The organism is Qipengyuania algicida (assembly GCF_009828025.1).
Taxonomy (GTDB): domain Bacteria; phylum Pseudomonadota; class Alphaproteobacteria; order Sphingomonadales; family Sphingomonadaceae; genus Qipengyuania; species Qipengyuania algicida.
Window position 1 is genome coordinate 1 of sequence record NZ_WTYA01000004.1, and the last position, 57,023, is coordinate 57,023.

Consider the following 57,023-nt stretch of genomic DNA (forward strand, 5'->3'; position numbering starts at 1 on the left):
ATATGGCCGTCTGGCGTGTTGTCGACCTGCAGCTCCTGACCTCCCGGTGAAAGCACAATGTCGAGCTTCGCTTTGCCGGTATCGATCCCTGCGACGTTTATGGTATTGTATGTCATCTTCGCTTTGCCCTTCCTTGCGATACGAACCCTGTGGTTCAGTCAACCATTCGGGCCGAAGTGAAGAACTGGCCGTGATCGCGCTGAGGGACAGCCCTCGAAGGCTTTGGAGCACTCGATCCAGCGACCAGTTGGCCTTGGTGGGATGGCCATCCCACCAAGGCCGGTCCCTTACGGAACAGCACGCAAATAACACGGATCGATAATACAAGGAGCGCGAAGCGCGGGACAGAGCGCGTCCTCCAGAAAATCCCGCTCAACTTCCAAATACTCCTGATCGTCACCCGAATGGGCCGGGACTACAGGCCCGGTCCGCGCAGCGGATAGAGCAGGTTGCCCGCAAGGGCAGCCCACATCAAACAAGAGAGTAGTGCTGTTCGGAATGACAAAAACTGGGCCGTTTGCAGAATGTCGGGTTGTGAGTGACGAAAGGCAGATAGCTGCCATCCAATCTACAACTCAGCGATAGCGGCTGGCGACCAACAGACGCCGTTCCGCTGATGCCGCAGCAATGCCGGCTCACGCCTGAACCTGTCATTCGCAAATTTTAAAGGCGCTGAGTTGAGAAGCGCTCTGTGCGCGGTAGTTCATAGCGCTTTGGTGCGAACAAAAGCGGACCGAATAGGCGTTTCTCGCAAGCATTATCACTACGCTATTCTATGAGCGAGTTTTACAATGTCGCGGATAGCTGCAGCATGTAGCTTTTTCGTCTTGTTGTATTCTACCACAGCTGCTGCTCTGCGTTTGTGTCGCCGCAGTAACCGTATCGATTGGATGCTTGTCCCTGAGAGCGTCAGGTATTTGCTGCTTATCCGGCGATTTATACCGCACCAACCTCGCTTCTTGAGATCGCCATCAACCGCATTGCACGTTCGGCACAGCCACTCGGGCTGAACCGGCAGCAGAGGAAAGAAGAGATGACCGTCACGGCCCCATGCATATGCAAAACGTCCGCCCTGACCCTTCGTCGTCATTATTTTTCGAAGATAATCTCTAGCGAAATTGAGTAGGTGGTCATGATGTAGCACTTCGGTGTTGCCGCCGCAGGCACAGACATTAGTTTTTGGTCCAGCATATGCGGTAAGCTGATCGTGTAGGGGCGTAACCATTCAAACATGTTAAATCCGAAGTGCTAACAAGGTTTTTCCAATCAAGACCTCCGTCACAACGAGCAAATGATTGATAGCGCGGGCGAAGGCGAAGAGGTCGCGCGAGCAATGGAAAAGGGCTACAACGTCAACGTCGGAGCCCACAGATAGCAGACGCCTCTTTTCGTGCTGCAATGCTATCGGCAAACGCTTGGTGTCGGCTCCTGACCCAGGCCTGCCTTTCGATAACTCGCTGGCGAACGACCGTTTTGTCCCAGGCGCCCGTGTCCGGTTTCTCACCGGAGACGGGAGCCCATGGGTTCAGAACTCAGTGTTTTCAGCAAGCGCAAGTGCATCTTCCACGTCGATCCCAAGATAGCGAACCGTGTTCTCGATCTTGCTATGGCCGAGCAGAATCTGGACGGCGCGCAGGTTGCCAGTCGCCCTGTAGATGATCGACGCCTTGGTTCGGCGAAGCGAATGTGTGCCATATTCACTTCGCATCAGGCCGATCCCCGTCACCCATTCATCGACAAGCCGGGCATACTGCCGGGTACTGAGGTGACCAGTGTGATCAACCCGGCTTGGAAAAACGAAATCGTCCACTGTGCCGCCACGCCGCTCGAGCCAGGCCAGCAGACTTGCCCGCGCGTCCGGCAGCAGTTCAAACTGAACAGGCCTGCCTGTTTTCTGCTGCATCACGATTGCTCGCGTTCTGATCTGTCCTCCGCTGACAATGTCACCAATTTTCATCTGCACGAGGTCGCAACCGCGGAGCTTACTGTCGATCGCAAGGTCGAACAGCGCACGATCTCGCAATCGGCGTCGCTGATTGAGGTAGAATCGGATCTCCCAAATATGTTTCGGTTTCAGTGCTCGCTTCGCGCCAACAGTGCGACCGGCGTTCCAGACCTGCCGCTTGGCTGATGCGTGCGCGATTGTAGGCGTCTCCATGTTCATTCTCCAATGGCCAGAATTGGCCATCTGAAGGACGTCTGCTGGTGCGCGGAGGCAATGCCGTTAGGCTTGGGCCGACCAAGCCCGGTCGCTCAGATCAACCACTGCGAAGGTCTTCTAATGACAGAAGCTGACGAGGGATTGCGCCCAAGCGTGGCGTTCGCAATGCATGCTCATTGTGGTTATTCAGCGAAGAGATGGTCGAACCAGTTGAAGGCGTTCTGCAATCGACGCTTTACTGGCGGACTTTGAGCTCCAGATAGCTGCCCGCGAGCCAGCGAATATCTAGCGGCACCTTGGCATCGGCGATGGATTCGTCACTCACATCGCGTCCGGTGCCGTAGTTGATCTGTAAATACGGGCTCTTCGGAATTTGAATGACCGCCACTATCCGGCTCCCGGCCGCGATCCTGCGGGCTGTGACAGTCTGGCTCTGGAAGTCGAGGAGTTGGGGAACACCGGGTTGCAGCAGGGTCCTGTGGCTTCGATCCGCCATGTAGCTCGCCCGACCGAGATACGAAGCGAGGGGGAAATAATGTCCGTCCGCCCGGCGTTCGTAAAACTCCACCGCCAGATCAAGATCGCGCTTGTTCACGATCACATTGAAATGCCCTGTGAACAGGCCATCGACTTCCATCGAATGAGTAAAAGAAGCCGTTGAATACACCAGAGCATTGCGTGTGTCGGGCGCATCGACAGGCGGCTCGTAGTGGGCGTCGGATCGATCAGCGAAATCAACGCGCAGGTCCGGCGCAGACGTGGCTGTCCGTTCGGTGTCGAACACCATACCGTTCGTATCGTGCCGGGAGCCGAGATACAGGCGCAAAGGTGTCGTCGCCATGTCGGCCAGAGTGGCGACATGGCGCCAGCGGTTCGCTCCCATCACCTCGAAATTGATCTTGCCGCTCAGGATATCTGGCAGCGGCGCATCATGAAACACATGGTCGAACCATTTGAGCCGAACGCCCTGTAAATCGATCATCGCCGCCTTATCAATCACTTCGCTACCGACACTGGCGGATACGCCGACCTGCATCGCAGTGTGCCTGTAAGGCCCGATCAGCATCCGATGATCGGCCGAGGGGCGATATTTATAGTGCTGCTGAAGATAGTAGAGCGCGCCTACCATACCGCCGTCATAATATCCGGTCTCGACGAACACGGGGATATCGATCTTCGCGAATTCGTCGCGATAGGGAATGAGGCGCTGCCAATAACCGTCATAGCTCGGATGCCTGAGCCATTCGTCGAACACCGGATTGGGTTTGCCGTCAATGCGGTCGAGATCGCGATACGGTTTGCCGCTGACATACCAGTCGTGGTTGAGCTTTTCCCAACGCGCACGATCGTCATAGACCTTGTCATCCAGACCTTTGGTATCCGTCGTGTAAAAGGGCCACGGGTAGATGAAGTTCTGGAACACGTTGCCTTGCATCGGTGCATCGATTCCCGGCGCGTTGCTGGCATTGGTAGCAATCGCCTTCAGCGCGGGCGGATGATGCTTGACGGCTGCCCACTGGGTCGACGCATTGTAACTTCCGCTGAACATGCCCACGCGGCCATCGCTCCAACTCTGCCCGGCCAGCCAGTTAATGACGGTCGTCGCATCGGCACCGTCGTGGACGTAGGGCACAACCGGGCCAGGACTGCGTCCTTTCCCGCGAGTATAGGCAACGACGCCAGCATAGCCATAAGCCGCCATCTTGACCGCGTCGGAAAAGCTCCAGCTGTCGTTCGCATAAATCGTGAAGTTCAATAGGGAGGTAAGCTTTCCTTTCACAGCGCGGGGACGCACGAGAATCGTGGCGATCTTTGCACCATCGGGCGTCGATATGAGGAGCGTGTCATCGATCAGGAATCGACGTTCAGCATCGGAACGGATCAAAGACTTCGATTCCGGTAACAGGTAACTCCACGTGGCAACCGCCTGATCTGCAAGAACCAGGTCGATTGCCGAGGGGCATGCAATCAGTGCGGCGGGTTTGCAGGCGTCGGCTTGCTTCGTTGCAGCGGCCCGCAACGCTGAAACATCGGCGTCGTACCAGGGCAGAATGTCTGCGATCTGCTTGTCGGAAAGGCTGCCATAGAGTTCGGAAAATGCCCGTCGCAGGGCCGCTGGAGCGGTCGCGCCCGCCTTCTCGTATTGCTTGGCACGCGCATAGATGCGCCAGGGTATAAGCATACCCCGTCGACCTGGTAGGCTTTCACGGTCGAGATGATTGATGGTGGTTTCCGCGTCGCGGTAATGCCCTGCCGCAAGCTGCAATTTGTACAGCTTGGCAGGATCGGTCGTCGTTGCGAGCAGCGCCTTGGCAGTGGCGGCGATTTGATCGTTCAGGGGCAGATACGCGAGGGTTTGTGATGGTTGAGCCAGCGTGGGATGAGTGCTCCCCACGGCGCTGCTGAAGGCGAAAACCAACAAGGGCATGAGTTTGCGCATGACAGAGTCTCCATTTGCCCGGTGGGTAGCGGTGGAGACGCGGCGCGGAGAGAAAATCGGTGAATGCGCAAGAATGCGCGGTCACCGAACGCCATGGGGCCGTCAGATAACCCGATCGCGCAATAGTCGGGTGCCCGTTCGACTGGCAGGGATCAATCGGCCATCGCTCATGTGCAACAACAGCCGCCCCCCACCAGCTGGTTCGGCACGCAGGATGTGTCCCACGTTGACGATCGATGACCGATGAACGCGCGCAAACCTGGTCGGATCGAGCGTTTTTTCAAGCTCGGCGAGGGTCATCCGCACCAAATGAATGCCGTCCTGTGATGTGATCTCTGCGTAATCGTCCGCGCCCGCGACGCTGATAATTCGTTCGAAGTCGATGGGGCGCAAATCATCGCCGCTTCGAATGAAATAATGCGATGTGCCGGAATCGCGGCGTTCGATGATCGCTGGCGCCTGTTCCGGGTGAACTTCTTCCTCAGGCGTCACGGTCTGCTGGTGATGCGGCTGTATCGGGATGTATGATAGTGCAGCGATTATGCCATAGGTGGTGACCGTTTCGAGCATTTGCCATGCCGTCCCGCTAGTGGCGAATGGTTTGACCGCGAATTCGGTCAGGGAAATGCCGTTTACCAGCCCCAACAGGACGACCAGTAGCCAGTAAGACATAAGCGTGAAAGCCGCGCCTAACACCACATGTCCGGCGATTTGGGCTGTGGGGCTCAGGCCCACCAGTCGCTCCCTGATAATCTGGCGTGTCAGCGCGCCGAAGATCACCACCGGCACTGTATTCGCGACGCCCCCAGCAATGGATGCGCTGATCGACGCTTGGAGTGCGACCGCAATCGTTACGCTATACGCTACGAAGACGAGACCGACCAGCAGCAGGTCAACGGTTCGTGCGCTCAGGGAACCGGAACGCAAAATATTGTGACGATCTTTCATGCCAAACCTTAAAGCGGATGCCTTTCATAGGACATTGCGTCCGCCAGCGCCAAGCGCGCGCAAATCATCGATGTCCGGGACAGTGCACAACGCGCCCACATGCAACTAGAATGGAATCTTGCGTCTGGCGCGCGTTGTGATTGCCGACAAGCGGTGAGCCGTCATCGTCAATTGCAACCTCCAATGGTGGAAATATAAAAAACTGCCATCCAGCAAGCGGACCAATCTTTCGTCTAATGACTCTGGCGCTAGGCCGCGACAGCTTGATGAACCAACGGAGGGTTTTAGCGATGCGTTTCGAAGGGGCGAAAGTCCGCTTTGTGGGCGTCTGCGGCCTCGCTGACAAATTATTCGGCATGAAACGTGAGCATGTATTTCGAGAAATTTGGACAAACGCCTGATTGTATATGGCTGTAACCAAGTCATCGAGAGCGGTGCAGCAAGCAAGTGCGCCAAAACAGGTCTTGATGGCGCTATCAATGGACCCAAACATAGGCGTTGCTGGCGATAATCTGCCGTCAAATTCCTCGGGCTACGCGGCGCATAGCCTGGGGAGGCTGACCAAAGGCACGCAGGAAGGCGCGGCGCATCCGTTCTGGGTCATGAAAGCCGATGGTAATGGCGATCTGCTCGATAGGCGCAGAACTGCCTTCCACCCGCTCGCGAGCAGCCTCCAGCATCAGGCGTTCAACGGCCTTAGCGGGGCTCATGCCGACGCCGCGAGTGAAGGCGCGGCTAAAATTGCGCGGACTCATGGCGGCCTGAGCCGCCAGCACGTCGACGGTCAGCCGCTTGTCAAGATTCACGCGAATCCAGTCGAGCAACGACGCAAATTGCGTGTGGTGATTACTCAGTTCAGCCAGAGCCGAAAATTGCGATTGCCCCCCCGGACGCCGGTAATAAACCACCATCTCCTGCGCCACGCGGCGGGCGATTTCCTCTCCGACATCGTCCGCGATCAGCGTGAGCGATAGATCAATTCCCGCGGTGATCCCGGCCGAGGTCCAGACGTTGCCATCGCGGATATGAATGCGATCCGGCTCAACGGGCACCTTGGGGAACAGCCGTGCCAGGAGTCCGGCTCGGCTCCAATGCGTCGTCGCACGCCGCCCATCCAGCACGCCCGCAGCCGCCAACGGAAACGCTCCCGAACAGACGCTGCATATCCGTCGCACCGTGCCGGTCGCCTCGCGCAGAAAGCTTACGTTTGCCTCTCGGCGCATGGCATCCCGGCTCCCATCGCCGCCAGCAACGATCAGCGTATCAATCGCACTGGCAGCATCGGCCGCGAGTGTGTCCAGCGCTACTCCGGATAAACTGCTCATCGACCCGCCGCTGGCCGAGATCAGGGTCAGTTGATAGGCGCCCCCTGCCATTTGCCCAGCGATCTCGAAACTGGTGATCGGCCCGCAGGCGTCGAGCAGTTGAAAATCCTCGTAGAGATAAAGTGCAATCGTGCGAACCATGGCTCGAAATGAGGGATCATTGTCATTCCGTCAATCGACGCCATAGGCGATAAAGGGACGTCCACGAAAGTAGTCGTTCGTCGTCAATTAACAGGTGAGTGGCGGGGTCGAACGTCTTTCGCACCGTCCAAGTCCAATAACCCATCACAAATCAGGGTAAAGAGGTAATCGTGAGAAAGCTGATCTGGCTTGCCGTTCCGTTAGCGTTGATCGCCGCCAAGGCAAATGCGATTATTGTCCGTCACACTCTGACTGACGCACAATATCGTGTTGATCCGCACTCCATACCTGCTCTGGCTGATTTGCCCGACGAGGGGCATGGCACGCTCATTGCGCCGCGTTGGGTCGTGACCGCCGCCCATGCCGTAAACATGATGCAGATGATGCCCGAAGAGAGATAAGTCACACTCAACGGCAAAAGGCGAGCGGTAAGCCGCATCATTGTCTATCCGGACTACCCCGCAGCTCGCGTCGGATGGCAGAAATTGTTCGGTGGATTCAAAACGGCGGACACGGACACCTTCGCAGGGCAATATATCACGGCAATGGCCGGGATGCATGACATTGCACTTCTGGAGCTCGCGGAGCCGGTGACCGATGTTGCGCCAATGCCGGTTTTTTGGGGTGACGCACAACCTGGAACGTTAAGCACCGTCTATGGCGCGGGGGCCACGGGCACCGACATTACCGGGGCACCCGACGATCCAAGCCATCGCACGCAATTGCGCCGCGCGCAAAACCGGCTAACCCGAACCGATGGGCAGTGGCTTCGTTTCGCCTTCGATTGTAGCGCTGATGCGCCGCGGCTCAGTGGCGCGACGGCGGGGGGAGATAGCGGCGGACCAGTCACCATCGCCATTGATGGACGCCAATACCTCGCCGGTCTTACCCACGGCCTCGATGCAACCCGTCCCGAAGCAAGGGTAATCGTGCAGAAGATGCAGAACGGTTCGCTTAAGATGGGTGTGTGTGTGGACAAACGTTCGCAGCGACACGGTTGGCTTTCTACAAAGCATGGCTTGACCGGACGATGGCAACGGAATGACCTGACTTTCTCGCCATTTCCTTCATAAAGGCTTGGCCGCTGGAGGTCCAGTGCGGGGGGACGGAATCAAACTTTCTTTCGCTGTGGCGACATGAGGAAGGTAAACATGATCTCTTCCCCTTCTTCAGGCTTGCCATCCAGAAGCTCGGCTTCCAGTTCGTCGATCAGCGTGTTGATCCTGGCCAACTTTTGCTGGTTTGCGCGGATCATAAAGAAGCGTGCTCTGGTATTACGCATCCGCCGCTATAGATTCTTCCGAAGAGCGCTCCTGGCAGAAAAGCCCTTCGAGGAATTCATGGACGCAAGGTTGGAAGCGGAAAGAAAGGTCAAAGCTCCATGGCAGTTCTGCTTCAGTCCCGGAGGCGGATGAATCCGGGCCGAAGTCGCAGCGTGTTTCGGCTCAGTTTAGCCGCAGCGAGCCTCAGCTTCGTCGATCAAGCGCGCCTTCCAGTGAGACTGCCATTTGCTTGGCAAGCTCCTGCTGCAGCGGAACGTAGTCGTTGTTGTCTGTGGGAGCGGCGAACTCTTTTGACCAAAGGATGCTGCCGTCCTTGTCGTTGCGCAGCGTCACTGTGACGACGGTTCGCTGCGTCGTCTGGCGAACGCTCACTCGCGCGTGCAGGTCCGCCTTCTCACCGGGAGCCACCATCTGGTAGTCGGCCGGCAGGATCTGGGTCGCCTGTGCAACAAAGCTCTCGCGCAGACCCGCATTGAAGTGCGGATACAGCACGTATTCGCAGATACCTTTCACCGGCTCTATCGCAAGGCGGTGATGGGGGTCGGACGCGCCGCCATGCCCCCAGGCGATGCAAGCGATAGCAAGAGCAGCCAGCACGCCACCCCCGAGGGCGTAACCTAAAAGCCGCTGTCCTCGTTTCGGTGCGTCCGCCTCCGTCAGACTGCCGATGAACCTGTAGCCGGAGCGAGGGCGCGTCTGGAGGTAGCGCGGCGTCGCCACGTCGTCGTCCAGCAAAGCTCGGATGCGCTTGATGCACGTGTTGAGCGCGGCATCGCCGCCCGTGCCGGAACGCGCCCAGAAGCAGTCGAGCAGCTCTTGCCGGCTCACCGTCCGATCTCGATTCTCAATCAGGTAGGCGAGAACCTCGATAATCTGGGGCGAAGCCTCGAGCCGTTCGTCGCCACGAAATATCTGCAACGCGTCCAGTTTCAGCCGGAAATCGTCGAAAGCAAGCATGCCTTTCCCCTTAACGCATTCGGGCTCCTGGTCGTCGAACGAGCCCTTCGGGTGTATCGCTCGTCCGAGGCAGTTCAGTTGAAGTCAACCCGGCAAGTCATCAATGTCGGGAAATGTCAGGCCAAGTCACAAGTTGTCATTTGGCGACCGCGGATGGCTTTGCTTAGGTGGAGGACGTCGTTCCCAGCTGACAGGACATTGCCCCCGTGACCGACCAGAACATCGCCTGCACCACTGATCGCCGAGGCATCCTTGGCCTCGCTCTAGCGGGCGTCGCCGCTTCGCTCGTCACGCTTCCCACGGCGAGCGACGCCGCAACGCTCAGCGACGGAATTGATGCACTCCTCGACACCACCGCATCGGCCTATGGAACCGTCGGCTATTCGGTTGCGGTGCTTCGCCGCGGCGCTCTGGTATATTCGCGTCACGCTGGACTGGCCGACCGCGAAGCGGGAACGCCGATCACTGATGCCTCGGTCTATCCGATGTTCTCGATCTCCAAGCTGTTCCTCATCGTGGAGCTCCTGAAGGCGGCCGAGCGCGGCCAACTCGACTTTGCGATGACGGTCGGGAAAATTCGTCCCGATCTTCCTGATGCGTGGCGTCGGATTACGTTCGAGCAGGCACTCGCTCATGTCTCTGGCCTGCCCGACTATATTCCTGACTTCGTTGCCCCAACGGAGGATCTGGCATTTGCCGAAATCCGCAATCTGCCGCTTCGCTTCCCGGCTGGCACACGAAACGACTACGTCCAGACCAACATGCTGATCGCACGTGAGGCGGCTGAGCAGGCGACCGGTCAAAAGATTCAGGCGCTCGCTTCGCGCCAGTTTCGAGCGGCGGGCATGACGCACTCGGGATATCATACCGGCTATCCCAACGGTGCGGTGACGCTTCTCAATCTGGTGACGAGCTATCGCCCGCTGCCGAAGCGGGATGGTCCGCCGCCCCGTTACACTATCCCGTCCTGGCCAGAATACACCTACGGTTCGACCGGGGTTTTCACGACGCTCGGCGATATGGTCCGCTGGAGCCAGGCGCTGCACCGGGGCGACCTTGTGCCTCTTGATCGCCTGCGGGCCTCTTGGGCACCGTTTCAGACAAGTACCGGTGCGCCCGCCTGGCACACCCACGGATGGGAGTATTTCGAGCATGACGGTGTCACAGTTGTCGGCCATGGCGGCGATGTTCGCCTGGTCTGGCGACACTTCTTCCGAACAGAGAATCCGGACGACTGCGCCACGGTCATGTATTTCGATAACGGTGGCCGCTCGACCTTTGACCGGCACCGGCTCGCAACGCTGCTTGCAGATCGCGTCATGTCGGGGGCGGCGCGATCTTCTGAGGCGCAGGAGGAGACGCTGTTCCGCGGGCTCGCATCGGATCATTGGGTCGAGGCCGTGCGCGAGGTTCGAGCGATGGTGCCGCTCCCAGCCATGCAGGCAATCGTAAACCGCGTCGGCTACGACGCGTTGAACATTCTTGACGCCCGAACGGCGCTTACGCCTTTCGCATGGAACACGACCGAGTTTCCGCATTCTGCCAATGCGCACGATAGTCTCGGCGACGCCTACCGGGCCGCGGGCCTGACTGCTGCGGCCCGTAAAAGCTATGCGCAAGCTCTCTCGCTGGATCCGGAAAGCGCGGGCACGCGGGCGAAGCTCAACGAACTCGCCGCCTCCGCCCCAGCGGACTGATTTTCCGATCGATTTGGATAGAGGATGTTTTCGATGAGAACTCGATTATGTTTGCCCGTCTGCGCTTTGCCGGCGCTACTCGTATTGGCCTCTGCCGCACAGGCGGAGCCGACGAAAGTCGAGGTGCGCGTCATCGCGCGCGGCGCCAAGTTCCTAGGAGGGTATCGGGCACCGGTTCGCGTGACGATGACCGACGCCGACACCGGAAAAGTCCTTGCGCGCGGTTTCACCTCGGGCACAACCGGAGACACGCAGCAAATCCTGAGCAAGGGCAAGGACAGCGGCGGCGTCATATCGACGCCCGATTCGGCGGTGTTCCGCACCACGCTCAATCTCGACCGCGCGCAGCGCGTCACCGTTAGCGCCACAGGCCCGCTCAGCCAGCCGCAGGCCGAGACGACGGTCACCAGTACGCAATGGATCCTGCCGGGTCACGATCTGACTGCGGGCGACGGCTGGCTGCTGGAAATGCCGGGGCTGATCGTCGATGTCGCGAGCCCGGTTGCCTATCATGCGTTCAAAGTCGGCGACACCGTTCCACTTCGTGCAGGCGTCACGATGATGTGCGGCTGCGGAATCTCGGAAATGGGGCCATGGCGCGTCAGCGATACCGACGTCGAGGCGTACGTGTCCGTGGACGGGGGGGTAGCCGAGCGGCGCAAGCTGACATTCGACCCAGACACGGCGACGTTCGGGACGGATATAAAGGCCAACAAACCGGGTCTGTACGAAGTCGAAGTCAGGGCCTGGATGGCACCGAGCAACAATGCCGGCGTGTCGCATGTCTCCTATTTCGTTCATTGAGCTTTCGCGACGGGCCGGCTGGAGCTGTTCTGTGATCCGTGATCTACCCGTCCCAGGGTCGCAACCATTGTTGTGATGTGCCAGCTCTGATTTTGCATCGGACTCCTTGGGTGGCCAAGCCTGTGGCGAGGAGCCTAAATAGTGAGCGATATTCTGACTGATGGACGAGAAAAACAAAAAGTCCCTAACGACCGCCGATCCATAGCCGTTGTGGCCAGACAGTCGGCGGTCGATCAACTCTCGCCGCTCCGGTGCGGTCGCTGGAATGTCGGTTTACGTCGGAAACGGTCTTTGAGAAGTTGGACCGCCGCCGATCGGCTAAGCGCCCTCACAGCGGTCGTTTCCGCTAGAAACTGCTCATGCCTGAAAGCCGTCATTCACATATTGTGCATCGTCGAGCCGAACTGACTGGTGATCTCTGGCTCGTCCTGGCGGGTGCAGAAGGTCTGGGACACTCCTTGCGGGCGCGGGGACAAAGTCCTTTTAGCTTAATTATGAACGGAACGGTGAGACTCATCTAAGTATCTGCTAACCTGAATCTCTCGCATGTGATTGCTCTGGAGCATAGGTAAATGTTTGATCAGGACAATGCTGCCGGACTCGCCCTGCACGGAATGAGGCGTTTCGAACTCTTCGCGGCTGCACGCATCCTCTCGGACACCGCCGCGCAGTTCACAAATCACAAAGGCACCGCCACACCGCTTACCGAGGCGCGCGTGCAACATGGCATTCGCAGCTCGATCGCATGCGTCTCGTTGTTATGCGATGAAAATCACTTTGACGACCTTGTTAAAGGCTTCAACGGGAACAAGCTGTCATGTGACAGCGACTTTATTCTCAATGGAATTTCCCAAGACCTTTCGCGCGTGGTCGAAAACGTAGGTCAATTCATGGAAAGCAATTACCTCAGAGAGGCCGTGAATAGTCCAATTTCCTTTAGTGAAGAAGAGGCGTCTGATACCATCAGTTATTTGAAAATGCTTGTCGCGGAACTCCGCCTCATCGATCAGGATGATTCCGAAAGGCAGGTTGTTCTCGCAGCACAGATAGCGGACCTGTTGCGGGCCTGTGCATATATTGCCGTCATGGTCGCCCCCCCTGTTCGCGACATGAGCCGGGCGCGCTTAGTGCGCACCGCCGCCTGTATCAATGGCGCGTCGAAAATTCTGAATGATTTACAAAACTTACGGATATGCAGGCGGCTTCTGAGACAGCGCGACACCGCGCCGCCTCCTGCCATAAAGAGACGGAAATCCAAACCCGCGTCAAAGAATGGGAAATAGCGGTATGGATTTTGCTCTAGATCTGCTGTCTTTTGGGCGAGCGCTCTCTGAAACGGCTGACGATCTGGACTCTGTGGCGACAGAGTTAGAGGATGGTCGAGCAGATTCGCTCGATACCGTTAAACGCCTAACTGGGCACGCGTGCGAGCTGTTTCGTCAGTTAGAGGAACACCTTGGGAGCGGTGATATCAACCCTTTACGCTCACTGGTAAATCAGTTCATGGGAGACGACATCTCGTGGAGCCCGGAGGAGATCAAGGCCGCGGAGAGGCGCCTATTAGCCCTGATCGGCCTCAAGGCCGATCTGCTCAATGATCTCTGGAATGATATCGCGGAGCTCGCACGCGAGGGGACTGGCTTCACCCAAGTGGATATGGACGACTGCCTTCACGTACTGAGCACCTGCCGCGAGGCCGAGTGCCGCGTAGCCGACGTGATCGAGGAATTTGAAGACCCGATCCGGTTCGCTCTGGACATAGCAAAACTATGCCGCCACGGGTCCGTGATATGCGTGGATGCAGCCACGATATCGCTCGATATGGGGGTGTTCAGCCTTGTTCTTGCGGGCAATTCGATCCGGTCGGGTATAAAAGGAATTAGGCGCACTCTTGGCGGTATGATTGAGAGGTTTGGCAAGTGGTGGGACTCGTAGTTGAGCATCAATAATCGCCCAGGCTAACTTGCTCCCGAGAGCAGACCTATTTCGCCGATGAATCCCTCGAAATTCGGGAGATTTGGCCAGATGGCCTCGGGAGAGTAGTCGCGAGTTGCTCGCGTACCACGAGGAGATAGCCTATTTATTTACCGGAACTGTCCCGGTGACGCGCGTCTGAAGGTGAAGTGATGCTTTTCGGGGACACGGCCAAGCGGCAGCTTACCTATTATCAAGTCCGTAAACCCAACATTCTGCTCCCGACCCAGTCATTCGCGCTCCCTGCCGCTACTTGCTGTCTTTCAGAGCGTCCGGTGATCGGCTTATTCTGTTGAAGAAGTCGCTGCTGTTGCTGCCAGGGTTGCGCCGCGGATAGTGGGCGAGCGGCCCTTGCGTCCCGCTCATGCGGGTACGAGGCCCGGGATCGGCTTCATCCTGGCCAGCTTGCGGAGGTTTTGGGCTGCGGCGGCGAGGTGGAACTCGTCTTTTGCTCCGTTGGGACCGCGCAGGCGCAAGCGATCGAGCTTGAGGATGCGTTTGAGGTGCGCGAAGAGCATCTCGACCTTCTTGCGCTGTCGGCGCGAGACGAGATAGGCATCGCTGGTGGCGATATCGCGTGCAAGGTCGCGCGCGCCTTCGTGGACCGAGCGCATGATCTTGCGTGCTGCCAGTTTGGGCGTGCAGCGCTGCTTGAGCGGGCAGGCGCCGCAGTCCTTCTCGCGGGCCCGGTAGCGGATGAAGCCATCGGCGTTGGCGCGCGGACGCGGTGTGCTGAAGTTGCGGTTCGATGAGCGCAGGCGGTTGCCGCCAGGGCAGGTATAGCTGTCATCCTCATGATCGAAGGTGAAGGCCGATCGCTCGAAGGTGTCGTCGCGGCGGGCGGACTTATCGAACACGGGGATATGCGGCTCGATCCCGCGATCCTCGACCAGCCAGGCAAGGTTCGGAGCCGAACCATATGCGGTATCGGCCACCAACTTTGCGGGCCACAGGCCGAAGCGGTCTTGCGTGCGCTCGATCATCCGACGCTGGGCGGTGACCTCGGCCTGGCGGATCGCGGTGGTCGCCTCGACATCGACGATGACAGCATGGTCGAGATCGATCAGGTAGTTCGTGCTGTAGGCGTAAAAGGCCGAACCGCGTGTCGCCGCGGTCCAGCGCGAGGCGGGGTCAGTGAGGTTGATCCGCTTGGGCGTCACCGGGGTCGCTCCGCCGAACGAGGCATCGTCGAGCACGTCGAGATACTCGGCGACCGCGCGCCCCGCCACGTCGGGCGGCAGGCCTTCTTCGCCCGGCACCGAGCGCTGCCGGTGCACATCGGCCCGGATCAGGCTGGCATCTACCGCGAAGCCCTCGGCGCCGACCAGCCCCTCGGCCATGCAGCGCTCCACGGTCGTCTCGAATAGCTTGCGCAACAGATCGCTGTCGCGGAACCGCCCATGCCGGTTCTTCGAGAAGGTCGAGTGATCGGGCACCGCGCCATCCAGATCGAGCCGACAGAACCAGCGATAGGCGAGGTTGAGATGCACCTCCTCGCACAACCGCCGCTCCGAGCGGATACCCATGCAATAGCCTACGATCAGCATCCGGATCATCAGCTCGGGGTCGATCGAGGGCCGCCCCATCGCGCTGTAGAACGGCTTCAGGTGCTCGCGGATGCCGGACAGATCGACGAACCGGTCGATCGCGCGCAAAAGGTGTTCTGTCGTGCTGGTTGATGGCATGTCGGTCGATCCTTTCCTCTATCGGGTGATGACGGACCGGCCTGGGGGGGGACATTGCGCGATGATCAGACCGGTCCGCCATCGCGTCCCTTATCGTCCGCGATGGCTACATGGTGCCACATGACGTTTCTGCGCCAGCACCGCCGTTTGTACGATGCGCCGCAGCAGGCCATTTGTAGGACGCAAATCAGGACCGATGCGCGGCGCAGTGGATGCGGGTGAACGACCATTGCGGAACAGCTTTTGGATTAGGCGACCACTCGAAATGGGAAAGCCGTCGCTTGATCGACTGAAATTCAACGACAACTGACATCAACCGCCAGCCGCTCTCTTCGAAAGCCGCCGCACGTTCCGTAAATAAACCAACCACCTGCACCCCGGGCGACGGCGGTGCTTTTATCTCGCTATCCAATTCATCCTCATATTCAGACACCTATGGGCACAACTTTCTAGCCGATGTGAGCCTCTCGCAAGGCTGCAATCGGGTTAGAAGATAGCCGCAGTTATCTTTCAAAACAGGAGCGGAATGCTTGCAGCCAGTTCACCTCAGTGGCACCGGGTAGGGCAATGAGTGAAGATTCCAAAGCATGTCTACTGCAAGTCGTCGAGCGTATGCCTGACTGGCTCCGACGCGATCTGACTGCCCGAGACGAGGTCACGCGCAAACGTGCCGAAGAAACGCTCGCAGGCATGATAGTAGGAGCTCTGACAGGGGTATCCGCCGAATAGATCAATAGAGCTGTCGTCGAGTTTCGGGAAGGTGATATGCGTTCTTGGATGGCTGAAATGTTGGGGTTAGCGGACGTAGACCTCGCTCACCAAAGCAACTGAGAAGATTTTGTAGCTTCCCTCCTCGCAACCGCCGCCGAACTTGCCAGCCTCCACTGCGTCTTTGGCTTCGCTGAAGCTGTCGAAGAGGCAGTATTTGTTAACTGGCACGTCAGCTGCGATGGAGTTGCATGAGAGCGGGGAGTGCTCCAGAAAATCGCCAAACACGACAACATCGTAGCCGAGGGGATTCAGACTGACATCTGGTCCCGGCACAGTGACCTCGTCAGGTATCTCCGATGACGCGGCGCGAGACAGGGGTTGCCACTGGCTCGGGTCGAACTGCCACCCATCGGATTCGAGCTCGCGTTCATACGCAGAATAGAAGAAGAGCTTAGAGTTGGAGAGCGCCGCTCCGCTTTCCCGCGCAAGCTCCCACAGCACCTCGGGGCTGTTCGCCAGCCCAAATCCATTGTGCATCCAACCGTCTTGAGGCTCGACAACATTGTCGTTCACGCAGTCCGCTACGCTGCAAACTTCCTTAACGTGCGACGTGCTCGGCAGCAGCCAGCCGGGTGGCGGCACGGTTCGCTTCAATAAGTAACCAGCAGGTATCATGCGATTAACCTAACGGCGGGATGAATGTCCGCAAAGGTGTCGTTAGCGGCTGGACCGCTTTTGAGCAGGTTGTAGCGAAAGCGGCCTGTCTGCTGATAGATCGCTCGATAGCAGGATCGAGCGGCCAATATTGGGATGGTTTTAGCGATAGTCGGCTTTTGCGAGGCGAGAGCTGCCACTCGCATGTTGTGCTCAAAGTACAATGAGGAAGGGGTGGGTTCCGGCATGGCAAGCCAAAAATTAGCTACACTCCTGCTTGAAACGAAAATTCCTTTACACCTTAGCCTTCGCCATCATCCAGTAAGGTTTGATGAACCCGCTCAGCGAGGAAATAGAGCCCTTGGATAGTGCAAAGGATGACCGCGAAAGTCACGAAGGCCACGATGAACACAAAGCCTAGCTCAACCCAACCGTACGCTTCTGGTGATCCGGCCAGCTCGGTTTCGACGCTAGGAACAAGTAACGATCCAATCACACAGATGCCGAATCCGATAAATGACAATGCTGTGAGGTAAGAAAAGAGATAGCATAGAAAGACGCGGAATGTGATGCCCACTCTTGAGGTATCTCGGTTTGCGGTGATGATCGCTGTCGTGTGGGGCATATCCTTGTCGAGATCGCCACCCTGAAAAGCTACAATTGCGGCGAGAGCGGCGATGTAAAAACCGGGCAATGTCGCAAAAAGCTGTGCGAGATAGGAGGACAGCGAGTCGCTTCCGACGGTGTTCAAGCCCGATGGCAAAAGCCATACGATTACCACTGAGAGACCCGCAAGCGCGAGCGGCCCCCATATGCGGTAAACGCCCAAACTCGGGCCTTGGACAGACAGATAGGCGAAAGGGCGCGCGAGTTGATACAGAAAGCTCAAGAGCGTTCCTTGATGAGCTCATGCTTCATCCGGCTGACTAAATGCGGAACGAAATGGTCCACTGCGCTGGTCGTGATTGGGGGCGTGATCCCTCCAAAATGCTTCGTCTTCACATAGCCTTCACTGATGAGCTTTCCGCTATCAGCGTCTAGGTCCACATGAGTTGATCTGCCACCAGACTCTGGTTTGAAGCTGATCCTGATTTGCGAATAATCTTTGGACTGAGATTTCGCGGCAGCACGAATAGTGGAGAGCACTTGACCGGATTTGGGCTTCCGGAGCATCTTGACCTTCATGTATTTCTCTACACCCGAAAAATACTTGCCCTGACCCAAGGGCTTGGCGGTGTCCGGCTCGACAAGCGTAATGCTATTGATCGCGCCCTTTTCGAGGTCGGTCTGCAAGGCATAGGATGCATGGCCGTGAAAATCTAAGTGCGGGACGAACGGAATCTCCCTCTTGGAGCCGCCGGGCATCTTGTACAGGAAATGGTTATCTTCTTGGCAGAGCAGTCGAATGGCTGTGTTTAGAACAGACCTTACGCGATGCTCCGGGAAGTTTGGCACCTTCTCGACCAATCCAAGGTAAACATTGTCCCCAGTGGCCTCAGGCGTCAGAGAAATGACGATGTGAGCACTATGTCCGCCCCCTTCGTCCTTCTGCTTATTAAAATCTCGCTTAGTTTTGGCCGCATGATTCACATAGCGCGTATTCGGAGCATTCTTGTCGGCTGATTCCAACAGGATGGTCACCGTGTCGTCGCCATCGTCCTTATCGACCTCCTTGATGATGTAGGTCATATCGCCGTTCTCAAATTCTTTGACGGGAAAGTCATCATCATCAGCCGCCGCCTTAAGAAGGTCTGCAATCCTTCCCATAGGAGGAAAGGTGGCGTGCTTCGCTCTCCTCTCAATATGGACATCGAAGTAATATACATCACGCGACTGCCGACTGTAGGTCAAATACCGTCCCCCAATTTACTGACGACCTTGTAGGAGTGTGAACGGAGACGAGCAAGCGAGCAGCGACATCATTTGAGTAGCGTCATGCCCTCGCGGCCTCGCCCTTTGTTCACGTGGGCTAGACCATTTGCGAACTTGCCAAACGTCGGCTTTGTAGAGGGCGCTACCAGCGGCGAACGTTCTTAATTGGGGTCGCTAGCCGCCAGTCCACTTCTAGGGGGCTATCTCAATAAGCAGCCGTAGCGATCGCGGCGAACCTCTACCGCTTATCCGGTCGGGCCTTTGCGTCAGCCTTGAGCTTTTCCAGTCGCTCCGAACACACCTCATGAACCACGCGGCCCAGCCCTTCGACCTGCTCCCCAAGCCATTCAAGCTCGTCCTTGGTGATGCGGTAATGCTTCGAGTATCGCGCCTTCACATAAGCTTCCTTGAGCTTCTCGAACCTTGTTCGATCGCGCTTAGTCTGGCGCGGCCAGACATAGGTAAGGCGGGGATCAATCCGCTCGGCTTGGGTTCGCAGAAAGCCGAGGTTGTGAACGTGAGGGGTGTAAAAGGTACAGACGAGCAGGACCGTGTGATATAGACGCTCGCATGCTTGGTGCAGATCGAATGCTGCTTTCTTTAGGTCGCCATCGTCAATTGCATGGCCGTATCCACGCATGAAACTTTGGGCACTCGGCAGCCAATCCTCAAAATACTCCTGCGCCATGGCGAGCGCCTGAGTGGGCGTCTTGGGCTTGGGTGTATGCAGCTCGGTATCGTCGGACTGGTAAAGCGCGATGCCGTCCTGCTTCACATCCATGAAGAAGTAGCGCCCATGGGCAAGACCATCGTTCACTTCCTGAAGCGTGTGAACGATGAAATTGACCGGGGTCTTGAGCGTACCGGTGACACCATACTCGCGCATCAGCCGGTCATCGAGCCTGGACCAGTACTTCACCCTGTCGGTCAGCCGCTTGTCGTTGACGATGATCAGAAGATCGTAGTCCGACTGATAGCCCTTGGCCGTATGCGGCTCATCCACCCAGGTGCCTCTGGCATAGCTGCCGTAGAGGATCACCTTGAGTATCCGTCCGGCCTTCTTCCACTCGTGCCTCGCCAGCGCGAAGGCGTCGTCGAACTCCTCGAAGATCAGCTGCACCACGCGCTCGATCTCGCGTTGCTTTTGCGGGGGAAGATGATCGAGCTCGGTCTTCATCGCTTATGTCCTAGCAAGCCATTGGGCGAGTTGCACCACTGCAATCCAAATCAACCAGAATGAAATTGGACCTCAACCCATTCACAACGGCACCAAGACTCAGTCTCGCTGAAAACCCAGTCAATACCAATAAATGGGGAGGGGGTCGCAACAACGCCCGACCAAGCCAAAAACCTTCCTTTATCGGACGAGCGCGGACGCCAGCAAACTGCCGGTCACAAAGCACATTGGGATGTGAGGGATTGCAGCGTCGGAGAACGAAATTACGACAAGCAGCACCGAGAGTGCGCAGCGCTACGCCAGAGTTTGCGCGGGTTTGACGCTACAGTGCGAAGCCACTTGATTACGTGGCGATTAAACGGGCCTCGACACCCGCTCCGCAGGGGTGTAATATCAGCGCTAAGTCTTTGAGAAATTTGGTGGACGCACTAGGGCTCGAACCTAGGACCCGCTGATTAAGAGTCAGCTGCTCTACCAACTGAGCTATGCGTCCACCTGGCCGGTTACGGCATCCGAGTGATGCGTTGCACTCGACTCGGGAGGCGCCGCATATAGCTATCGCCTCACGAATGAAAAGGGGGTCTTTTCGTTTCTTGTGAGATTTTCAGCCGCGCAGACCACTGCGCGGAGCCATCCGGTTCCAGCGATCGATCATCATCAGCGTGCCCACGCAGATCATATTGGTCATCATGGAAGATCCGCCGTGGCTGACGAAGGGAAGGGGGATGCCTACGACCGGTGCGAGACCCATCACCATCATCAGATTGATCGCCACATAGAAGAAGATCGTCGCCACCATTCCGGCCGCAAGCAATTGCGAGAAGCGGTCCCTCGAACGGCGCGCCACATTCCATCCCCAGCGCAGTATCAGTGCGAAAACCACCAGCACGAACAACCCGCCAACAAACCCCCATTCTTCCGCCATCGTCGCAAAGGCGAAATCGGTGTGTGGCTCGGGAAGGTAGTTTAAATGGCTTTGCGTGCCGTTCCCAAAGCCCTTTCCAAACCATCCGCCTGACCCGATCGCGATCTTCGACTGGGTGATGTGATAACCGTCACCGAGCGGATCCTTCTCCGGCGTCAGGAAGGTGAAGACGCGTTTTTGCTGGTATGGCTTGAGCACGAAAAAAAACGCTACGGGCGCCATCGCCGCGCCGGCAAGTCCAGCCCCCACGAACCAGCGCAGCGGCAAGCCTGCCAGAAACATGACTACCGCGCCGCCGAAGCCGATCGCAAGCGCTGTGCCGAGGTCGGGCTGGAGACCCACGAGGATCATCGGAACAGCGAGCAGAGTGACCACCGGGATCAACGAGCGCCAACTGGGCACTTCACCGACCGGCAGCGAAGCATAGAAACGAGCGATGACAAGCACAATTGCCGGCTTCATCAGTTCGGACGGTTGCAGCTGCATGAAACCGAGATTGAGCCAGCGCTGGCTGCCGCCACCCATCGCACCCACCGCCTCGACGAGGACCAGAAGCACGAGGACCACGGCATAGGCAGGAAAGGCTATCAGCGCGACGAAATCACGCGGGAAACGCGTCATCACGAAAGCCATGATCAGAAACACGAAATACTGGACGAGGTGCGGTGCCGCATAGGGCATCCATCCGCCACCACCGGCCGAATAAAGGACGAGCGCACCGAAACAGACAAGCGCCGTCAGCGGAATCAGCATCTGCCACGGCTGGCGTGCAATAGAGGTCGGGATGACGCTCATTATGTCGTGGTTATAGGGGCGCCGCTCGCGCCAGGCGAGGGCGTAGGCGTCTCCATCTCTGCGCTACCGGGTTTCATTCCGGCGACGCGGCTTTCGGCGTCCACCCGCGATGAAATGTCAAGATCCGGCGGCGGCGGAGGTGGATCGTCGACGCCCTGGTCGCCGATAAAGGTCAGGTAACGCCGCCGCATACGTTCATCGGGTGTACCGCCCCATCCCTGTTCGAGCTTGTGAAGCGTATCGAGCGCCTTTTCCGGTGCGAACAGGTAAGTCATCACGTCCCGTGCGATCGGTGCCGCAGCGACGGAGCCGAACCCTCCGTGCTCGATCACCACTGCAATCGCATATCTCGGGTTATCGAAGGGCGCGAAACACACGAACAGTGAGTGATCGCGCGCTGCCCAGTCACTGATGTGGCCGCGCGCGACAAGCTTGCGGACCTGTGCCGTGCCGGTCTTGCCAGCCATCTGGATTCCGTCGAGGTTGAGGCGGGCGCTTGAAGCGGTCCCCGAACCGTTGACTACCCTGAACATCCCGTCATGGGTCACCTGGAGCTGTTCCGGCGTAAATGGCAGCGGCGGCCCCACCGGGCGCTTGTTGCCGTAGATAAGCGACGGCAGGAGGTTCTTGCCGGTGGCGATGCGAGATGTCATCACGGCAAGCTGAAGCGGGTTTGCGAGGACATAGCCTTGCCCGATGGAGGCGTTCAGTCCGTCGGCGGCGGTCCATTCCTGGTGAAAGCGACGCATTTTCCAGTCAGGCGTAGGGACGGTGCCGTAGCGCTGCGAGGTTCCGGGCAAATCGAATTCATCGCCCAGTCCCAGAGTGCGGGCCATCGGAGCCAGTACATCGTATCCGACGCGGTGAACCATGGTCCAGAAATAGGTATTGCAACTCTTCTCGATAGCGGTCCGCATATCGACTGAACCATGGACGGCATCGCAGCGGAAATAGCGCCTGCCAAGCTGGTAACCGCCACCGCAATAGACGTGTTCGTCGGGCGAAACGCCATGTTGCTGCAATGCCAGCGTGGCCATCGGCTTGACGGTCGATCCGGGTGGATAAAGACCACGCACCGACTTGTTGAGGAGCGGGATATGATCGTCCTCGTTGAGCATTTTCCAGCGCAACCGACCGATGCCCCCGACAAAGCTATTGGGATCGAATGCGGGCATGGAGACAAGGGCCAGTATTCCCCCGGTCTGGCAATCGATCACCGCGACCGAGCCCGATTCCAGGCCGATACGCCGCGCCGCAAAATCCTGAAGCGGACCGTCGATTGTCAGTTTGACCGACTGGCCCTGCACATCCTCGCGGGTTTCAAGCTCCTTGACGATCCGCCCGGATGCGGTGACCTCGACGCGTCTTGCGCCGGGAACGCCGCGCAATTCCTTTTCGAAGGACTTTTCGAGACCATCCTTGCCGATCTTGAAGCCCGGCGTGATCAGCAAAGGATCGTGGTCCTTTTTGTATTCTTCCGCATTGGCCTGCCCGACATAGCCGATCAGATGCGCGACCGATGGGCCTGTCGGATAATAGCGCGAAAAACCCCGCTGCGGCACGACTCCGTGTAAATCCGGCAGACGAACGCCCACTGCTGCGAATTGGTCGTAGCTGAGCCCGGATGCGACCTCTACCGGCTGTGCGCCAACCGCGTCGGCGACCCGCTGGTGGACATCGGCGATAGTCGTTGCGTCCATTCCAAGGATATTCCCCAGCTTGGTGACTGTCCCTTGCGGATCAGTCATCAATTCGGGAACAACATCAACGCGGAAATCTGCGCGATTTGACGCAAGCGGCGCGCCATTGCGGTCCAAGATCCACCCACGCCGCGGCGGGATCAGAGACAGGTTTACGCGATTGCTCTCGGACTCGAGCGAGTATTTCTTGTTCTCTATGACTGCAAGATAGCCGACGCGCGACGCGAGCAGCGTGCCGATGCCGCCCATGCCAGCAGCCACCACGAAACTGCGGCGCGAGAAAGACGCTTCCAGTGTTGCCGCGCTCGTGAAGGGCTTGCGGCGATTCTTGCCTAGTTTCACGACAGGGCTCGCCATCGCCGGAGACGAAAATTATCCAGCCCGGAAACGAGCCGGGCGGCTACGGGAAAGAGAAGTATCGACAGCACGACCTGCGGCCCCAAAGCGACGAGCGCTGCAACCGAGGGTGGTCCACCCGATAGCAACAGCTGTGCGCCGATATACGCCAGAATTGCTAAACCAGCGGTGAACCAATCCTGCACGAAGGTGCGCCAGGGAATGCGAGTGTCGAGAACTTCCATCGCCAATAGTGTGACCGACCACAGAAAAATACCACATCCGAACGGCTGCCCGCTGAATAGATCGTCGAACAGACCCAGCGCAATCCCTGCCCAGATCGGCAACAGACCGGGGCGCACGAGGCGCCAGGCCAACAGCATCAGATAACCTAGCGGCGGGACAATGGGCAGGGCGGTCGCGATTGCGAACACGGGCAGCACCGATGCCAACATGATCGACAACCAAGGTATCGCCAGAGCAACAATCGGCGAGTGCTGTCGATTGATACGGCTCCCGTAAGCATCCTTGCGGGCTTCGGGCGCATAGCGTTCCACTATTCGCCAACCTTCTGCTCGACCGGAGTCTGCGCCGTCTTCGATGCTTTCGGTTCGAATATGGGCATGACTGCTACAAAATCGGTCGCAGCCGGATCGCTTACGATGCGCGCAAGCCCGCCATCCGAGTTCTTTTCGACCACGATGGCGACCGCTTTGTTGGGCTGATAAAATCCGCCGGCACCGCTGGTGACGAACATGTCGCCGATTTTGAGCGGATTAATCCCGAGATTGATGAGCCGGATGCGCAAGAGCCCATCTCCGCGACCATCGGCAAACGCGACAAGTTGATCATAGGACCGGCGCACCGGGACCACGCTTTCGCTGTCTGTCAGGAGCAGCACGCGCGAACTGTCGTCGCCTACCTCAAGGATACGCCCGATCACACCGCGAGCGCTCACAACCGGCATGCCGATCTCGACGCCCTTGTCCCGTCCTGCACCAAGGTATGCAAAACGGCGGCTGCTCGATGCGCTCGATCCGACCAGCCTTGCGACGGTTACCGGCTTGATTTGCTGGTCCCGCAAACCCAGCAGCGCCTTCAACGTCTCGTTTTCCTGTCGCAGAGCAGACGCTTCCTTGAGACGTATACGAGCGATCTCGACTTCCCTCTTGAGCGCCGCGTTCTGCGAGCCTGCGCGGAGGTAGCCTTCGATGCTCGACATCAGGTTCCTGCTGCTTGCCCTTGCAACCGCGACACCCGACGCAGCCGGTTCGATGCCGTCATGTGCGGTATCGCGCAACCCGGACATGAACGCAGGATGCCACAGCGACACGCCAAGCAATACCGCGCCGACAAGCGCTCCCACCCCGGCCACGATATAACCGGTGAACTGCGTGTATTGCGCCCTGCGAGAATAGCTCGAGCGCCGCTGTGCGTTCGGCGCCATGATGGCTCCTCCCCGTTCAGGCGGTCATCAATACGCCGCGATAGACACTGTCTTCCATTGCGCGCCCGGTACCAATGGCAACGCAGGTGAGCGGATCTTCCGCGATCGTTACCGGCAGGCCGGTTTCTTCGCGTAGATATTCGTCCAGCCCCTGAATCAGCGCACCGCCGCCGGTCAGCACGATGCCCTGGTCGACGATATCGGCAGCCAGTTCGGGCGCAGTGTTTTCCAGGGCGATGCGTACGCCTTCTACAATCGCGCCGATCGGTTCGGACAGTGCCTCGGCGATGTGGCCTTGATTGATGGTGATTTCCTTGGGCACGCCATTGACCAGATCGCGGCCCTTGATGGTGATCTGCTCGCCGATGCCATCTTCAGGCTGGCGCGCGATGCCATAATCCTTCTTGATCCGCTCAGCCGTCGCTTCGCCGATCAACAGATTGTGGTGTCGCCTGACATAGCTGACGATCGCCTCGTCCATCTTGTCACCGCCGGTGCGGACGCTGGTGGTGTAGGCGAGGCCGCGCAACGACAACACGGCGACTTCGGTGGTGCCGCCGCCGATGTCGACCACCATCGAACCGACCGGCTCGGTGACGGGCATATCTGCGCCGATGGCAGCGGCCATCGGTTCGAGGATCAGGAACACCTGGCTGGCACCGGCATTGCTTGCCGCATCGCGGATTGCACGGCGTTCAACGCTGGTCGAGCCCGACGGCACGCAGATGGTGATTTCGGGATAGCGCATCAGGCTTTTGCGGCCGTGCACCTTGCGGATAAAGTGCTTGATCATCTCTTCGGCGATTTCGATGTCGGCGATAACGCCATCGCGCAGCGGACGGATCGCTTCGATGCTGTCGGGCGTCTTGCCCATCATCATCTTGGCATCGTCACCAACTGCCTTGACCCGCTTGATCCCGTTGATCGTCTCGATTGCGACGACGCTCGGTTCATTGAGGACGATACCCTGATCCTGAACGTAGACCAGCGTATTGGCCGTACCAAGGTCGATCGCCATGTTTTGCGAGCCGAATTTGAAGAGGTTGTTCCAGAATCCCATTCTGAGCACTTTTCCGTGAATGTTTGCAGTCCATCGAGCGCAGCAATATGCGCCCGCCGGTACCGGGTGGTGGTGGCGAAGGCTGCTCCTTAGCGAAGCGTCGCAGATAATGCCAAAAATTTCGCAAACGCTTGGGGGGAAAAGGTGGAAATCTGTCTCGAATGGAGTGCGTTTCGCCGCTAGAGCTCAAATCAACGCCATGCCGACCATTCGCCGCCTGCCTGAAACACTCGTCAACCGCATCGCTGCCGGCGAGGTTGTCGAGCGTCCGGCGGCGGCGCTCAAGGAACTGGTCGAGAATGCCGTCGATGCCGGTGCTGGCCGGATTGTGGTGAAGCTGGTCGAAGGCGGACTCGATTCGCTTGAGGTAACAGACGACGGCTGCGGGATGACGCCGCAAGACATGGCCCTGGCGCTCGAACGCCATGCGACCTCCAAATTGCCCGACGAAGCGATCGAGAAGGTTACGACGCTCGGCTTTCGCGGAGAAGCCTTGCCCTCGATCGCCAGTGTCGCGCGCTTCACACTCGAAAGCCGCCCGCAAGGCGCTCAAGAGGGGTGGCGAAAGGTAATCGACCACGGCGCACCAGTTGAGGAAGGACCTGCCGCGCTGCCGGTCGGCACGCGCGTTCGGGTGGAAAATCTGTTTGGACGCATTCCGGCTCGACGCAAGTTCCTGCGCACCGCGCGTAGCGAATATGCGGCCTGTCTCGATGTGGTGCGCAGGCTGGCCATGGCGCGACCTGATATCGCGTTCACGCTTGAGCATGGCGCCCGGCGAATCCTTGCCTTGCAAGCCAGCGATGCGTTGCCGGACCGTGTCGCCCAGCTGATCGCGCGCGAGTTGAAGGACAACGCCGTGGAGATCGATATGGAACGCGGCGCGATGCGGCTTACCGGGATCGCCGGTTTGCCGACCTATAATCGCGGTGTTGCCGACCACCAGTATCTGTTCGTCAACGGTCGCCCGGTGAAGGACCGACTGCTGACGGGGGCGGTGCGCGGAGCCTATGCCGATATGCTCGCTCGAGATCGCCATGCGGTTTTGGCGCTGTTTCTCGAACTTCCGGCTGAGGAAGTCGATGTCAACGTCCATCCTGCAAAGACCGAGGTGCGGTTTCGCGATGCGGCGGCAGTGCGAGGATTCATCGTGTCAGGTCTGCGGCAGGCGCTGGCCACGGGCGATCGGCGAAGCGCACAATCCCCGGACGCTGCGGCAATGGGTCGCTGGATCAGCGAGCCCGTGCGGGCGGAGCCTGCTGCAGCCCTGCGCTCAATGTTCGAAGGCCGCGACTGGTCTGCACCATCAGCCCACGTCGCTGAAAATCGCAACGAATGGGCGCCATCGCAAGCTACCGACACGGCCTTTGCTCCACCGAGTGGCCGGGCTGAGGAAGCAGCACCCATGCCCGAAGATGCCAGCGCTTATCCGCTCGGCATTGCGCGTGGGCAGATCGCTGACACCTATATCGTCGCAGAGGCGGAGGACGGGCTGGTGTTGGTCGACCAGCATGCCGCCCATGAGCGCCTCGTGCTGGAACGTCTGCGCGCCGCCGGAGCGGGGGAGGCAACCACGCGGAGCCAGGCCTTGTTGATGCCCGAGGTCGTCGAACTGGAAGAAACCGCCTGTGACCGGCTGGAAGAAGCTGCAGAGGGGCTTGCGCGGCTGGGCCTTGAGATCGAACGCTTTGGCCCATCGGCCATGCTGGTGCGTGCCGTTCCCCATGCATTGCGCAAGGGCCACCCGGCCAAATTGCTGCGCGATATTGACGACGATCTTGTCACCCATGGCGAAGCGTTACTGCTCGGGGAAAAGCTCGATCTGGTGCTGGCGACCATGGCCTGTCACGGATCGGTCAGGGCAGGGCGTGTGCTCCGGATCGAAGAAATGAATGCCCTTCTGCGCGAAATGGAAAGAACACCGCGCTCGGGCCAATGCAACCATGGGCGGCCTACGTGGGTTAAGCTCTCCATGAGTGATGTCGAAAAGCTCTTTGGGAGACATTGATGCGTCGGTTTGTTGCCGTTCTTGCGCTGGGCTGCGCGCTATCGTCATGCGGTCACAAGATGACCCGGGCAGAACAAGAGGCAGCCGATAACAAGGCGATCGCCGAAGTCGAAGCCAATCAGACACCGCCCCCGGACACGCCTGAAATCCAGCCGTTAAGCTCATCGGAAATCGATGGGCTTGGCCTCGCCGGTGGAGGGTGCAGCTTCTATCGTGCCGTAAATGACAGGCAGGTATTGAGCCTGCTGACACCCGAAGCAGCCTATCTAAAATTGGACGGCGATGTGGAACGGCTGGCATCCGATGCTGGCAGCAAGTCTGGTCCGATAGATACGCGCACGCATTACGACGGAAAACGTCAATCACTGCACGTTGTGATGGGCGACAAAGGGGAAAGTATCGTAAGCGATACGACCGACTATCCTGCCAGCCTGACCATTCGCGACGGCAAGGGTCGGGTTGAGGCCAAGCTGACGGGTACGGCTCGTTGTGGAAGCTGACGCATTCCAGCGAAGCAGACGGAATCATACGGAAGTTCGTCATGATTTCCGGTTGCTCTGGCGGCGGCAAGTCGACCTTGCTTGCCGAACTGGCACAGCGCGGATTTTCCGTTGTCCCCGAACCCGGGCGGCGCATCATCGCCGAGGAACGTGTTTCCGATGGGGCAGCGCTGCCATGGAGAAATTCTGCCGCTTTTGCCCGTAGGGCATTGGCCATGTCCGTAGCCGATTACGATACGGCAACCGGACTTACTTTCTTCGATCGCGGGATTGTGGACGCTGCAGTGGCGCTCGTCGCTACCGGCGGCACTTACCCGTCGTTCGAGGTGACCCACAGACGCTACGACCGTTTGTTCATCGTGCCACCGTGGGCGGAAATCTACGAGAATGACGAAGATCGCCGCCACAGTTACGACAAGGCGCTCACGGATTTCGAGCGCGTGAACAGCGCTTGGATAGAGGCTGGTTACGATCCAGTTGAAATCCCGCGAACTACGGTGGCGGGCCGAGCCGATTTCGTTCTCGAAACTCTTGGCTTGGACAGCTAATCTTTGATCGGTGCAGCTGGATCGCGCACGCGGATCAGGCCGTTGCTGACCATCTCCAACACCATTTCGTCGTTCTGGTTGAAGGTTCGGCAGCGTGATTTGAACAGGCCCATGTCCTTGCGTGACTTGCTGCGGCGCTTTTCGATCACCTCGGTTTCGCAGCGCAGCGTATCACCCGGATAGACAGGCTTGATCCAACGCAGATTGTCGACACCGGGACTGCCCAGCCCCGCTTGCTCGACCACACTCATGTTTTCCACCAACATCCGCATGGTCATCGCGCAGGTGTGCCACCCGCTTGCCGAGAGCCGCCCGAAATAGGTCTGCGCCGCCGCATCATCGTCCAGGTGGAACGGTTGCGGGTCGTATTTGCTGGCAAAATCGATCACTTCTTCGCGCGTCACTTCATAACGACCGAAAGATTGCTTGTGACCGATTTCGATCTCTTCGTAATGGATCATGATAATAGGAATGGCCCAGTAGGTCTTGCCGGGCAATACCGAAATTGACGGACGACATCACCGATCAGCAATGGCTCAACTCCTGAAGGCAGGTTTGAGCTTACTCTCATCAAGGTCGGGGATGATTCGATAGCGGGAAAGGATCAGGCTGAATACACCGAACAGCAGCAGGCCGATCGCAGTCAGTTTGAAAACAACCCCGTTGCCCGCGAGGCTCTCGACTGCGGCGCCGAGTGTTTTTACCTGATCAGCGCCACCCGATAGGAAGCCAGCCTTGAATAACGACCATCCAACGACGGCGTAGACGACCGCTCTCGCGCAATATCCGGCAAGGCCCAGCCAGCGGGTTCCGGATGGTGCGTTTCCGGCAATACGGTTCATGAATTCTCCGCTGATACCCTTCTTTGCCTGGAAGAATGCGGTTGCGATGAATGCGACGCCGAGCAGGCCCAAAACAACGCCGCCAAATTCTACCGACAGTAAACCCGAGGCCGCCTTTTGCGCCCCTCCACCGGCTTGTGAGTGTCCGTGCGACGACGCAAGTTGATAGGCGATATAGGCAAACACCAGATGGCCGATGGCGCTTCCCGCATGACCGATCCTCTGCATCCATCCCTTCGCGTCCGAGCCATTGTTTTCGATATCGAAAGCGAATGAACTGAACCGGAACAAAGCATAGGCGATCAGCCCCAAGACCATGATCCACAGCAGGACATTGCCCGCGGGGTAGTCCTCTATCGCCTTGAGCACGCCGCTGGTTCCATTTGCAATCTTCTGCGCGCTGGTCAGCGCCAAAAGGCCCAGCACACCGTAGAGCAGAGCGCGGCTGAAGTACCCCACGCGTACCAGCCAGGTGAATTTCTCGGATTTGTCGATCGTCATACCTGCCCTCGCTGAATTCTTTCATTCAATACGAAGCGAGGGCGCGATCGTGCCCGGACTATGTGATCGACAGATTGACCGGTCCGGCTTCGACCACCGCACTGGCGCGGCGAGTGAGCTTGCCGTCGGGCGTTGAAACCTTGTCCAGCACCATGAAATCGGTTTGCCACGCTTCGGGCTTGACCGTGCAGACGCCATATCCACGCTGGTCGTTGATGAATTTCAATTGAGGGTTTTCCGACAGGATGCGATCGCTTCCGGGGCGCTTGTCCTGACCGTCGCCACCGCTGGTGACGGAGGTCAGTACGCATTCGACTCCCACCGGCTTGTCCTTGGACAGCAACAGCCCTGCATAGTTCTGATGTTCGTCACCGGTCAGAACGACTGCATTGTCGACCTTTGCAAGACGCGCCATCAACCGTTCGCGTGGGACGGCATAACCGGCCCAGCTGTCGAGATTATACATCAGTTCCGGCTGGCTATCGCTGGTCCGGCGGTTGAGCGGCATAACCATGACTTGCTGAGCGATGCAGTTCCACTTCGCGTCCTTCTGCATCAGATTGTCGTCGAGCCATTTCTCCTGCGCCGCGCCCATGACCTGGGCATTCTTGTCGTAAACCCCGGCACAGGGCGTGATACCCCATTTGTCATCGCAAGGCTGGTCCGAACGGAAGCTGCGCGTGTCGAGGAGATTCATCGACATCAGATTGCCGTAATCCAGGCGACGGTTGGCATGGATCAATTGGCCATTGGGGATCATCGTGCGGCGCACCGGCATGTTCTCGTACCAAGCCTGCATTGCGGCTTCACGGCGCAGGGCAAAAACATCCTGCGGAACACCGGGATCCTGGGAATAGTCGTCGACCCAGTTATTCTCGATCTCATGGTCGTCGAAGGTCGGCAGGAAGACCTGCATGGCGCGAGCCGACTGGAGATCGAGGTCGGTCAGATATTGCGCATAGTGCTGACGATAATCGTCGAGCGAATAAACCTCGCGCAGACGATGCTGGCGGACTTTGGGGACAGGCAGGCGATCCGGCCCATAGTTGTAGTCATAGCTGTATTCGTAAATGAAGTCGCCGTAGTGGAACACGAAGGCCAGATCGTCTTTCGCAATATCGCGATAGGCAGTGAAGAAGCCGCTTTCGTAATGCTGGCACCCGCATACACCGAACCGCAGCTGATCGACTACGGCACCGGCTGCGGGCAGCGTGCGGGCACGTCCGGTCAGCGAACGATCGCTACCAATGGTGAAGCGATACCAATAGGGACGGTTCGGCTTCAGGTCGGAAACCTCGACATGGACGCTATGGCCCAATTCCGGACGTGCGAGAGCCGTGCCCTTGGCCGCGACGGTTTTGAAACGGTCGTCCTCAGCCACTTCCCAATCGACTGGCAGGGCCGACATGGGCACACCGGCATGACGCTCGAACGGCTCGGGCGCGAGCCGGGTCCAGAGAACGAAGCCGTCGCTCGCTGGCTCACCGGAAGCCACCCCCAGCTTGAAAGGATAATCGCGGAACCAGCTTTGCGCGCGCAGGATGCCCGGTGCAGCAAGGTTGGCGGCGGCGAATCCGGTGGCGGCGGTGCGGATGAGCGAGCGACGGCTTATCATTGTGCGGACCTCAGACGTTGAACTTGAAGTGCAGCACGTCGCCGTCCTGCACGAGATATTCCTTGCCCTCCTGGCGCAGCTTGCCTGCGTCGCGCGCTGCGCTCTCGCCGCCCAATGTGACATAGTCGTGATAGGCGATGGTTTCGGCGCGAATGAAGCCCTTCTCGAAATCGGTATGAATTTCGCCTGCCGCTTGCGGAGCCTTGGCGCCGGAAGGGAAAGTCCAAGCTCGCGCCTCCTTTGGGCCTGCAGTGAAAAAAGTCTGCAAACCAAGCAGTTTGTATCCCGCCTTGATAACCCGGCTCAGGCCGCTTTCCGTAAGGCCGAGTTCGGACAAATATTCCCCGCGTTCCTCGGCCGGCATCGCGACCAGTTCGCTCTCGATGGCAGCGGAAACGACGACCGCCTCCGCCCCTTCGGCTTTGGCCTTTTCGAATACCTGAGCCGACAGTGCATTGCCTTCGGCCGCATCCTCTTCGGCGACATTGCATACGTAGAGCACAGGTTTTGCAGTCAGCAACTGCGCCTGCGCGAAGATGCGGGCTTCCTCATCGTCCTTCGGTTCGGTGAGGCGCGCGGGCTTGCCATCGCGTAGCAATTCGAGCGCCTGTCCCAACACACTTGCCGCGATCTTCGCTTCCTTGTCGCCGCCGGTGGCGCGCTTGGCCGCGGCGGGGACCCGCTTTTCGAGGCTTTCGAGGTCGGACAGCATCAGTTCGGTTTCGACCACTTCGGCATCGGCGATCGGATCGACCTTGTTGGCGACATGCTGGATATCGTCATCCTCGAAGCAGCGCAGCACATGGACGATGGCGTCCACCTCGCGGATATTGCCGAGGAACTGGTTGCCCAGACCTTCGCCCTTGCTGGCGCCTTTAACCAGGCCGGCAATATCGACAAAGCCGAGCTGCGTCGGAATGATCTTGGCGGAACCGGTAATTTCCGCGATCTTATCGAGACGCTCGTCCGGCACTGCGACCTGGCCCACATTGGGTTCGATCGTACAGAACGGATAATTCGCGGCCTGCGCGGCCTGCGTCTCGGTCAATGCATTGAAAAGGGTCGACTTGCCGACATTGGGCAGCCCGACGATCCCGCAACGGAAACCCATCGAAAACTCCGGAGATTATGGTGTCGGGGCGCGAATAGGCGCAGACCGTGCGAAAAGCTAGGGCTCTGGGACAGCACTGTAGTCATTCAAAGATCGTCGCGAACTTCCTGCGCAAGCTCCAGGAAGGCATCGGACGCCTTGGTTCGGTATCTTTCCTTGTGCCTCAAACCATAGAATGCACGGGGAGAAAGGCGCAACGGCGCTACTTTCAAATTGCCTGAGGTAACTGCGGTATCAGTCACCAGGGAAGACATGACCGCTATGCCAGCACCCGCCTCAACCGCCGTTCGTACGCTCTCATTGGTCGGCAAGACCAGCGCGATATCCAGCGTTTCCGGATCGACACCCAGTTCCCGTAAGTGCTGTTCGAGGGTCGAGCGCGTTCCCGAGCCCGGTTCGCGCATGATCCAGCTCGCTTGTTGCAACCACGCAGTGTCGATCGCCTCGCTTGTGAAATCGCGATTTCCCACCAGCTGAAGCTCGTCCCGCCCGATCTCCCACTGTGCGAGGGCGGGGTTATCGACATTCCCTTCGACTATACCGATGTCGGCCATGCCCTCTTGCACGTAGTTCGCCGCCTGCTGGGTGTTGCCGACCCCAACATCGATTTGCAGGCGAGGGTATCGTTCGTGAAACAGCGCGAGGCGCTGCGGTAGCCAGTACGCCGCTATCGTCTGGCTGGCGATGAGGCGGAGGCTGCCGCGTTCCAGACCCCCAAGTTCCTTGAGGACGGTTTCCGCCACATTGGAATGCTTCAGCACATTCCCGGCCTCGGCCAGAAAAGCCTTACCGGCTTCATTCAATTCGATCCCGCGTCCTACGCGATGAAACAGTTTGACCCCGTATCGATCTTCAAGGGCCGCAATAGCCGCGGATACTGCGGATTGTGTGAGGTTCAACCTCCTCGCAGCAGCGGTCATATTTTCCAGTTCGGCAACACAGGCGAAAATGCGAAGTTGTTCGAGCGTCATCGCAGAACCATACCTCAATCAACAAGCAAATACGATTGAAACTATTATATCTATCGGTTTGATCGATGAAAAGTGCAGGCCTAGCTGTTTCTACGAAAGGAACTTCGCTTGCAGACCGTCGCTCTTCATCGCCGTCACCAGCCATCCAATTGGGGCGCCTCGGTGCTCACCATAGCGCCTGGGGTCCTCCTTTGCGGTGCGGTAACAGCGCTGGCCTATGTACTGGAGGCTGCAGAAACTGCACTGACCGGCAAGGCCTGGATCGAAGCGCTGGTTCTGGCCATCCTGGCGGGGACTGCGATCCGCACGGCGTGGACCCCATCTCCAAGATGGCACAGGGGTATTGCCTTCAGTGCCAAATTCCTGCTGGAAATTGCAGTGGTCCTGTTGGGTGCTTCCGTGAGTGCGGCGACTATATTGGCAGCCGGCCCCGGCTTGCTGGCTGGCATAGCCATCGTAGTGGCGACCGCGATACTCGCCAGCTTCGTCATTGCGCGCGCGCTCGGGTTGCCGGTGCGCATGGCGCTGCTGGTGGCTTGCGGCAATTCGATCTGCGGCAATTCCGCGATTGCAGCAGTCGCCCCCGTTATCGGAGCGGATAGCGACGATGTCGCTGCATCGATTGCTTTTACTGCCGTTCTTGGAGTGGTCGTGGTGCTGGGCCTGCCGCTGGTGGGATACGGTCTTGGTATGAGCGCGATGGGTTTTGGCGCGCTTTCAGGCCTCACAGTTTACGCAGTCCCGCAAGTCATTGCTGCCGCCTCCGCGTTTGGTGCGCTGGCAATACAAACAGGGACGCTCGTCAAACTGGTGCGCGTCTTGATGCTGGGCCCGGTCTGTCTCGTGTTGTCGTTCATCGCGCCGAGAATTGCGCCGCAATCCGAACTTCATGGCGAAACGATTGCCGGTGAGCCTGTCCGCAAGCGCCCCGGCCTGGCTCAGATGGTGCCGTGGTTCATCATCGGCTTCATCCTGCTGGTCGTGTGCCGCAGTCTTGGTTTCATTCCGCAGCAGGCCATCTCGCCGATCTCCCATACCGCGGGGATACTGACGGTGATCTCGATGGCGGCACTCGGGCTGGGGGTCGATGTCAGAACGGTGGCATCGGCCGGGGTCAGGGTGTCGGCAGCTGTAACTCTATCGCTGGTGGCGCTTGGCGCCCTCAGCATAACCCTGCTGAGCGTGCTCCATTTCGTGTGACCGCAGGCAAGGCCAGCTTCAGGTCGGTGTTACCGGCAAGAGGCGGGAATCCTCAACCGCTGCAGTGCGATGGGCCGTTATGCGTTGAGCCTCTGGATCGGATGCAAAAGCAAGAAAGCTCTCCTTGCTCGCCTGCTCGACCAGCAACACCGCATCCCAGTGCTCATCGGCCGGACCGATCAGGAAATGGCTGGCCGTACCCTGGAACAACAAGCGTCCACCGCTTGCCTCGAGCAGCGGCTCGATCCCCGCAACATACAGTGCATAGGCTTCCGCCCCGGTCACGCCGCCTTTCGGTTCCAGCTGCGGCGCATGGGCATATTGCGCGCGCTGGCGAAATCGCAGCAGGTTGAGCATGACCACCGGGCCGTCGCCGGGTGTCTCGAAAAATCGCGCACCCTGTTCGGACGACACTTCGATATAAGTCCGATCTGCCATTGCCTATCCTTGCTGCCGCAGCGCGACATCGCTCATGAAGCGTTCGTTGTCGCCCTTGACCAACCAGTCCGCTTCGCTGCCGATCGCCGCCAGCATATCCACCAGGTCGTCCATTTCGGCTTTGGCGAAGTTGCCCAGCACATGGCCGTTGACGCGTTCCTTATGGCCCGGATGACCGATCCCGATCCGCACCCGCCGGAAGTCAGGGCCGAGATGCTGGTCGATGCTTTTCAGGCCATTGTGACCCGCCAAACCGCCACCCATGCGCGCCTTGACCTTGAACGGGGCAAGATCAAGCTCGTCGTGGAGCACGGTCAGCGCCTCAGGACCGAGCTTGTAGAAGCGCAACGCCTCGCCCGCCGAGCGACCGCTTTCGTTCATGAATGTGGCGGGCTTGAGCAGCAGGACTTTTTCACCGCCGATCGTGCCTTCCTGAACCCAGCCCTGGAATTTCTTCTGCACCGGCCCGAAGTCGTGCATTTCCGCAATGACATCGACCGCCATGAAGCCGACATTATGGCGGTGGAGCGAATATTTGGGTCCAGGATTTCCGAGGCCAGTCCAGATTTGCATGGCGCCTGCTAACCGAGCGGCGCGATGCCCTCAAGCCATTGCTTCGCCTCGCGAGGTTTGCGAAAGCGCACAGTCTTTCCGGTAAATGCGGCAAGCTGCCGATCCTGACCTTGGATCTTGGTGCGACGGAATGCCGCAACGTAGCGAATGAATTCCCAGTCGAACCGTTCGGGGCAGCCCGGTGCGGCATCCTCACGCACTGAGCCGTAATGCCGGGCGATGCGCTTGAGCAGCCGCCACAGACACAGACGAGTCGGATAGTCGAGCACGATCACCGTATCTGCGCGCAGAAGGCGGCGCTTCAGACTGCTGCCGTAATTGCCGTCGATGATCCAGCTTTCTCCGCCCAGAATTCCGGAGAGCGTGGCGTCCCATTTATCGGGGCTAGGCTCAATCCATCCGGGTTGGTGATATTCGGCATCGAGATGGATGAGTGGCAAGCCGGTGCGCAGCGCGAGCTTTCGCGCAAATATCGATTTTCCCGATCCCGGCGATCCGATGACCAGTACGCGCTCCATCGCCCGCATCATATGGAATTACCTCAAAAACAAAAACGCCGGCTCCCACAGGAACCGGCGTTCATGTTCTTCGGGATCGAAGCGATCAGTCGTCGGACTGCTCGTCCTCGCCTTCAACCGTCTCGGCATCCTGCTCGGTGACTTCGGTTTCCTCCGCACCCGCTTCGCCTTCGCTCTTCTTGAGCGCGGACGGAGCGACGAAGGTTGCGATGGTGAAGTCGCGATCGGTGATCGCGCTGGCCGAACCCTCCGGCAGCGTCAATTCGCTGATGTGGATCGAATCGCCAACTTCCTTGCCGGTGACGTCGATCTCGATCTCGCCGGGGATCTTGTCGGCTTCGCAGATGAGGTCCAGCTCGTGACGAACCACGTTCAGCACGCCGCCCTTCTTGAGGCCCGGGCTCGCTTCTTCATTGATGAAGACGACGGGGACCATCACTTCGACCTTCGCGTCCTTGCCCAGACGCAGGAAGTCGGCATGCTCGGGACGGTCGGTGACCGGGTCGAGCGCGACATCCTTGGGCAGGGTGCGGATCTTCTTGCCGCCCAGCTCGAGCGTGACGATGGAATTCATAAGGTGACCGGTGTCGAGCAGGCGCGTCAGCTCCTTCGCCTCGACATGGATCATGGTGGGTTCTTCCTTGCCGCCATAGATGACGGCGGGAACACGGCCTTCGCGGCGAAGATGACGGGAGGCTCCCTTGCCAGCCCGATCGCGCGCCTCAGCCGGCAGGGTCAGAGCGTCGCTCATAATATTGCCTTTCGAGTGTACTTTGGATCTTCGGTCCGCCACGCCTCCAGGGATGACCATGACGCCGAAGCGCGGGCCATTAGCAGGGGTGGGCCAAAACGCAAGCTTTACTGCACACGACGGACCTTGAACCCGCGCGCCCGCAACAGGGCAGGGAGGCCATCATCGCCCAGCATATGCGCGGCACCAACGGCAACGAAGGGGCGGCGGCCCGAAGACAGCAGCGCAGCCACCTTGCCGACCCATGCCTTGTTCCGGTCGAGCAGCAGCGCCTTGTAGAGGTCGGGATAGGACAGGATGCCCCGGCGTGACAGGTCCTCGATCTCGGCGGTATCCCCCCTCAACCACGCTTGCGCGAGTTGTTCCTGTGCCTGCGGTCCGGCGTTACTCTCATCAATCACCCCCATCAGCAGGTCATGCTGGTCCTTGGCTGGCAAGCGGTCGAAGATCGAAAGCTGTGCCCGCGCGCCTTCAAGCTCCTCGATCGGACGCCCCTTGAATTGGCTCAGCAACACGCGATCGGCTCCGTTTGCAGCATCGCCAGACTGGTCAAGCTGGGCGATGGCGAGCGCCGCGCCCCAGGTTTCCAATCCGTCGAAACGGTCCGGGTCGACATCGTCGCGTTCGAGCAAGGCGTCGAGCCGCGCACGTTCCGCAGGAGCGAGACGCAGATCGAGTGGCGGCCCCGGATTGTCGGTCGCGAGCGATCTGAATATCCCGGCGATGGCCTCGGAGTCGCCCAGATCTCGCACCTCCACGACCAGCACGCCTGCTTTGGCGAGCGCTTCATCCAGCCTTGGCGTCTCCCACCGTGTTCCGGCAGGCAGAACATGCACCGTGCCGAGCAGCCAGCCGGCGACGTGCCCGTCCTGCGTCGAAACCTCCCACAGCGCGGGTTTGCCCATAGGGGCAGGTTCCCGCGAACCGCAGGAGGCGAGACACAGGCAGGCGAAGAGTAGCGCGAACAGCCGCATTATTACTGGACGCGGGTTACCTTCAATCCGTCCTTGCCGAGGTAAGCCTGGACGCTCTTGTCGCCCGCGAGATGGCCTGCGCCCACCGCGATGAACACCGTGCCCGGTTTATCCATCCGCTGCTCGATCCATTTCGCCCAGTTGCGATTGCGCTGGTACAGCAGGCGATCGGCGACGGCGGGGTCGTCGAGATCCTTGTTCATCAGCTCGGCCAGACCGTCGGCATTGCCCTTGGTCCAATCCGCGACCATTGCGTCGATCGTCTTGCCGACATCGTCAACCTGCTCGGCGGTTGATACGAGGAATTTGACCTGCATGTCCTGCGGCATCTGGTCGAACAGCCCCAGCTGGTACTGGATGGTTTCGAGCGATTCCCGCTTGACCGCGTCCGGCAGCTTGGCGTCGATGGTCTTGTCGACCCCGTTGGCCGGATTGTACCCCTGCTTGAGTAACGGGATCATTGTCAGCGTGATGCTGGCGAACCAGGGTTCGAACTTGTCGAACGTTGCGACCGGCAGTCCGAGCTTGGTCATCGCCGCTTCATAGGTTTTGAGCTGCTCCGGATCGAGCAGTCCGCGCAGCGTTTGCCCTTCCGGCAATTTGGCGTGCTGGAGGAACATTGCCTGCGTTTCGGGCGCATCCATCGCCTTCATTGGCACTTCAGTCACCAGCGTTCCCGCCGATTCCATCGCCTTGGCGACGGCACCATGGTCCCAGTTAATACCCTTGGGCAGAGCGTGGACGGTGCCGAACAGGTAGATCGTGGTGTCCTTGTCGCTCAGCTTCCACAGCGCGGGCGTCGCAAGTGTCGGTGCCTCTTCCGTTGCGGGAGCGCTTTCCGCCTTGGCCGCAGCGGCCTGCGTAAAGCCCGGTGAGGCCTGGAAGCCGGCCAGCAGTGTCGTCGCAGCAAGAGCAGCGGTAAAACGCGATTTGAAACGGATCATGCGGGTCCTTTCCCAGTCCCTGTTGGATACCGCTCCATGACTAGCGGGCGGAGGCTTAACAGTCGATGGAGGTCCGACGAATTGGCAAGGCATACCGTTCAGCCACCATTGACGCAATTCGCAGCCTTCGCCATGGCCCGCTACGATGCAGCGAGAGCCGACCAAGAGTTTCCAGGACATGATCCTCGCGCTCCACGATTTCTGGAGCGCGCAGGGCTGCCTGATCCTGCAACCCTATGACATGCGCATGGGGGCAGGCACGTTTCACACCGCGACGACGCTCCGAGCGCTCGGCCCCGAGCCTTGGAACGCGGCCTTCGTCCAGCCCTGCCGCCGCCCGACCGACGGGCGCTATGGCGAAAACCCCAACCGGCTTCAGCATTATTACCAGTATCAGGTGATCCTGAAGCCGAGCCCGCCCGATATCCAGGACCTCTATTTGCAAAGCCTGCGGGTGATCGGGATCGATCCTCTGAAGCACGATATCCGCTTCGTGGAGGACGACTGGGAGAGCCCGACGCTCGGCGCATGGGGCTTGGGCTGGGAAGTCTGGTGCGACGGGATGGAAGTGACCCAGTTCACCTATTTCCAGCAGATGGGTGGCTTCGACTGCAAGCCGGTGGCGGGCGAGCTGACCTACGGGCTGGAACGTCTCGCGATGTATATTCAAGGCGTCGACAATGTGTACGACCTCGATTTCAACGGTCGCGGCGTAAGCTATGGTCAGGTGTTTCTCGAAAACGAGAAGCAGATGTCGAAATGGAACTTCGAAGTCGCCGAGACCGATGCGCTGTTCGACCTGTTCGCCAAGGCCGAGGCGGAATGCCGCAATGCGCTTGCAAACGAGGTGCCTATCGCAGCCTATGAACAGGCGATCGAAGCGAGCCACGTATTCAATTTGTTGCAGGCGCGCGGCGTGATCAGCGTGCAGGAACGCGCCAGCTACATGGGCCGCGTGCGCGACCTCGCGCGGTCGAGCTGCGAAGCCTATGCCGAGAAGATGGCCCCCGAATGGGCCGAGAAATACCCGGAGTGGAGCCTGTGACTGACTTCCTCCTCGAACTGCGCAGCGAAGAAATTCCTGCACGTATGCAGGCCGGTGCCCGCGCCGAATTGGAAAAGCTGTTCCGCCGCGAGATGGACGCAGCAGGTGTTGTGGTTGGCGAGTTGACTGTCTGGTCGACGCCGCGCCGCCTCGCGCTGATCGCTCGCGATCTGCCGCAAGCGACGGACGCCGTCAGCGAGGAGGCCAAGGGGCCGCCAGAGGGCGCGCCCGATCAGGCGGTCGAGGGCTTCTGCCGCAAGAACGGGGTCAGCCGCGACCAACTCGAAGTACGCGACGTCAAGGGACGAGCGACCTATTTTGCGGTGATCGAAAAGCCGGGCAGGGCGGTGCGCGACCTGCTGGCCGAAGCGATCCCGGCGATCATCCGCGATTTTGCGTGGCCCAAATCGATGCGCTGGGGTGCAGCCTCGATGAGCACCGAGAGCCTGCGCTGGGTGCGCCCGCTCTCGGGGATCGTCGCGCTGCTAGGCGATGAGGTTGTCGATTGTGAGGTTCATGGCGTCACCAGCGGCGCGGTGACTTTGGGCCATCGCTTCCATCACTCGGGCGACGTCACCATTGGCGATGCCGACGATTACGCGGTCAAGCTGCGCGCGGCGCATGTGATCGTCGATCACGAGGAGCGCGCCGCGATGGTCCGCGAAGGCGCGAGCAAGGCGGCGTCGGAGGCCGGGCTTTCGCTGGTCGAGGACGAAGGGTTGGTGGTCGAAAACGCCGGGCTGACCGAATGGCCGGTGCCGCTGCTGGGCCGCTTTGACGAGGCATTCCTCGACGTACCGCCCGAAGTCATCCAGCTCACCGCACGCGTCAACCAGAAGTATTTCGTGTGTGAAGACGCCGCCGGAGAACTCGCCAACGCCTTCGTCTGCACCGCCAATATCGCGGCGGAGGATGGCGGCGCTGCGATTGTCGATGGCAACCGCAAGGTGCTCGCCGCGCGCCTCAGCGATGCGCGGTTCTTTTGGGAGCTGGACCAGAAGACCTCGCTGGAGGACCACGCGAAGAAGCTGGAGCGGATCACTTTCCACGAGAAGCTTGGCACCGTCGCTGATAAGGTGGAACGGGTGGCGAAGCTGGCAAGGTGGCTGGTCGAAGAGGGCATTGTAACCGACAACCCCCTCCCGCCTGCGGGAGGGGGGCGAGACTTGGCGAGCGGTAGCGAGCCTAGTCGCAGCGGGGTGGGCTCTGGCGAGCCCATACCCACCCCTGACCCCTCCCGCAGGCGGGAGGGGGAACTCGCCGACCTCGCTGAACAGGCCGCGCGTCTGTGCAAGGCCGACCTCGTCACCGAAATGGTCGGCGAATTCCCTGAATTGCAGGGGCTTATGGGCGGGTATTATGCCCGCGCCGAAGGTTTGCCCGACGCTGTCGCCGATGCTATCTGCGACCACTACAAGCCGGTCGGGCAGGGCGACGAAGTCCCGACTGCTCCGGTGACGGTGGCTGTGAGCTTGGCGGACAAGCTGGATACCCTCTCGCAGTTTTTCTTCGTGGGTGAACGACCCTCCGGCTCTCGTGATCCCTTTGCGCTCAGAAGAGCAGGTATTGGAATAAATACGATCATTCTGGAGCGAGGGCTGCGATTGAGTTTCCTCGCCGCGCTAACCAATGAGTGGCGTCAAGGATTGGATCGTATTTCTGGACGCTTGGTTGGGGCAGACGAAGAAATCTGGAGCAAGATTGGTTCATTGTCCGAGACCCAGGTCCAAGAGCTCATCAACCGGGAAGTCTCCGCCGCCGCCCCCGATCTCGATGCGCATGCCGATACCATTTCGCGGATTCCTGAAATAATCGAATTTCTCGCCGACCGCCTCAAGATCCAGCAGCGCGAAGCGGGCGTTCGCCACGACCTGATCGATGCGGTGTTCGCGCTTGGAGACGAGGATGATCTCGTCCGTATGCTCGCCCGCGTCCACGCGCTCCAGTCCTTCATAGAAACCGAGGATGGCGCCAATCTACTCGCGGGCTACAAGCGCGCGGCTAATATTCTCAAGAAGGAAGACTGGCGCGGCGCAGAGGGCGAGATCGCGCGCACAGGCGAGGAAGACCCGCTCGCCCTGGTCGACGATCCCGACATGAAGGCGGTGGTCGATGCCAAGATGGCCGAGCGTCATACCAGCGAAATGTCCTATCCGCCCGAACCCGCCGAGCAGGCGCTGATGGATGCGCTCGCAGACGCGGAACCGCGCGCTGCCTCGGCCATTGAGGCGGAAGACTTCTCCGCCGCGATGGCGGCGCTCGCCAGCCTGCGCGCGCCGATCGACCGTTTCTTCGAAGAAGTGACGGTAAATGCGGAGGAAGAAAACAAGCGTGCACACCGGCTCGATTTGCTTGCGCAATTCCGTGCTGCAGTGCACAAAGTTGCCGATTTCTCGCGCATCGAGGGATAGCACAAATCTACCGGGGGCGGCTCATCGGCTTGCGGACTCCCAACCAGTCAGAGGATAGCATGAACGACACGGTCTTCACTTTCGGCGGCGACGCTCCGCATACGAATGCGCGGCAAAAGGACAAGACCATCACTGGCGGCAAGGGGGCGAACCTCGCTGAAATGGCCAGCATCGGCCTGCCGGTCCCGCCCGGATTCACGATCTCGACCGAAGAATGCCTGCGCTATCTCCAGCAGGGCGCAGACTTCTCTGACGATTTGCGCGATGCGGTCGCCAATGCGCTGAAGCATATCGAAAAATCGGTCGGCAAAGGCTTTGGCGATGAGGGCGACCCGCTGCTGGTTTCGGTCCGATCGGGCGCGGCGATCTCGATGCCCGGCATGATGGATACCGTGCTCAACCTCGGCCTCAATGACGAGACGGTGAAGGGCCTTGCCGCCACCAGCGGAGACGAACGCTTTGCCTGGGACAGCTATCGCCGCTTCATCCAGATGTATGGCGATGTCGTGCTCGACATGGATCATGGCCTGTTCGAAGAAGCGCTCGAAATCGCGAAGGAAGACAAGGGCTTCTATTCGGACACCGAGATGGAGGCATCGGACTGGCAGTCGCTGGTCGGCGAATACAAGCGGATTGTGAGCGAGGAGTTGGGCCGCGAATTCCCGCAGGACCCGCACGAACAACTGTGGGGCGCGATCCGCGCGGTGTTCGACAGCTGGGACAGCGAGCGCGCCAAGGTCTATCGCCGCCTCAATGACATTCCGCATGATCTGGGCACGGCGGTCAATGTGCAGGCCATGGTGTTCGGCAATATGGGTGACAGCAGCGCGACCGGCGTCGCCTTCACCCGCGATCCCTCGACCGGCGAGAAAGCCTATTACGGCGAATGGCTGGTCAATGCGCAGGGCGAGGATGTTGTCGCCGGCATCCGCACACCGCAATTTCTGACCAAGGCCCGCCGCGAGCAATCCGGCGCGGACAAGCCGAGCATGGAAGAGGCAATGCCCGAAGCCTACGCCGAGCTTGCCCGCGTGTTCGAACTTCTGGAACAGCATTACAAGGACATGCAGGATATCGAGTTCACCGTGCAGCAGGGCCAGCTGTTCCTGCTACAGACGCGCACCGGTAAGCGCACCGCCAAGGCCGCGCTCAAGATGGCGGTCGATATGGTGGGCGAGGGGCTGATCGACGAGAAAACCGCGATCCTGCGCATCGACCCGATGGCGCTTGACCAGTTGCTGCACCCGACACTTGATCCCGATGCGCCGCGCGATGTGCTGACCACCGGTCTGCCTGCTTCGCCCGGCGCGGCCTCGGGCAAGATCGTGCTCGACGCGGACACCGCCGAGCTTTGGGCAGGGCGGGGCGAGAAGGTGATCCTCGTGCGCGTCGAAACCAGCCCCGAGGATATTCACGGAATGCACGCCGCGCAGGGTATCCTGACGGCACGCGGCGGGATGACCAGCCATGCTGCCGTGGTGGCGCGTGGCATGGGCCGCCCCTGCGTCTCCGGCGCCTCGGCGATCTCGATCCAGCGAGACGGGCGCACGGCCTCCATCGGCAATCGCGAGTTCAAGGAAGGCGATGTCATCACCATCGATGGCGCCAACGGGCAGGTCATGGCAGGCGAAGTCGCCACCATCGAACCCGAGCTTGCCGGAGATTTCGGGACCATCATGGAATGGGCCGACACCCACCGCCGGATGAAAGTCCGCACCAATGCCGAGACGGAGGCAGATTGCCGCATGGCGCTGTCCTTCGGTACGGAAGGCATCGGCCTGTGCCGCACCGAGCATATGTTCTTTGACGCGGACCGCATCAGCGCTGTGCGCCAGATGATCCTGGCCGAGAGCGAGGAGGGGCGGCGCAAGGCGCTCGCACTGCTGCTGCCCGAACAGCGCGCCGATTTCGAAGCGATCTTCCGCGCGATGGCGGGGCACCCCTGCACGATCCGCCTGCTCGATCCGCCACTGCACGAGTTCCTGCCGACGGGTGACGAGGAATTTGCCGAGCTGGCGCAGGCGACCGGGCGCAGCGCCGAGCAGCTCAAGCGCCGCGCAGCCGAGCTGCACGAATTCAATCCGATGCTCGGCCATCGTGGGTGCCGCCTCGGTATAACCTTCCCGGAAATCTACGAGATGCAGGCGCGCGCAATCTTCGAGGCGGCTTGCGCCGTCGCCGGGAATGGCGATGCTCCGGTGCCCGAAGTGATGATCCCGCTGGTCGCCACGCGCCGCGAGCTGGAAATCCTCAGGGCGCTGGTCGACGATGTCGCCAAGGCGGTTTTCAGTGAAACCGGCGTGGCGCTGGAATATCTGGTCGGCACCATGATCGAACTGCCACGGGCCGCGCTGATGGCGGGTGAGATCGCGCAGGAGGCCGAATTCTTCAGTTTCGGCACCAACGACCTGACGCAGACGACATTGGGCGTCAGCCGCGACGATGCGGGGCGCTTTCTGACGACCTATGTCGAACGGGGGATCTTCCCGCGCGATCCGTTCGTCAGCCTCGATATCGAGGGTGTCGGGCAATTGGTCGAGCTGGCAACCCAGCGGGGAAGGAAATCGCGCCCGCAGATCAAGCTGGGCATTTGCGGCGAGCATGGCGGCGATCCCGCCTCGATCGCCTTCTGCGAGGCAACCGGGCTCGATTACGTCAGCGCCTCGCCCTATCGCGTGCCGATCGCGCGACTGGCGGCAGCGCAGGCGAGCTTGCGAGACGGGGCGAAATAACGCATCATCGCCAGCCGGTTAGCGTGAGGATTTCAAAACGCTCGGCGATCCTGCCTTCGTCATCGGCCTGCGCGGAAAACGCAGCTTCGGCCCGTTTCAGCGCTGCCTTGCTCAGCGCGGGGCCGCCGCGCGCGAGTACGGCGGTCAGCGCCTGATCGCGCAAATCACTCACGAGTTTCCCCAGATCGGGATAGCGGACGGTCACCCCGTGCTCGTCAACGACCTGACGGGAGAAGCCGGCGCGTTCAAGCAGGCCTGTCGCGGATCGGCTTTCCACCTGCGGGTGCAGGCGCGGGGCGGGGCGGTCGCCATCCGCCGCCAGCATCGCGCTGCGCAGCGCAGGCAAGGACCCGCCACCGACCATCATGGCGATCATCATCCCGCCGGGTGCCAGCGCGTTGCGCAAATGGATCAGCGCGCCGGGCAGGTCATTGACGCTCCCGAGGCGATCAAGACTGATGGCAAGGTCGAATGGCCCGCCATCGAGAGGCAGCTCTTCATCGACACTTGCAAGCGGCGGCGCGACCACATCGGCGCCTGTGGAATTGAAATATCGCTCCAGCGTCCCGGACAAATCGCCCGCCAGCCAGACGCGCTTCGGCTCGAGACGGACGAAATCGATGCGTTCGATCGCGTCCTCCGCCATAACCCGGCTCAACCAGTTTGCCGGATCGCTGACCCGTGCCTGGCGATAGCTTGCCCGCTGGTCGCGCAGCCGGCGCCGTTGGCGCGAAAATATCTCGGGCACCTGATGATCGGTCATGGCGCTCCCGTGACGTTCCGCCGGGCAGTTGGCAAGGGTCGAGGCCGTCGATGGTGACAGGCACGCGCTTTCTCGCTTCGTCACTCGCGCCGCTGATCGACTTCGTGTACCCGCCGCGCTGCCCTGCTTGCGAAAAGGCGATCGGACAGCAATCGGGCCTGTGTCTGGAATGCTGGTATACGCTGGCCATTCCAACCGACCCGAGTTGCGTGCTTTGCCAACGACCTTTTGGAGAGCATGGTCCGGGTGCCGGAGCGGTTTGTGCGCCGTGCATGGCCTCTCCCCCGGTTCATGACGGGATCGCCGCAGGCACGCTATACAATGTGACTTCGCGCAAGCTGGTGCTGGCCTTCAAGCACGGTGGACGCATAGCCCTGGCGACGATTTTGGCGCGCCTGATCGCCGCGAGGCTTCCCTCGTGCAGCGAGGAACGGTTGATTGTCCCGGTTCCCCTCCATCGTTGGCGCCTGTGGAAGCGTGGCTTCAATCAGGCCGCGCTGCTTGGTCGCGAACTTGAGAGCCTTGGCAAAGGGCAGCTTTATCCCGACGCCCTGATCCGTCGCAAAGCAACCCCGGCGCTCGGCGGCCTGAGCGCGCGTGCGCGACGACGGACGGTGAGCGGTGCATTCATCGCTGCGGCTGCGGCAAGGCAGCGAATCGAAGGCCGCGATATCTTGCTGGTCGACGACGTTCTTACCAGCGGTGCCACCAGAACGGCTTGTGTCAAAGCGCTCAAACAGGCCGGAGCGCGTAGCGTCATGATTGCGTGTTTTGCGCGCGTCCTCGACGAGGCGCGCGCCCATGGCATTCAAGAGGAAAGCCAACAAACGAAACGCCCGGAGCCTCCCTTGGCTCCGGGCGCCGCGTGACGAAATCGTCGGGATCTCCGTTTCCGGTTCGGCGGTTCCCCCACGGACCACCTCGATCCAACCCTCATCGTCGCCGACCTTTCGCTCACCCCCTGAGCAGTCCGGTCGGACTTTGCCCCCTGAACCTGGCGTTCTGTCGACGCTCTGTTGCAGCGGAACGAGCTTCTGAACTCGTTGGATGTATATTCGCGTAAAATGTCTTGACCTCAAACAGCCTTGTGAGTTTGCAATCCATTTTCCGGCGCAATGTGGTTATCGTGCAACAAGAATTCATATGACAATCGGGACATGATCGAAGTGACAGAGCAGCGTTTTACACCCAAGTTCGATCGCAATGGTTTGCTTTCTGCGGTAGTGGTCGATGCGGTTAGCAACGAAGTGCTGATGGTAGCGTTCATGGACGCCGAAGCGCTCGATGCGACGCGCGAAACCGGTTTTGCGCATTTCCACTCTCGCTCTCGCGGGCGACTCTGGAAGAAGGGTGAAACCTCGGGCAATGTCTTGCAGGTCGAAAACATTCTCGTCGATTGCGATCAGGATGCACTGGTCCTGAAATGCATCCCGGCGGGGCCGGTTTGCCATACCGGCGAGCGGGTCTGCTTTTTCAGAAAGCTCGACGGTGATGCTCTCGTTTCCGTCAATACTTGACGTTTACGTAACTCAGGGCTACTAACCGGTGATGGCTAGTGCTTCCAATTCGAGACCGGAAAGAGATCCCCACGGCCAATCGCGTGCGTTGCTCGATCGGCCGGACAAGCTGTCGCGCGAACAATTTTCCATCTCGGACCTCACCAGCGAGTTCGGGTGCACCGCGCGCGCCTTGCGGTTTTACGAGGACGAGGGGCTGATCGCGCCGTCGCGGGTCGGCTTGAACCGGATCTATTCCAAGCGAGACCGCGCCCGCCTCGCGTGGATCATGCGCGCGAAGAACGTCGGTTTTTCGCTGACCGAAATACGCGAGATGATCGACCTCTACGATCTCGACGATGGCCGGGCGGAGCAGCGTCGCGTCACGATCGAGAAATGCCGCGCCCATGTCTCCAAACTGAAGCACCAGCGCGCCGATATCGACAGTTCGATCAAGGAGCTGACCGAGTTCATCGCCCACGTCGAAAGCGTGACTTCGGACAGCTAATACAGACCAGAGGATATAAAATGCCCAGCTACACCGCTCCCGCGCGTGACACACGCTTCGTCGTCAACGAAGTGCTCGACGTCGCCAGCTATGGAAACCTGCCCGGTTTCGAAAGCGCCACTCCCGATATCATCGATACGGTGATCGGTGAGGGCGGCAGGTTCTGCGCCGAAGTTCTGGCGCCGCTCAACCTGTCTGGTGACGAGCAGGGCTGCACGCGTCATGCCGATGGGTCAGTGACGACACCCGATGGCTTCAAGGACGCCTACAAGCAGTTCTGCGAGGCAGGTTGGGGCACGCTCGCGCAGCCGGAGCAGTTCGGCGGGCAGGGTATGCCGCACGTGCTCGGCTTTGCTCTGGAGGAATTCATTTCCAGTGCCAATCAGGCTTTCGGCATGTATCCAGGCCTCACCAACGGCGCGGTATCCGCTTTGCTGGCCAAGGGATCGCCAGAGCAGCAGGAAAAATACCTTCCCAAGATGATCTCCGGTGAATGGTCCGGCACGATGAATTTGACCGAGCCGCAGTGCGGCACCGATCTCGGCCTCATTCGCACCAAGGCGGAGCCGCAAGCGGATGGCAGCTATGCGATTACCGGCACGAAAATCTTTATTTCGGCGGGTGAGCACGACCTGACCGACAACATCATTCATCTGGTGCTGGCCAAGCTGCCCGGCGCGCCGGATTCGACCAAGGGTATCTCGCTGTTCGTGGTGCCGAAGTTCCTCGTCAACGACGATGGCTCGGTGGGCGAACGCAACGGCGTTTCCTGCGGCTCGATCGAGGAGAAGATGGGCATTCACGCCAACGCCACCTGCGTACTCAACTACGATGAGGCGAAGGGCTGGCTCGTCGGTGAGGAAAACAAGGGGCTGGCGGCGATGTTCATCATGATGAACGCCGCACGCCTTGGCGTCGGCATTCAGGGATTGAGTCAGGCCGAGGTCGCTTACCAGAACGCGGTCGCCTATGCGAAGGATCGTCGGCAGGGCAGGGCATTGACTGGGCCCGCCGATCCGGAAGCCAAGGCCGATCCGATCATCGTCCACCCGGACGTGCGCCGGATGCTGATGGACGCCAAGGCCTTTACCGAGGGGATGCGTGCATTGTGCCTGTGGGGCGCATTGCTGGTCGACCTAAGCCACAAGGCCTCCACCGAGGAAGAGCGTGCCGAGGCCGATGCGATGATCGGCCTGCTGACGCCCGTCATCAAGGGGTACGGGACCGACAAGGGCTATGCCGTGGCAACCGATATGCAGCAGGTGTTCGGCGGGCATGGTTATATTCGCGAGTGGGGCATGGAGCAGTTCGTGCGCGATGCGCGGATTGCGCAGATCTACGAAGGCACCAATGGTGTGCAGGCGATGGATTTGTGTGGTCGCAAGCTCGCCTACAAAGGCGGCGCGGCAATCCAGGCCTTCTTCAAGATGGTCGGCGATGAATGCTCAGCCGCCAAGTCGGATGAAACTCTCGCTCCGCTGGCTGAAAAACTCGAGAAGGCGCTTGGTGAGCAACAGGCGGCAACCATGTGGTTCATGCAGAATGCAATGAAAAACCCCGATGATCTGGGCGCTGGCGCACACGACTACATGCACATCATGGGGATTGTCTCGCTCGGCCTGATGTGGTTGCGCATGGCCAAGGTGGCACAGGCGAAGCTGGCGTCGGCGCCGGATGACAAGGCGTTCTACGAAACCAAGCTGGCGACGGCGCGGTATTATATCGAGCGGTTTCTGCCAGATGCCGGAGCATTGCGCCGCAAGCTCGAGGCTGGGAGCGAAGCGGTCATGGCGTTGAACGAAGACGCCTTCGATACGGCTGCATAAGCGGCCAAGCCGGCTAGCCTAGCACCTCATCGAGCATCGACATCAGCGCCGCCCAGCTTTGGTGGTCGGCGCTGGCGTCGTAGCCAATCGCGGGCATTCCCGAAGGCGCTTGCGGATTGGTGAACCCGTGCTTGACGCCGGAATAGCTGTGAAAATGCCAGTTGGCACCCGCTCGGTCCATCTCTTCCCAGAATTGGAGAACTTGTTCGCGTGGGACAAGCGGATCGGCATCGCCGTGGCATACCAATATGCGCGCCTTGATCGCACCCACATCTGCTGGAGCATGGGTTTCAAGCAATCCGTGAAAGCTTGCGGCAAGCACAAGATCGGCACCCTCGCGTGCCATCTCCAGAGCTGCCTGACCGCCCATGCAAAAGCCGATTGCAGCCATGGGAATGGCGCCTGCAACATCGGCCAAGGCGTGCAGGGCAGGGCGCATCCGATCGCGCATCGCCTTTGCATCGGCTCGCAACGGCGCTGCCAATGCCTGCGATGCGGCCATGTCCTCCGGATTGGAGCCATAGAAATCGGCAATCATGGCCAGATAGCCTGCATCCGCCAGCGATTTTGCCTTGGCTTCAACCGCTGGTGTGGAGTTCATGATCGTCGGGTACACGACTATGACAGCCTTCGGCGAACCTTCCGGTCTTGCCAGGAGCCCGGTTAGTGCTGTGTCTCCGTCACGGTAGGCGACAGTCTCGAAGTCGCTCATTCAGGCAGGAACTCCGGCACCGACAGATAGCGCTCGCCGGTATCGTAGTTGAAGCCAAGTACGCGGCTTCCGGCTGCGAGTTCTGGTAGCTTTTTCGCAATGGCCGCCAGCGTAGCGCCACTCGAAATACCGACCAGCAACCCTTCTTCGCGCGCGCACCGACGCGCCATTTCTTTGGCCGCCTCGGCATCGACAGCGATCGCGCCGTCGATCGCCTGCGTGTGGAGATTCTCCGGCACGAAACCTGCCCCGATGCCCTGGATCGGGTGCGGACCAGGCTGGCCGCCCCCGATGACGGGTGAAGCCTCGGGCTCGACGGCGTAGGCTTTCATACCCGGCCATTCGGCTTTCAGCACTTCAGCGGTCCCCGACAGATGGCCACCAGTGCCGACGCCGGTAATCAACACGTGGACCGGACTTCCCTTGAAATCTGCGAGGATTTCCTGCGCGGTAGTGCGCTTGTGGACTTCGAAATTGGAAGGATTGTCGAACTGGCTCGGCATCCATGCACCGTCGGTCTTACCGACCAATTCCTGCGCGCGCTCGATTGCGCCCTTCATGCCCTTTTCCTTGGGCGTAAGATCGAAGCTTGCGCCATAGGCCAGCATCAGGCGGCGGCGTTCGATGCTCATGCTTTCGGGCATGACCAGCACCAGCTTGTAGCCCTTGACCGCGGCGACCATGGCAAGGCCAATACCGGTGTTGCCGCTGGTGGGTTCGATGATCGTACCGCCGGGCTTCAGCTTGCCGGCCTTTTCCGCATCCTCGACCATGGCAAGCGCGATACGATCCTTGATCGATCCGCCGGGGTTCGAGCGTTCTGACTTGATCCAGACTTCATGGTCGGGGAACAGGCGGGAGAGCCGGATGTGCGGAGTGTTGCCAATCGTGGCGAGAACATTGTCGGCTTTCATGAGGCAGATCCTTCCTCTTTAGGTTTTCCATCTGACCGATCCTTGGGATCGAATGTCCGCGCGAGCCGCAGCTCGGGGAACAGCCAGGTCCATGTAATCGTCACCAAGATGGCGGCGCAGCCGCCGAATACAACCGCCCCCGCCGGACCGAGCAGGGAGGCCATCACACCTGTTTCGGCTTCCCCGAGTTCGTTCGAAGCCGAAATAGTCAGAGCGGATATCGCCCCGACGCGTCCGCGCATTTCATCGGGCGTGTGCAGCTGGATGAGCGACTGGCGGACATAGACCGACACCATATCGGCAGCGCCTGCGACAATCAGGGCGAACAAACTCAGGGGGAACCATGTCGACACACCGAAAGTGATGATGGCGAAGGCGAAGATCGCCACGGCGACGAGCATCTTGACGCCGACATTTGTCTTCATCGGTCGGAAAGTGAACCACAGCGATCCGGCAGCTGCACCGATCCCCATGCCCGCGGCGAGCAGACCAAAACCTGTTGCTCCCACATGCAGGATGTCGCGCGCATAGACCGGCAGCAGTGCCGTGGAACCAGCGAGCAGCACTACACACAGGTCGAGTGTTATTGCCGCCAGCACCAACCGGTTGTTGCGCACGTAACTGAACCCGTCGGCAATGCGATGGAGTGGGCGGCGGTCCTTCTGGACCGGCGGTTGTGGAACCTTCCTGATCAACATCAGGATGCCCAGCGCAATCGCAAACATCGCCGAAATCGACCCATAAGCGAAATCGGGATGGATTGCGTAAAGTACACCGCCGACGCTTGGACCTGCGATCATGCCTGTCTGCCAGGCGATCGAGCTGACCGCGATGGCGGTGGGCAGAACCTCCCGCGGGACGAGGTTGGGTGCAAGCGCCGAAAAGGCCGGACCAGAAAATGCCCGTGCGATCCCGACAAATACCGCAGCAAAGAACAGGAACGGCATCGTCAGCGCGCCAAGGTAGGTCAAGGCGCCGAGCATCAGGGCATTCAGTGTCAGCAGTGCAGTCGTGCCACGAACGATCCAGCGACGATCATAAGAGTCTGCAACAAGCCCGACGATCGGAGTAAGCAGGAACAGCGGTACGAATTGCGCCAGGCCGATCATGCCCAGCAGAAAGGCTGATTCCTTGATATCCATCGTCTGGCGCGCGATGCCATAGACTTGCCAGCCGATGATGATGGCCTGCGCGCTCACCGCAATGGTGGTGAGAAACCGGGAAACGAAATAGGCGCGAAACGCAGGAATGCGTAGCGGATGGGGAGTTGCGTCGCTCACGCTGGCTGCCTTGGCAGCGCATTGTCGCGCTGCCAAGCTATCAGATTGTTACCAGCAGTGAAGTTCGGCTTTAGCGCGCCCGACGCAGACGCGGATTCGGCTGGAGAGTGTCGATCATGGCCATGAAGTCGTCGACACGGATGATTCGTTCAAACTGAAATCCGGCGCGATTCTCACGCACCCAGATGACGTAGGCCTCGATACGTCCGATGACCGGCAACCTCACGATCACCCTGTCCCCACGCGCCAGATCGCGCGCATCATCGACCATGAATCCATGCGAGGAGAGATTGGCAATATGCATCCGCATGTCGCCCGCGCGGAAATGCTCGGCGATCACGGGATGATCGACAGGATGTCGCGCCATTCGGCGTTGGTCGGTGACGCTGAGCTGAGCCCCTGCGGCCATGTACGCTTCCCTCCAATGTTTTGGTGGAAAGCTAGGTGCACCAAAAAGGCTGACATTCGGTTAAGCCCGATACGCGGATCACCGACGATATCGCCAGCTATCCCTTTAACGCTTCAGGATAGCATGCTTCTTTCGACCAAGGCTGAGTCGCGCTTCTGCCCCTTCGTCCAAGGTAAGAACCTGACCTGGATCGCTGAGAACTTCATCGTTAAAGCGCACTGCGCCTTCAGCGAGCTTGCGCTTCGCCTCGCCGCCTGAAGCCGTGAAGCCAAGCTCGGTCAGTGCCGCACCGATGCGCATTCCATCAGGCCCGAGGTGCAGGACCGGCAGATCCTCGCCCAGACCGCCGCCCGCAAAGGTGGCCGCGGCTGTCGTTTCGGCCAGCTTCGCCGCTGCTTCGCCGCGCACGAGCCGGGTGACCTCGTTCGCCAACACGATCTTGGCAGCGTTAATTTCGCTGCCCGCCAATGCGTCGAGCCGGACGACTTCTTCCATCGGGACATCGGTGAATAGGCGCAGGAAACGCCCCACGTCGCGATCGTCGCAATTTCGCCAGTATTGCCAGAAATCGTAATTGGGCAGCTGATCCTCGTTAAGCCAAACCGCGCCAGCGGCGGTCTTGCCCATCTTTGCGCCATCTGCAGTGGTGATCAGAGGGGTGGTCACGCCAAACAGTTCGTGCCCTTCCATTCTCCGTCCCAGCTCCAGCCCGTTGACGATGTTGCCCCATTGGTCGCTTCCGCCCATCTGCAACCGACAATCATAACGCCGCGCCAGTTCGAGGAAGTCGTAGGCCTGCAGGATCATGTAGTTGAATTCGAGGAAGGTCAGCGGCTGTTCGCGATCGAGCCGCAGCTTGACCGAATCGAAGGTCAACATGCGGTTGATGGTGAAGTGCGGGCCGACATCGCGCAGCAGGTCGATATAACCGAGCTGGCCGAGCCACTCGTCGTTATTTACCACCACCGCATCGCTCGGTCCGTCGCCGAAGGTCAGCAGCCGCTCGAACACTTTGAGGATCGAGGCAATGTTGCTCCCGATCGTCTCGGCAGTGAGGAGCTTGCGGCTTTCATCCTTGCCGGACGGATCGCCGATCTTGGTCGTCCCGCCGCCCATTACCACGATCGGTTTGTGCCCGGCCTGCTGGAGCCGGCGCAGCAGCATGATCTGCACCAGGCTGCCGATGTGGAGCGAGGGTGCAGTGGCATCGAAACCGACATAGCCCGGCACTACTTGGCTTGCGGCAAGAGCGTCCAGCCCCTCCGCATCAGTCAATTGGTGGATATATCCCCGCTCATCCAGTAGGCGGAGAAGTTCGGACTTGTATTGAGCCATCGCTGCATCCTGAAAAAGAGCGGCGCGCCTAGCATGGAGGGCTTTGGTTGCAAACTTTCGATCTTGTGTCTCACCCCACTTTTGCGCCCGAGGAGATAACCGGGGTCAGCGTGCGATGGGTGGAATTGCCGGACGGGCGGTTGATGTTGCGCTATCGCGTCGATGGTTGCGCTGCGTTGGTCGTGCCCGATTTCAAGGGGCATGGGCAGGCGGACGACCTGTGGAAGACGACCTGCTTCGAGCTTTTCCTGTATGATGGGGAAGGGCGCTATCGCGAGTACAATTTCTCGCCATCAGGGCAGTGGGCCGCCTATGGCTTCAGCGGCTATCGCCATCGGGGAGAAGACCCGGTGTTGCGCGACGGCCCCGAAATCAAACACGACAGGGGAAACAGCGTTTTCATGCAAACCGTCTTTATCGATGCAGCCATCCTGCAAGGGGCAGAACGGGCGGCGCTGTCCGCAGTCCTGGAGGAAAAGGGCAAACGTCCTTCCTACTGGGCGATGGCACATAACGGCCTGAAGCCCGACTTCCATGATCCGTTCGGCTTTCGTATCGCGCTGGCGAAGGAGACCGCCCGATGAAGCTGGGGATAGATCGCCTGCTGGAAGAACAAGGTTTGCGCGCAGAACTGACCGGAAAGCGGGTTGCGCTGGTCGCGCACCCGGCATCGGTAACGCAAGGCCTTACGCACAGCCTAGACGCGCTCATCGCTGCCGGGATCAACGTCACCAGCGCATTCGGTCCGCAGCATGGGCTGAAGGGCGACAAGCAGGACAATATGGTCGAGACCGCGGACGATACCGATCCGACTTACGGCATTCCGGTGTTCAGCCTTTACGGCGAGGTTCGCCGCCCGAGCGGCCAGATGATGTCGAGCGCCGATTTGTTCCTGTTCGACCTGCAGGACCTTGGCTGCCGTATCTACACTTTCGTCACGACGCTGCTCTACCTGCTCGAGGAAGCCGCGAAACATGGCAAGAGCGTCTGGGTGCTCGATCGTCCCAATCCCGCAGGGCGCCCGGTTGAGGGAACACTGCTGCTTCCGGGGCAGGAGAGCTTTGTCGGCGCTGCCCCTATGCCGATGCGCCACGGGTTGACCATGGGCGAAATGGGGCTTTGGTTCATCCGCCATTTCGGCCTCGATGTCGATTACCGGGTCATCGAAATGGCGGGTTGGGAGCCGCACTCCGCTCCGGGTTATGGCTGGCCGACGGACCGCATCTGGATCAATCCAAGTCCCAATGCCGCCAGCCTCAACATGGCCCGCGCCTATGCCGGAACGGTGATGCTCGAAGGCGCCAATCTCAGCGAGGCGAGGGGGACAACGCGCCCGCTCGAAGTGCTGTTCGGTGCGCCCGACGTCGATGCAAAAGCTGTGTTGGCAGAGATGGAGCGCGTCGCTCCGCAATGGATGGGCGGCTGCGCCTTGCGGGAATGCTGGTTCACCCCGACATTCCACAAGCATGCTGGCGAGTTGTGCAACGGGATCATGATCCATGCAGAAGGCCGGTTCTACGATCCCGAGGCGTTCAAGCCGTGGCGCTTGCAGGCGCTGGCGTTCAAGGCGATCCGGCGGCTCTACCCGGATTACAATCTGTGGCGCGATTTTGCCTATGAATACGAGTTCGACCGGCTCGCGATCGACGTGATCAATGGCGGGCCGGGCCTGCGCGAATGGGTCGACGACCGATCCGCCGAAGCCGGTGATCTGGAAGCAATTGCCGCGCAGGACGAGCAGCAATGGCGCGACGACATCGCTCCGGTCCTGCTATACACATAGGCAAATCGGGGGAGGGGGTCGTGGATCGACGCAATTTTATCGCAACTGCCGGGTTGGCGAGTCTGGCCAGCGCCATTCCGTTACGCGCGATGGCGCAAGCGAGTGGCACTCTGCCCAACCTCGCGGCTGCAAGCTCGCCTATCTCTTCGCAAGAGCGCAAGGCCCGGATTGCCCGCGCCGCAGCGCTGATGCGAGCGCACGATATCGACGCCGTGTTGATCGA

54 protein-coding genes, 1 tRNA gene and 1 pseudogene (1 of these 56 running past the window's edge) are annotated in these 57,023 nt (G+C 59.8%); 21 read left to right on the forward strand and 35 right to left on the reverse strand.

Annotated features, from left to right (window positions below):
* Window positions 1–1,525 precede the first annotated feature (1,525 nt).
* The 4 genes from GRI58_RS05970 to GRI58_RS05985 all read right to left on the reverse strand — a co-directional run bounded on the left by GRI58_RS05970 (window position 1,526) and on the right by GRI58_RS05985 (window position 7,015).
* Window positions 1,526–2,158, reverse strand: a complete 633-nt coding sequence (locus tag GRI58_RS05970; protein ID WP_160752916.1) for a tyrosine-type recombinase/integrase — start codon at window positions 2,156–2,158, stop codon at window positions 1,526–1,528.
* A 238-nt stretch (window positions 2,159–2,396) separates the two neighbouring features.
* The gene (locus tag GRI58_RS05975) at window positions 2,397–4,601 is read right to left on the reverse strand and encodes a CocE/NonD family hydrolase (RefSeq protein ID WP_160752682.1); all 2,205 of its coding nucleotides are present in this window, start codon (window positions 4,599–4,601) and stop codon (window positions 2,397–2,399) included.
* A 102-nt stretch (window positions 4,602–4,703) separates the two neighbouring features.
* Window positions 4,704–5,549, reverse strand: coding sequence for a LytTR family DNA-binding domain-containing protein (locus tag GRI58_RS05980; RefSeq protein ID WP_160752683.1), 846 nt, complete (start codon window positions 5,547–5,549; stop codon window positions 4,704–4,706).
* A 518-nt stretch (window positions 5,550–6,067) separates the two neighbouring features.
* On the reverse strand, window positions 6,068–7,015 hold the full coding sequence (locus GRI58_RS05985) for a GlxA family transcriptional regulator (protein WP_160752684.1): 948 nt from the start codon (window positions 7,013–7,015) through the stop codon (window positions 6,068–6,070).
* 170 nt (window positions 7,016–7,185) lie between these two features.
* On the opposite strand from GRI58_RS05985, the gene GRI58_RS05990 reads away from it, so the two are divergent.
* Window positions 7,186–7,416 (forward strand): serine protease family protein, encoded by a 231-nt coding sequence (locus GRI58_RS05990; protein WP_160752685.1) that lies wholly within the window; start codon window positions 7,186–7,188, stop codon window positions 7,414–7,416.
* Window positions 7,417–7,500: 84 nt separating this feature from the next.
* Window positions 7,501–8,088: a serine protease family protein gene (locus GRI58_RS05995; RefSeq protein ID WP_160752686.1), complete on the forward strand. Its 588-nt coding sequence runs from the start codon at window positions 7,501–7,503 to the stop codon at window positions 8,086–8,088.
* A 38-nt stretch (window positions 8,089–8,126) separates the two neighbouring features.
* On the opposite strand, the gene GRI58_RS06000 is transcribed toward GRI58_RS05995, so the two are convergent.
* Window positions 8,127–8,297 carry a hypothetical protein gene (locus GRI58_RS06000; protein ID WP_160752687.1) on the reverse strand — a complete coding sequence of 57 codons (171 nt, stop codon included), beginning with the start codon at window positions 8,295–8,297 and terminating at the stop codon, window positions 8,127–8,129.
* A 184-nt stretch (window positions 8,298–8,481) separates the two neighbouring features.
* Window positions 8,482–9,255 carry a winged helix-turn-helix domain-containing protein gene (locus tag GRI58_RS06005; protein ID WP_160752688.1) on the reverse strand — a complete coding sequence of 258 codons (774 nt, stop codon included), beginning with the start codon at window positions 9,253–9,255 and terminating at the stop codon, window positions 8,482–8,484.
* Window positions 9,256–9,461: 206 nt separating this feature from the next.
* On the opposite strand from GRI58_RS06005, the gene GRI58_RS06010 reads away from it, so the two are divergent.
* The 4 genes from GRI58_RS06010 to GRI58_RS06025 all read left to right on the forward strand — a co-directional run bounded on the left by GRI58_RS06010 (window position 9,462) and on the right by GRI58_RS06025 (window position 13,691).
* Window positions 9,462–10,952 (forward strand): serine hydrolase, encoded by a 1,491-nt coding sequence (locus tag GRI58_RS06010; RefSeq protein WP_160752689.1) that lies wholly within the window; start codon window positions 9,462–9,464, stop codon window positions 10,950–10,952.
* Window positions 10,953–11,018: 66 nt separating this feature from the next.
* Window positions 11,019–11,756, forward strand: a complete 738-nt coding sequence (locus GRI58_RS06015; protein ID WP_160752690.1) for a hypothetical protein — start codon at window positions 11,019–11,021, stop codon at window positions 11,754–11,756.
* A 572-nt stretch (window positions 11,757–12,328) separates the two neighbouring features.
* Complete coding sequence (locus GRI58_RS06020) at window positions 12,329–13,039, forward strand: hypothetical protein (protein WP_160752691.1); 711 nt, start codon at window positions 12,329–12,331, stop codon at window positions 13,037–13,039.
* Between the two features lie 4 nt (window positions 13,040–13,043).
* A complete protein-coding gene (locus GRI58_RS06025) occupies window positions 13,044–13,691 on the forward strand; it encodes a hypothetical protein (protein ID WP_160752692.1) in 648 nt (215 codons plus the stop codon).
* Between the two features lie 401 nt (window positions 13,692–14,092).
* Here the strand turns inward: GRI58_RS06025 and GRI58_RS06030 are convergent.
* Together GRI58_RS06030 and GRI58_RS06035 are read right to left on the reverse strand one after the other, a co-directional pair.
* A pseudogene (locus tag GRI58_RS06030) lies at window positions 14,093–15,394 on the reverse strand (transposase); the annotation flags it as partial.
* A gap of 208 nt (window positions 15,395–15,602) precedes the next feature.
* The gene (locus GRI58_RS06035) at window positions 15,603–15,848 is read right to left on the reverse strand and encodes a hypothetical protein (protein WP_160752693.1); all 246 of its coding nucleotides are present in this window, start codon (window positions 15,846–15,848) and stop codon (window positions 15,603–15,605) included.
* A 134-nt stretch (window positions 15,849–15,982) separates the two neighbouring features.
* Here GRI58_RS06035 and GRI58_RS15855 point away from each other — a divergent pair, with 134 nt between their 5' ends.
* On the forward strand, window positions 15,983–16,144 hold the full coding sequence (locus GRI58_RS15855; RefSeq protein WP_337190898.1) for a DUF6771 family protein: 162 nt from the start codon (window positions 15,983–15,985) through the stop codon (window positions 16,142–16,144).
* A 66-nt stretch (window positions 16,145–16,210) separates the two neighbouring features.
* On the opposite strand, the gene GRI58_RS06040 is transcribed toward GRI58_RS15855, so the two are convergent.
* The 10 genes from GRI58_RS06040 to GRI58_RS06085 all read right to left on the reverse strand — a co-directional run bounded on the left by GRI58_RS06040 (window position 16,211) and on the right by GRI58_RS06085 (window position 26,092).
* Complete coding sequence (locus tag GRI58_RS06040; protein ID WP_160752694.1) at window positions 16,211–16,699, reverse strand: hypothetical protein; 489 nt, start codon at window positions 16,697–16,699, stop codon at window positions 16,211–16,213.
* A 382-nt stretch (window positions 16,700–17,081) separates the two neighbouring features.
* The gene (locus GRI58_RS06045) at window positions 17,082–17,669 is read right to left on the reverse strand and encodes a hypothetical protein (RefSeq protein ID WP_160752695.1); all 588 of its coding nucleotides are present in this window, start codon (window positions 17,667–17,669) and stop codon (window positions 17,082–17,084) included.
* Entirely contained in the window at window positions 17,666–18,547 is an 882-nt protein-coding gene (locus GRI58_RS06050) for a hypothetical protein (RefSeq protein ID WP_160752696.1), read from the reverse strand. The genes GRI58_RS06045 and GRI58_RS06050 overlap by 4 nt, the downstream gene beginning before the upstream one ends.
* A 343-nt stretch (window positions 18,548–18,890) precedes the next feature.
* Window positions 18,891–19,829, reverse strand: a complete 939-nt coding sequence (locus tag GRI58_RS06055) for a HEPN domain-containing protein (RefSeq protein WP_160752697.1) — start codon at window positions 19,827–19,829, stop codon at window positions 18,891–18,893.
* A 417-nt stretch (window positions 19,830–20,246) separates the two neighbouring features.
* Window positions 20,247–20,322 (reverse strand) — tRNA-Lys (locus tag GRI58_RS06060).
* A gap of 111 nt (window positions 20,323–20,433) precedes the next feature.
* Window positions 20,434–21,549 (reverse strand): rod shape-determining protein RodA, encoded by a 1,116-nt coding sequence (gene rodA, locus GRI58_RS06065; RefSeq protein WP_160752698.1) that lies wholly within the window; start codon window positions 21,547–21,549, stop codon window positions 20,434–20,436.
* Window positions 21,549–23,591, reverse strand: a complete 2,043-nt coding sequence (gene mrdA, locus GRI58_RS06070) for a penicillin-binding protein 2 (protein WP_337190899.1) — start codon at window positions 23,589–23,591, stop codon at window positions 21,549–21,551. Before mrdA ends, rodA begins: the two co-directional genes overlap by 1 nt.
* Entirely contained in the window at window positions 23,588–24,142 is a 555-nt protein-coding gene (locus GRI58_RS06075) for a rod shape-determining protein MreD (RefSeq protein ID WP_160752700.1), read from the reverse strand. The genes mrdA and GRI58_RS06075 overlap by 4 nt, the downstream gene beginning before the upstream one ends.
* Window positions 24,142–25,032 (reverse strand): rod shape-determining protein MreC, encoded by an 891-nt coding sequence (locus tag GRI58_RS06080; protein ID WP_160752701.1) that lies wholly within the window; start codon window positions 25,030–25,032, stop codon window positions 24,142–24,144. Before GRI58_RS06080 ends, GRI58_RS06075 begins: the two co-directional genes overlap by 1 nt.
* A 16-nt stretch (window positions 25,033–25,048) precedes the next feature.
* Window positions 25,049–26,092, reverse strand: a complete 1,044-nt coding sequence (locus GRI58_RS06085; RefSeq protein ID WP_160752917.1) for a rod shape-determining protein — start codon at window positions 26,090–26,092, stop codon at window positions 25,049–25,051.
* A gap of 199 nt (window positions 26,093–26,291) precedes the next feature.
* Between GRI58_RS06085 and mutL the strand changes: the two genes are divergently transcribed.
* The 3 genes from mutL to GRI58_RS06100 are packed head-to-tail and all read left to right on the forward strand — an operon-like array spanning window position 26,292 to window position 29,148.
* Complete coding sequence (gene mutL, locus GRI58_RS06090; protein WP_160752702.1) at window positions 26,292–28,100, forward strand: DNA mismatch repair endonuclease MutL; 1,809 nt, start codon at window positions 26,292–26,294, stop codon at window positions 28,098–28,100.
* Between the two features lie 59 nt (window positions 28,101–28,159).
* Entirely contained in the window at window positions 28,160–28,600 is a 441-nt protein-coding gene (locus GRI58_RS06095) for a hypothetical protein (protein WP_160752703.1), read from the forward strand.
* 41 nt (window positions 28,601–28,641) lie between these two features.
* Entirely contained in the window at window positions 28,642–29,148 is a 507-nt protein-coding gene (locus GRI58_RS06100) for an AAA family ATPase (RefSeq protein WP_202386843.1), read from the forward strand.
* Here the strand turns inward: GRI58_RS06100 and GRI58_RS06105 are convergent.
* The 5 genes from GRI58_RS06105 to GRI58_RS06125 form a co-directional block, all read right to left on the reverse strand.
* On the reverse strand, window positions 29,145–29,609 hold the full coding sequence (locus tag GRI58_RS06105) for a MaoC family dehydratase (protein ID WP_160752704.1): 465 nt from the start codon (window positions 29,607–29,609) through the stop codon (window positions 29,145–29,147). The two genes, GRI58_RS06100 and GRI58_RS06105, sit on opposite strands and share 4 nt — an antisense overlap.
* A 75-nt stretch (window positions 29,610–29,684) precedes the next feature.
* On the reverse strand, window positions 29,685–30,491 hold the full coding sequence (locus GRI58_RS06110) for a DUF1206 domain-containing protein (RefSeq protein WP_160752705.1): 807 nt from the start codon (window positions 30,489–30,491) through the stop codon (window positions 29,685–29,687).
* A gap of 58 nt (window positions 30,492–30,549) precedes the next feature.
* Entirely contained in the window at window positions 30,550–32,106 is a 1,557-nt protein-coding gene (locus GRI58_RS06115) for an alkaline phosphatase D family protein (RefSeq protein WP_160752706.1), read from the reverse strand.
* 10 nt (window positions 32,107–32,116) lie between these two features.
* Complete coding sequence (ychF, locus tag GRI58_RS06120) at window positions 32,117–33,217, reverse strand: redox-regulated ATPase YchF (protein WP_160752707.1); 1,101 nt, start codon at window positions 33,215–33,217, stop codon at window positions 32,117–32,119.
* 86 nt (window positions 33,218–33,303) lie between these two features.
* The gene (locus GRI58_RS06125; protein ID WP_160752708.1) at window positions 33,304–34,188 is read right to left on the reverse strand and encodes a LysR family transcriptional regulator; all 885 of its coding nucleotides are present in this window, start codon (window positions 34,186–34,188) and stop codon (window positions 33,304–33,306) included.
* A gap of 108 nt (window positions 34,189–34,296) precedes the next feature.
* Between GRI58_RS06125 and GRI58_RS06130 the strand changes: the two genes are divergently transcribed.
* Window positions 34,297–35,388 carry a YeiH family protein gene (locus GRI58_RS06130; RefSeq protein ID WP_160752709.1) on the forward strand — a complete coding sequence of 364 codons (1,092 nt, stop codon included), beginning with the start codon at window positions 34,297–34,299 and terminating at the stop codon, window positions 35,386–35,388.
* An 18-nt stretch (window positions 35,389–35,406) separates the two neighbouring features.
* On the opposite strand, the gene GRI58_RS06135 is transcribed toward GRI58_RS06130, so the two are convergent.
* From GRI58_RS06135 to GRI58_RS06160, 6 genes are all read right to left on the reverse strand, one after another.
* Window positions 35,407–35,826, reverse strand: coding sequence for a DUF1330 domain-containing protein (locus GRI58_RS06135; protein WP_160752710.1), 420 nt, complete (start codon window positions 35,824–35,826; stop codon window positions 35,407–35,409).
* Between the two features lie 3 nt (window positions 35,827–35,829).
* Window positions 35,830–36,399, reverse strand: coding sequence for an aminoacyl-tRNA hydrolase (pth, locus tag GRI58_RS06140; RefSeq protein ID WP_160752711.1), 570 nt, complete (start codon window positions 36,397–36,399; stop codon window positions 35,830–35,832).
* A gap of 8 nt (window positions 36,400–36,407) precedes the next feature.
* Window positions 36,408–36,929: a P-loop NTPase family protein gene (locus tag GRI58_RS06145; RefSeq protein ID WP_160752712.1), complete on the reverse strand. Its 522-nt coding sequence runs from the start codon at window positions 36,927–36,929 to the stop codon at window positions 36,408–36,410.
* A gap of 73 nt (window positions 36,930–37,002) precedes the next feature.
* Window positions 37,003–37,668, reverse strand: a complete 666-nt coding sequence (locus tag GRI58_RS06150; protein ID WP_160752713.1) for a 50S ribosomal protein L25/general stress protein Ctc — start codon at window positions 37,666–37,668, stop codon at window positions 37,003–37,005.
* Window positions 37,669–37,775: 107 nt separating this feature from the next.
* Window positions 37,776–38,573 (reverse strand): TraB/GumN family protein, encoded by a 798-nt coding sequence (locus GRI58_RS06155; RefSeq protein WP_160752714.1) that lies wholly within the window; start codon window positions 38,571–38,573, stop codon window positions 37,776–37,778.
* A gap of 71 nt (window positions 38,574–38,644) precedes the next feature.
* Complete coding sequence (locus GRI58_RS06160) at window positions 38,645–39,586, reverse strand: TraB/GumN family protein (protein WP_160752715.1); 942 nt, start codon at window positions 39,584–39,586, stop codon at window positions 38,645–38,647.
* Window positions 39,587–39,731: 145 nt separating this feature from the next.
* On the opposite strand from GRI58_RS06160, the gene GRI58_RS06165 reads away from it, so the two are divergent.
* From GRI58_RS06165 to ppdK, 3 genes are read left to right on the forward strand one after another with little or no spacing between them, the layout of a single operon-like run.
* Window positions 39,732–40,631 carry a glycine--tRNA ligase subunit alpha gene (locus GRI58_RS06165; protein ID WP_160752716.1) on the forward strand — a complete coding sequence of 300 codons (900 nt, stop codon included), beginning with the start codon at window positions 39,732–39,734 and terminating at the stop codon, window positions 40,629–40,631.
* A complete protein-coding gene (glyS, locus tag GRI58_RS06170; protein ID WP_160752717.1) occupies window positions 40,628–43,042 on the forward strand; it encodes a glycine--tRNA ligase subunit beta in 2,415 nt (804 codons plus the stop codon). Before GRI58_RS06165 ends, glyS begins: the two co-directional genes overlap by 4 nt.
* Window positions 43,043–43,101: 59 nt before the next feature.
* Entirely contained in the window at window positions 43,102–45,774 is a 2,673-nt protein-coding gene (gene ppdK, locus GRI58_RS06175; protein ID WP_160752718.1) for a pyruvate, phosphate dikinase, read from the forward strand.
* A gap of 4 nt (window positions 45,775–45,778) precedes the next feature.
* Here the strand turns inward: ppdK and GRI58_RS06180 are convergent, their stop codons facing one another.
* The gene (locus GRI58_RS06180; protein WP_160752719.1) at window positions 45,779–46,537 is read right to left on the reverse strand and encodes a methyltransferase domain-containing protein; all 759 of its coding nucleotides are present in this window, start codon (window positions 46,535–46,537) and stop codon (window positions 45,779–45,781) included.
* 50 nt (window positions 46,538–46,587) lie between these two features.
* Between GRI58_RS06180 and GRI58_RS06185 the strand changes: the two genes are divergently transcribed.
* From GRI58_RS06185 to GRI58_RS06200, 4 genes are all read left to right on the forward strand, one after another.
* Window positions 46,588–47,406: a ComF family protein gene (locus GRI58_RS06185; RefSeq protein ID WP_160752720.1), complete on the forward strand. Its 819-nt coding sequence runs from the start codon at window positions 46,588–46,590 to the stop codon at window positions 47,404–47,406.
* A gap of 288 nt (window positions 47,407–47,694) precedes the next feature.
* Window positions 47,695–48,054 (forward strand): phosphoribosyl-AMP cyclohydrolase, encoded by a 360-nt coding sequence (gene hisI, locus GRI58_RS06190; protein WP_160752721.1) that lies wholly within the window; start codon window positions 47,695–47,697, stop codon window positions 48,052–48,054.
* Window positions 48,055–48,085: 31 nt separating this feature from the next.
* Complete coding sequence (locus GRI58_RS06195; RefSeq protein ID WP_160752722.1) at window positions 48,086–48,541, forward strand: MerR family transcriptional regulator; 456 nt, start codon at window positions 48,086–48,088, stop codon at window positions 48,539–48,541.
* A 20-nt stretch (window positions 48,542–48,561) separates the two neighbouring features.
* The gene (locus GRI58_RS06200) at window positions 48,562–50,367 is read left to right on the forward strand and encodes an acyl-CoA dehydrogenase C-terminal domain-containing protein (RefSeq protein ID WP_160752723.1); all 1,806 of its coding nucleotides are present in this window, start codon (window positions 48,562–48,564) and stop codon (window positions 50,365–50,367) included.
* Between the two features lie 13 nt (window positions 50,368–50,380).
* Here GRI58_RS06200 and GRI58_RS06205 read toward each other — a convergent pair whose 3' ends face one another.
* From GRI58_RS06205 to tyrS, 5 genes are all read right to left on the reverse strand, one after another.
* Entirely contained in the window at window positions 50,381–51,079 is a 699-nt protein-coding gene (locus tag GRI58_RS06205) for a dienelactone hydrolase family protein (protein ID WP_160752724.1), read from the reverse strand.
* Window positions 51,076–51,993, reverse strand: a complete 918-nt coding sequence (cysK, locus tag GRI58_RS06210) for a cysteine synthase A (RefSeq protein WP_160752725.1) — start codon at window positions 51,991–51,993, stop codon at window positions 51,076–51,078. The genes GRI58_RS06205 and cysK overlap by 4 nt, the downstream gene beginning before the upstream one ends.
* Window positions 51,990–53,273 (reverse strand): MFS transporter, encoded by a 1,284-nt coding sequence (locus GRI58_RS06215; protein ID WP_160752726.1) that lies wholly within the window; start codon window positions 53,271–53,273, stop codon window positions 51,990–51,992. Before GRI58_RS06215 ends, cysK begins: the two co-directional genes overlap by 4 nt.
* 70 nt (window positions 53,274–53,343) lie before the next feature.
* Window positions 53,344–53,682, reverse strand: coding sequence for a PilZ domain-containing protein (locus GRI58_RS06220; RefSeq protein WP_160752727.1), 339 nt, complete (start codon window positions 53,680–53,682; stop codon window positions 53,344–53,346).
* 105 nt (window positions 53,683–53,787) lie between these two features.
* Window positions 53,788–55,017 carry a tyrosine--tRNA ligase gene (tyrS, locus tag GRI58_RS06225; protein ID WP_160752728.1) on the reverse strand — a complete coding sequence of 410 codons (1,230 nt, stop codon included), beginning with the start codon at window positions 55,015–55,017 and terminating at the stop codon, window positions 53,788–53,790.
* A gap of 65 nt (window positions 55,018–55,082) precedes the next feature.
* On the opposite strand from tyrS, the gene GRI58_RS06230 reads away from it, so the two are divergent.
* The 3 genes in view from GRI58_RS06230 to GRI58_RS06240 are tightly spaced (at most 20 nt apart) and all read left to right on the forward strand, a layout consistent with a single transcriptional unit that may run on beyond the window.
* Window positions 55,083–55,601 (forward strand): DOMON-like domain-containing protein, encoded by a 519-nt coding sequence (locus tag GRI58_RS06230; protein WP_160752729.1) that lies wholly within the window; start codon window positions 55,083–55,085, stop codon window positions 55,599–55,601.
* Entirely contained in the window at window positions 55,598–56,800 is a 1,203-nt protein-coding gene (locus GRI58_RS06235) for an exo-beta-N-acetylmuramidase NamZ family protein (protein ID WP_160752730.1), read from the forward strand. Before GRI58_RS06230 ends, GRI58_RS06235 begins: the two co-directional genes overlap by 4 nt.
* 20 nt (window positions 56,801–56,820) lie before the next feature.
* Window positions 56,821–57,023, forward strand: partial view of a M24 family metallopeptidase gene (locus tag GRI58_RS06240; protein WP_337190900.1) — the 5' portion only. The gene runs 1,042 nt beyond the window's last position; only the first 203 of its 1,245 coding nucleotides appear in the window; its start codon is at window positions 56,821–56,823; its stop codon lies off the right edge, out of view.

What these genes read in the sequence shown, in the direction of transcription:
- GRI58_RS05970 (WP_160752916.1), bottom strand. Translation starts at nt 2,158, where the DNA reads ATGGAGACGCCTACAATCGCGCACGCATCAGCCAAGCGGCAGGTCTGG.
- GRI58_RS05975 (WP_160752682.1), bottom strand. Translation starts at nt 4,601, where the DNA reads ATGCGCAAACTCATGCCCTTGTTGGTTTTCGCCTTCAGCAGCGCCGTG.
- GRI58_RS05980 (WP_160752683.1), bottom strand. Translation starts at nt 5,549, where the DNA reads ATGAAAGATCGTCACAATATTTTGCGTTCCGGTTCCCTGAGCGCACGA.
- GRI58_RS05985 (WP_160752684.1), bottom strand. Translation starts at nt 7,015, where the DNA reads ATGGTTCGCACGATTGCACTTTATCTCTACGAGGATTTTCAACTGCTC.
- GRI58_RS06000 (WP_160752687.1), bottom strand. Translation starts at nt 8,297, where the DNA reads ATGCGTAATACCAGAGCACGCTTCTTTATGATCCGCGCAAACCAGCAA.
- GRI58_RS06005 (WP_160752688.1), bottom strand. Translation starts at nt 9,255, where the DNA reads ATGCTTGCTTTCGACGATTTCCGGCTGAAACTGGACGCGTTGCAGATA.
- GRI58_RS06020 (WP_160752691.1), top strand. Translation starts at nt 12,329, where the DNA reads ATGTTTGATCAGGACAATGCTGCCGGACTCGCCCTGCACGGAATGAGG.
- GRI58_RS06025 (WP_160752692.1), top strand. Translation starts at nt 13,044, where the DNA reads ATGGATTTTGCTCTAGATCTGCTGTCTTTTGGGCGAGCGCTCTCTGAA.
- GRI58_RS15855 (WP_337190898.1), top strand. Translation starts at nt 15,983, where the DNA reads ATGAGTGAAGATTCCAAAGCATGTCTACTGCAAGTCGTCGAGCGTATG.
- GRI58_RS06050 (WP_160752696.1), bottom strand. Translation starts at nt 18,547, where the DNA reads ATGGGAAGGATTGCAGACCTTCTTAAGGCGGCGGCTGATGATGATGAC.
- GRI58_RS06055 (WP_160752697.1), bottom strand. Translation starts at nt 19,829, where the DNA reads ATGAAGACCGAGCTCGATCATCTTCCCCCGCAAAAGCAACGCGAGATC.
- rodA (WP_160752698.1), bottom strand. Translation starts at nt 21,549, where the DNA reads ATGAGCGTCATCCCGACCTCTATTGCACGCCAGCCGTGGCAGATGCTG.
- GRI58_RS06080 (WP_160752701.1), bottom strand. Translation starts at nt 25,032, where the DNA reads ATGGCGCCGAACGCACAGCGGCGCTCGAGCTATTCTCGCAGGGCGCAA.
- GRI58_RS06085 (WP_160752917.1), bottom strand. Translation starts at nt 26,092, where the DNA reads ATGGGATTCTGGAACAACCTCTTCAAATTCGGCTCGCAAAACATGGCG.
- mutL (WP_160752702.1), top strand. Translation starts at nt 26,292, where the DNA reads ATGCCGACCATTCGCCGCCTGCCTGAAACACTCGTCAACCGCATCGCT.
- GRI58_RS06095 (WP_160752703.1), top strand. Translation starts at nt 28,160, where the DNA reads ATGACCCGGGCAGAACAAGAGGCAGCCGATAACAAGGCGATCGCCGAA.
- GRI58_RS06100 (WP_202386843.1), top strand. Translation starts at nt 28,642, where the DNA reads ATGATTTCCGGTTGCTCTGGCGGCGGCAAGTCGACCTTGCTTGCCGAA.
- GRI58_RS06105 (WP_160752704.1), bottom strand. Translation starts at nt 29,609, where the DNA reads ATGATCCATTACGAAGAGATCGAAATCGGTCACAAGCAATCTTTCGGT.
- GRI58_RS06110 (WP_160752705.1), bottom strand. Translation starts at nt 30,491, where the DNA reads ATGACGATCGACAAATCCGAGAAATTCACCTGGCTGGTACGCGTGGGG.
- GRI58_RS06115 (WP_160752706.1), bottom strand. Translation starts at nt 32,106, where the DNA reads ATGATAAGCCGTCGCTCGCTCATCCGCACCGCCGCCACCGGATTCGCC.
- ychF (WP_160752707.1), bottom strand. Translation starts at nt 33,217, where the DNA reads ATGGGTTTCCGTTGCGGGATCGTCGGGCTGCCCAATGTCGGCAAGTCG.
- GRI58_RS06125 (WP_160752708.1), bottom strand. Translation starts at nt 34,188, where the DNA reads ATGACGCTCGAACAACTTCGCATTTTCGCCTGTGTTGCCGAACTGGAA.
- GRI58_RS06135 (WP_160752710.1), bottom strand. Translation starts at nt 35,826, where the DNA reads ATGGCAGATCGGACTTATATCGAAGTGTCGTCCGAACAGGGTGCGCGA.
- pth (WP_160752711.1), bottom strand. Translation starts at nt 36,399, where the DNA reads ATGCAAATCTGGACTGGCCTCGGAAATCCTGGACCCAAATATTCGCTC.
- GRI58_RS06145 (WP_160752712.1), bottom strand. Translation starts at nt 36,929, where the DNA reads ATGATGCGGGCGATGGAGCGCGTACTGGTCATCGGATCGCCGGGATCG.
- GRI58_RS06150 (WP_160752713.1), bottom strand. Translation starts at nt 37,668, where the DNA reads ATGAGCGACGCTCTGACCCTGCCGGCTGAGGCGCGCGATCGGGCTGGC.
- GRI58_RS06155 (WP_160752714.1), bottom strand. Translation starts at nt 38,573, where the DNA reads ATGGGCAAACCCGCGCTGTGGGAGGTTTCGACGCAGGACGGGCACGTC.
- GRI58_RS06160 (WP_160752715.1), bottom strand. Translation starts at nt 39,586, where the DNA reads ATGATCCGTTTCAAATCGCGTTTTACCGCTGCTCTTGCTGCGACGACA.
- GRI58_RS06165 (WP_160752716.1), top strand. Translation starts at nt 39,732, where the DNA reads ATGCAGCGAGAGCCGACCAAGAGTTTCCAGGACATGATCCTCGCGCTC.
- ppdK (WP_160752718.1), top strand. Translation starts at nt 43,102, where the DNA reads ATGAACGACACGGTCTTCACTTTCGGCGGCGACGCTCCGCATACGAAT.
- GRI58_RS06180 (WP_160752719.1), bottom strand. Translation starts at nt 46,537, where the DNA reads ATGACCGATCATCAGGTGCCCGAGATATTTTCGCGCCAACGGCGCCGG.
- GRI58_RS06185 (WP_160752720.1), top strand. Translation starts at nt 46,588, where the DNA reads ATGGTGACAGGCACGCGCTTTCTCGCTTCGTCACTCGCGCCGCTGATC.
- hisI (WP_160752721.1), top strand. Translation starts at nt 47,695, where the DNA reads ATGATCGAAGTGACAGAGCAGCGTTTTACACCCAAGTTCGATCGCAAT.
- GRI58_RS06195 (WP_160752722.1), top strand. Translation starts at nt 48,086, where the DNA reads ATGGCTAGTGCTTCCAATTCGAGACCGGAAAGAGATCCCCACGGCCAA.
- GRI58_RS06200 (WP_160752723.1), top strand. Translation starts at nt 48,562, where the DNA reads ATGCCCAGCTACACCGCTCCCGCGCGTGACACACGCTTCGTCGTCAAC.
- GRI58_RS06205 (WP_160752724.1), bottom strand. Translation starts at nt 51,079, where the DNA reads ATGAGCGACTTCGAGACTGTCGCCTACCGTGACGGAGACACAGCACTA.
- cysK (WP_160752725.1), bottom strand. Translation starts at nt 51,993, where the DNA reads ATGAAAGCCGACAATGTTCTCGCCACGATTGGCAACACTCCGCACATC.
- GRI58_RS06220 (WP_160752727.1), bottom strand. Translation starts at nt 53,682, where the DNA reads ATGGCCGCAGGGGCTCAGCTCAGCGTCACCGACCAACGCCGAATGGCG.
- tyrS (WP_160752728.1), bottom strand. Translation starts at nt 55,017, where the DNA reads ATGGCTCAATACAAGTCCGAACTTCTCCGCCTACTGGATGAGCGGGGA.
- GRI58_RS06235 (WP_160752730.1), top strand. Translation starts at nt 55,598, where the DNA reads ATGAAGCTGGGGATAGATCGCCTGCTGGAAGAACAAGGTTTGCGCGCA.